Annotated in this window: 56 protein-coding genes (2 of these 56 only partly in view); 34 read left to right on the top strand and 22 right to left on the bottom strand. The window is 73.5% G+C overall.

The window, feature by feature from the left end; translation table 11 throughout:
- On the bottom strand, positions 1-926 hold the start of the coding sequence (locus AC3A5R_RS12960; protein WP_487621165.1) for an HAD-IC family P-type ATPase. The gene continues 1,489 nt to the left of window position 1, outside the view; the window shows 926 of its 2,415 coding nt (coding positions 1-926); it begins with the start codon at positions 924-926; its stop codon lies beyond the left edge, outside the window.
- A 122-nt stretch (positions 927-1,048) separates the two neighbouring features.
- On the opposite strand from AC3A5R_RS12960, the gene AC3A5R_RS12955 reads away from it, so the two are divergent.
- The 4 genes from AC3A5R_RS12955 (at position 1,049) to AC3A5R_RS12940 (ending at position 5,626) form a co-directional block, all read left to right on the top strand.
- Positions 1,049-2,488 (top strand): NAD-dependent malic enzyme, encoded by a 1,440-nt coding sequence (locus AC3A5R_RS12955; RefSeq protein ID WP_487621164.1) that lies wholly within the window; start codon positions 1,049-1,051, stop codon positions 2,486-2,488.
- A 4-nt stretch (positions 2,489-2,492) separates the two neighbouring features.
- Positions 2,493-3,824, top strand: a complete 1,332-nt coding sequence (locus AC3A5R_RS12950) for an MFS transporter (protein WP_487621163.1) — start codon at positions 2,493-2,495, stop codon at positions 3,822-3,824.
- A gap of 49 nt (positions 3,825-3,873) precedes the next feature.
- Complete coding sequence (locus AC3A5R_RS12945) at positions 3,874-4,236, top strand: MmcQ/YjbR family DNA-binding protein (protein WP_487621162.1); 363 nt, start codon at positions 3,874-3,876, stop codon at positions 4,234-4,236.
- A 94-nt stretch (positions 4,237-4,330) separates the two neighbouring features.
- Positions 4,331-5,626, top strand: a complete 1,296-nt coding sequence (locus tag AC3A5R_RS12940) for an MFS transporter (RefSeq protein ID WP_487621161.1) — start codon at positions 4,331-4,333, stop codon at positions 5,624-5,626.
- 61 nt (positions 5,627-5,687) lie between these two features.
- Here AC3A5R_RS12940 and AC3A5R_RS12935 read toward each other — a convergent pair whose 3' ends face one another.
- From AC3A5R_RS12935 to AC3A5R_RS12915, 5 genes are all read right to left on the bottom strand, one after another.
- Positions 5,688-6,170, bottom strand: coding sequence for a hypothetical protein (locus AC3A5R_RS12935; RefSeq protein WP_487621160.1), 483 nt, complete (start codon positions 6,168-6,170; stop codon positions 5,688-5,690).
- Between the two features lie 222 nt (positions 6,171-6,392).
- Positions 6,393-7,619 (bottom strand): MFS transporter, encoded by a 1,227-nt coding sequence (locus AC3A5R_RS12930; protein WP_487621159.1) that lies wholly within the window; start codon positions 7,617-7,619, stop codon positions 6,393-6,395.
- Positions 7,616-8,077: a MarR family winged helix-turn-helix transcriptional regulator gene (locus AC3A5R_RS12925; protein WP_487621158.1), complete on the bottom strand. Its 462-nt coding sequence runs from the start codon at positions 8,075-8,077 to the stop codon at positions 7,616-7,618. Before AC3A5R_RS12925 ends, AC3A5R_RS12930 begins: the two co-directional genes overlap by 4 nt.
- Positions 8,078-8,261: 184 nt before the next feature.
- Positions 8,262-9,197: an LLM class F420-dependent oxidoreductase gene (locus AC3A5R_RS12920; RefSeq protein WP_487621157.1), complete on the bottom strand. Its 936-nt coding sequence runs from the start codon at positions 9,195-9,197 to the stop codon at positions 8,262-8,264.
- Positions 9,198-9,252: 55 nt separating this feature from the next.
- Complete coding sequence (locus tag AC3A5R_RS12915; protein WP_487621156.1) at positions 9,253-9,801, bottom strand: TetR/AcrR family transcriptional regulator; 549 nt, start codon at positions 9,799-9,801, stop codon at positions 9,253-9,255.
- Positions 9,802-10,031: 230 nt separating this feature from the next.
- On the opposite strand from AC3A5R_RS12915, the gene AC3A5R_RS12910 reads away from it, so the two are divergent.
- On the top strand, positions 10,032-10,277 hold the full coding sequence (locus AC3A5R_RS12910) for a hypothetical protein (RefSeq protein ID WP_487621155.1): 246 nt from the start codon (positions 10,032-10,034) through the stop codon (positions 10,275-10,277).
- Between the two features lie 7 nt (positions 10,278-10,284).
- Positions 10,285-11,805 carry an MFS transporter gene (locus AC3A5R_RS12905; RefSeq protein ID WP_487621154.1) on the top strand — a complete coding sequence of 507 codons (1,521 nt, stop codon included), beginning with the start codon at positions 10,285-10,287 and terminating at the stop codon, positions 11,803-11,805.
- Positions 11,806-12,036: 231 nt separating this feature from the next.
- Here the strand turns inward: AC3A5R_RS12905 and AC3A5R_RS12900 are convergent, their stop codons facing one another.
- On the bottom strand, positions 12,037-12,732 hold the full coding sequence (locus tag AC3A5R_RS12900) for a LysE family translocator (protein WP_487621153.1): 696 nt from the start codon (positions 12,730-12,732) through the stop codon (positions 12,037-12,039).
- 71 nt (positions 12,733-12,803) lie between these two features.
- On the opposite strand from AC3A5R_RS12900, the gene AC3A5R_RS12895 reads away from it, so the two are divergent.
- Positions 12,804-13,763, top strand: coding sequence for a LysR family transcriptional regulator (locus AC3A5R_RS12895; RefSeq protein ID WP_487621152.1), 960 nt, complete (start codon positions 12,804-12,806; stop codon positions 13,761-13,763).
- Between the two features lie 19 nt (positions 13,764-13,782).
- Here AC3A5R_RS12895 and AC3A5R_RS12890 read toward each other — a convergent pair whose 3' ends face one another.
- Positions 13,783-14,598: a hypothetical protein gene (locus AC3A5R_RS12890; RefSeq protein ID WP_487621151.1), complete on the bottom strand. Its 816-nt coding sequence runs from the start codon at positions 14,596-14,598 to the stop codon at positions 13,783-13,785.
- Positions 14,599-14,697: 99 nt separating this feature from the next.
- A complete protein-coding gene (locus tag AC3A5R_RS12885) occupies positions 14,698-15,276 on the bottom strand; it encodes an RNA polymerase sigma factor (RefSeq protein ID WP_487621150.1) in 579 nt (192 codons plus the stop codon).
- 88 nt (positions 15,277-15,364) lie between these two features.
- On the opposite strand from AC3A5R_RS12885, the gene AC3A5R_RS12880 reads away from it, so the two are divergent.
- On the top strand, positions 15,365-16,312 hold the full coding sequence (locus AC3A5R_RS12880; RefSeq protein ID WP_487621149.1) for a serine/threonine-protein kinase: 948 nt from the start codon (positions 15,365-15,367) through the stop codon (positions 16,310-16,312).
- Between the two features lie 130 nt (positions 16,313-16,442).
- On the opposite strand, the gene AC3A5R_RS12875 is transcribed toward AC3A5R_RS12880, so the two are convergent.
- On the bottom strand, positions 16,443-16,961 hold the full coding sequence (locus AC3A5R_RS12875; protein WP_487621148.1) for an inorganic diphosphatase: 519 nt from the start codon (positions 16,959-16,961) through the stop codon (positions 16,443-16,445).
- 173 nt (positions 16,962-17,134) lie between these two features.
- Here AC3A5R_RS12875 and AC3A5R_RS12870 point away from each other — a divergent pair, with 173 nt between their 5' ends.
- From AC3A5R_RS12870 to AC3A5R_RS12850, 5 genes are all read left to right on the top strand, one after another.
- Entirely contained in the window at positions 17,135-18,679 is a 1,545-nt protein-coding gene (locus AC3A5R_RS12870) for a D-alanyl-D-alanine carboxypeptidase/D-alanyl-D-alanine-endopeptidase (protein WP_487621147.1), read from the top strand.
- A 124-nt stretch (positions 18,680-18,803) separates the two neighbouring features.
- Entirely contained in the window at positions 18,804-19,961 is a 1,158-nt protein-coding gene (locus AC3A5R_RS12865) for a zinc-dependent metalloprotease (RefSeq protein ID WP_487621146.1), read from the top strand.
- Positions 19,962-19,982: 21 nt separating this feature from the next.
- A complete protein-coding gene (gene tilS, locus AC3A5R_RS12860; protein ID WP_487621199.1) occupies positions 19,983-20,972 on the top strand; it encodes a tRNA lysidine(34) synthetase TilS in 990 nt (329 codons plus the stop codon).
- Between the two features lie 140 nt (positions 20,973-21,112).
- Positions 21,113-21,664 carry a hypoxanthine phosphoribosyltransferase gene (gene hpt, locus AC3A5R_RS12855; RefSeq protein WP_487621145.1) on the top strand — a complete coding sequence of 184 codons (552 nt, stop codon included), beginning with the start codon at positions 21,113-21,115 and terminating at the stop codon, positions 21,662-21,664.
- 73 nt (positions 21,665-21,737) lie between these two features.
- Positions 21,738-22,577, top strand: a complete 840-nt coding sequence (locus AC3A5R_RS12850) for a DUF1028 domain-containing protein (RefSeq protein WP_487621144.1) — start codon at positions 21,738-21,740, stop codon at positions 22,575-22,577.
- 19 nt (positions 22,578-22,596) lie between these two features.
- On the opposite strand, the gene AC3A5R_RS12845 is transcribed toward AC3A5R_RS12850, so the two are convergent.
- On the bottom strand, positions 22,597-24,696 hold the full coding sequence (locus AC3A5R_RS12845) for a GTP-binding protein (protein ID WP_487621143.1): 2,100 nt from the start codon (positions 24,694-24,696) through the stop codon (positions 22,597-22,599).
- A gap of 389 nt (positions 24,697-25,085) precedes the next feature.
- Between AC3A5R_RS12845 and ftsH the strand changes: the two genes are divergently transcribed.
- The 6 genes from ftsH (at position 25,086) to AC3A5R_RS12815 (ending at position 31,159) form a co-directional block, all read left to right on the top strand.
- A complete protein-coding gene (ftsH, locus tag AC3A5R_RS12840) occupies positions 25,086-27,191 on the top strand; it encodes an ATP-dependent zinc metalloprotease FtsH (protein ID WP_487621142.1) in 2,106 nt (701 codons plus the stop codon).
- 3 nt (positions 27,192-27,194) lie between these two features.
- Positions 27,195-27,767: a GTP cyclohydrolase I FolE gene (folE, locus tag AC3A5R_RS12835; RefSeq protein WP_487621141.1), complete on the top strand. Its 573-nt coding sequence runs from the start codon at positions 27,195-27,197 to the stop codon at positions 27,765-27,767.
- A complete protein-coding gene (gene folP / locus AC3A5R_RS12830) occupies positions 27,764-28,675 on the top strand; it encodes a dihydropteroate synthase (protein ID WP_487621140.1) in 912 nt (303 codons plus the stop codon). The genes folE and folP overlap by 4 nt, the downstream gene beginning before the upstream one ends.
- Positions 28,675-29,562 (top strand): 2-amino-4-hydroxy-6-hydroxymethyldihydropteridine diphosphokinase, encoded by an 888-nt coding sequence (folK, locus tag AC3A5R_RS12825; RefSeq protein ID WP_487621139.1) that lies wholly within the window; start codon positions 28,675-28,677, stop codon positions 29,560-29,562. The genes folP and folK overlap by 1 nt, the downstream gene beginning before the upstream one ends.
- On the top strand, positions 29,559-30,050 hold the full coding sequence (locus tag AC3A5R_RS12820; RefSeq protein ID WP_487621138.1) for a DUF3180 domain-containing protein: 492 nt from the start codon (positions 29,559-29,561) through the stop codon (positions 30,048-30,050). The genes folK and AC3A5R_RS12820 overlap by 4 nt, the downstream gene beginning before the upstream one ends.
- A 161-nt stretch (positions 30,051-30,211) precedes the next feature.
- Complete coding sequence (locus AC3A5R_RS12815) at positions 30,212-31,159, top strand: hypothetical protein (protein ID WP_487621137.1); 948 nt, start codon at positions 30,212-30,214, stop codon at positions 31,157-31,159.
- 10 nt (positions 31,160-31,169) lie between these two features.
- Here AC3A5R_RS12815 and AC3A5R_RS12810 read toward each other — a convergent pair whose 3' ends face one another.
- Together AC3A5R_RS12810 and AC3A5R_RS12805 are read right to left on the bottom strand one after the other, a co-directional pair.
- Positions 31,170-31,439 carry a hypothetical protein gene (locus tag AC3A5R_RS12810; protein WP_487621136.1) on the bottom strand — a complete coding sequence of 90 codons (270 nt, stop codon included), beginning with the start codon at positions 31,437-31,439 and terminating at the stop codon, positions 31,170-31,172.
- Positions 31,440-31,447: 8 nt separating this feature from the next.
- Entirely contained in the window at positions 31,448-32,650 is a 1,203-nt protein-coding gene (locus AC3A5R_RS12805) for an NADH-quinone oxidoreductase subunit D (RefSeq protein WP_487621135.1), read from the bottom strand.
- 105 nt (positions 32,651-32,755) lie between these two features.
- Here AC3A5R_RS12805 and AC3A5R_RS12800 point away from each other — a divergent pair, with 105 nt between their 5' ends.
- Entirely contained in the window at positions 32,756-34,021 is a 1,266-nt protein-coding gene (locus tag AC3A5R_RS12800) for a cytochrome P450 (protein WP_487621134.1), read from the top strand.
- Positions 34,022-34,170: 149 nt separating this feature from the next.
- A complete protein-coding gene (locus tag AC3A5R_RS12795) occupies positions 34,171-34,557 on the top strand; it encodes a VOC family protein (protein WP_487621133.1) in 387 nt (128 codons plus the stop codon).
- 7 nt (positions 34,558-34,564) lie between these two features.
- Here the strand turns inward: AC3A5R_RS12795 and AC3A5R_RS12790 are convergent, their stop codons facing one another.
- Together AC3A5R_RS12790 and AC3A5R_RS12785 are read right to left on the bottom strand one after the other, a co-directional pair.
- Positions 34,565-35,131, bottom strand: a complete 567-nt coding sequence (locus tag AC3A5R_RS12790) for a copper resistance CopC family protein (RefSeq protein WP_487621132.1) — start codon at positions 35,129-35,131, stop codon at positions 34,565-34,567.
- A gap of 5 nt (positions 35,132-35,136) precedes the next feature.
- Positions 35,137-36,132 (bottom strand): SAM-dependent methyltransferase, encoded by a 996-nt coding sequence (locus tag AC3A5R_RS12785; protein WP_487621131.1) that lies wholly within the window; start codon positions 36,130-36,132, stop codon positions 35,137-35,139.
- 31 nt (positions 36,133-36,163) lie between these two features.
- Between AC3A5R_RS12785 and AC3A5R_RS12780 the strand changes: the two genes are divergently transcribed.
- From AC3A5R_RS12780 to nadC, 5 genes are all read left to right on the top strand, one after another.
- Positions 36,164-37,075 carry a Rossmann-like and DUF2520 domain-containing protein gene (locus AC3A5R_RS12780; RefSeq protein WP_487621130.1) on the top strand — a complete coding sequence of 304 codons (912 nt, stop codon included), beginning with the start codon at positions 36,164-36,166 and terminating at the stop codon, positions 37,073-37,075.
- Complete coding sequence (gene panC, locus AC3A5R_RS12775) at positions 37,072-37,959, top strand: pantoate--beta-alanine ligase (RefSeq protein WP_487621129.1); 888 nt, start codon at positions 37,072-37,074, stop codon at positions 37,957-37,959. The genes AC3A5R_RS12780 and panC overlap by 4 nt, the downstream gene beginning before the upstream one ends.
- A 70-nt stretch (positions 37,960-38,029) precedes the next feature.
- A complete protein-coding gene (gene panD, locus AC3A5R_RS12770; protein WP_487621128.1) occupies positions 38,030-38,464 on the top strand; it encodes an aspartate 1-decarboxylase in 435 nt (144 codons plus the stop codon).
- A gap of 72 nt (positions 38,465-38,536) precedes the next feature.
- The gene (locus AC3A5R_RS12765) at positions 38,537-40,327 is read left to right on the top strand and encodes an L-aspartate oxidase (protein ID WP_487621127.1); all 1,791 of its coding nucleotides are present in this window, start codon (positions 38,537-38,539) and stop codon (positions 40,325-40,327) included.
- Positions 40,324-41,232, top strand: coding sequence for a carboxylating nicotinate-nucleotide diphosphorylase (gene nadC / locus AC3A5R_RS12760; protein ID WP_487621126.1), 909 nt, complete (start codon positions 40,324-40,326; stop codon positions 41,230-41,232). Before AC3A5R_RS12765 ends, nadC begins: the two co-directional genes overlap by 4 nt.
- A gap of 87 nt (positions 41,233-41,319) precedes the next feature.
- On the opposite strand, the gene AC3A5R_RS12755 is transcribed toward nadC, so the two are convergent.
- The gene (locus AC3A5R_RS12755) at positions 41,320-41,994 is read right to left on the bottom strand and encodes a response regulator (RefSeq protein WP_487621125.1); all 675 of its coding nucleotides are present in this window, start codon (positions 41,992-41,994) and stop codon (positions 41,320-41,322) included.
- Positions 41,985-43,193 carry a sensor histidine kinase gene (locus AC3A5R_RS12750; RefSeq protein ID WP_487621124.1) on the bottom strand — a complete coding sequence of 403 codons (1,209 nt, stop codon included), beginning with the start codon at positions 43,191-43,193 and terminating at the stop codon, positions 41,985-41,987. The genes AC3A5R_RS12755 and AC3A5R_RS12750 overlap by 10 nt, the downstream gene beginning before the upstream one ends.
- A 284-nt stretch (positions 43,194-43,477) precedes the next feature.
- Between AC3A5R_RS12750 and AC3A5R_RS12745 the strand changes: the two genes are divergently transcribed.
- Positions 43,478-44,092 carry a hypothetical protein gene (locus AC3A5R_RS12745; protein WP_487621123.1) on the top strand — a complete coding sequence of 205 codons (615 nt, stop codon included), beginning with the start codon at positions 43,478-43,480 and terminating at the stop codon, positions 44,090-44,092.
- A 110-nt stretch (positions 44,093-44,202) separates the two neighbouring features.
- Entirely contained in the window at positions 44,203-45,870 is a 1,668-nt protein-coding gene (locus AC3A5R_RS12740; RefSeq protein WP_487621122.1) for a helix-turn-helix transcriptional regulator, read from the top strand.
- Here AC3A5R_RS12740 and AC3A5R_RS12735 read toward each other — a convergent pair.
- From AC3A5R_RS12735 to AC3A5R_RS12725, 3 genes are all read right to left on the bottom strand, one after another.
- Entirely contained in the window at positions 45,835-47,010 is a 1,176-nt protein-coding gene (locus AC3A5R_RS12735; protein WP_487621121.1) for a flavin-containing monooxygenase, read from the bottom strand. The genes AC3A5R_RS12740 and AC3A5R_RS12735 overlap by 36 nt on opposite strands.
- A 154-nt stretch (positions 47,011-47,164) precedes the next feature.
- The gene (locus AC3A5R_RS12730) at positions 47,165-47,854 is read right to left on the bottom strand and encodes a class I SAM-dependent methyltransferase (protein WP_487621120.1); all 690 of its coding nucleotides are present in this window, start codon (positions 47,852-47,854) and stop codon (positions 47,165-47,167) included.
- Entirely contained in the window at positions 47,851-48,699 is an 849-nt protein-coding gene (locus AC3A5R_RS12725) for a DUF3109 family protein (RefSeq protein ID WP_487621119.1), read from the bottom strand. Before AC3A5R_RS12725 ends, AC3A5R_RS12730 begins: the two co-directional genes overlap by 4 nt.
- A gap of 176 nt (positions 48,700-48,875) precedes the next feature.
- Between AC3A5R_RS12725 and AC3A5R_RS12720 the strand changes: the two genes are divergently transcribed.
- The 6 genes from AC3A5R_RS12720 (at position 48,876) to AC3A5R_RS12695 (ending at position 54,194) form a co-directional block, all read left to right on the top strand.
- Complete coding sequence (locus AC3A5R_RS12720) at positions 48,876-50,102, top strand: ankyrin repeat domain-containing protein (RefSeq protein WP_487621118.1); 1,227 nt, start codon at positions 48,876-48,878, stop codon at positions 50,100-50,102.
- A gap of 9 nt (positions 50,103-50,111) precedes the next feature.
- A complete protein-coding gene (locus AC3A5R_RS12715) occupies positions 50,112-50,783 on the top strand; it encodes a TetR/AcrR family transcriptional regulator (RefSeq protein ID WP_487621117.1) in 672 nt (223 codons plus the stop codon).
- Between the two features lie 10 nt (positions 50,784-50,793).
- On the top strand, positions 50,794-51,552 hold the full coding sequence (locus AC3A5R_RS12710) for an ABC transporter ATP-binding protein (protein ID WP_487621116.1): 759 nt from the start codon (positions 50,794-50,796) through the stop codon (positions 51,550-51,552).
- The gene (locus AC3A5R_RS12705; protein WP_487621115.1) at positions 51,549-52,283 is read left to right on the top strand and encodes an ABC transporter permease; all 735 of its coding nucleotides are present in this window, start codon (positions 51,549-51,551) and stop codon (positions 52,281-52,283) included. Before AC3A5R_RS12710 ends, AC3A5R_RS12705 begins: the two co-directional genes overlap by 4 nt.
- Before the next feature lie 167 nt (positions 52,284-52,450).
- Positions 52,451-53,380, top strand: a complete 930-nt coding sequence (locus tag AC3A5R_RS12700) for a Ppx/GppA phosphatase family protein (protein ID WP_487621114.1) — start codon at positions 52,451-52,453, stop codon at positions 53,378-53,380.
- Between the two features lie 16 nt (positions 53,381-53,396).
- Positions 53,397-54,194 carry a sugar phosphate isomerase/epimerase family protein gene (locus AC3A5R_RS12695; RefSeq protein WP_487621113.1) on the top strand — a complete coding sequence of 266 codons (798 nt, stop codon included), beginning with the start codon at positions 53,397-53,399 and terminating at the stop codon, positions 54,192-54,194.
- A 65-nt stretch (positions 54,195-54,259) separates the two neighbouring features.
- Here AC3A5R_RS12695 and AC3A5R_RS12690 read toward each other — a convergent pair whose 3' ends face one another.
- Positions 54,260-54,991, bottom strand: coding sequence for an SDR family oxidoreductase (locus AC3A5R_RS12690; protein WP_487621112.1), 732 nt, complete (start codon positions 54,989-54,991; stop codon positions 54,260-54,262).
- A gap of 36 nt (positions 54,992-55,027) precedes the next feature.
- Positions 55,028-55,402, bottom strand: partial view of an acetyl-CoA hydrolase/transferase family protein gene (locus tag AC3A5R_RS12685; protein WP_487621111.1) — the end only. 852 nt of this gene lie beyond the right edge of the window; 375 of the gene's 1,227 nt are visible here — the last part of the coding sequence; its start codon lies beyond the right edge, outside the window; it ends in the stop codon at positions 55,028-55,030.

Genomic DNA, 55,402 nt, shown 5'->3' with positions numbered 1-55,402 from the left:
GTCAGCGTGCCCGTCTTGTCGAGGCACACGACGTCGACGCGGGCCAGGCCCTCGACGGCCGGGAGCTGCTGCACGAGGACGTTGCGCCGGGTCAGCTGCACGGCCGAGAGCAGGAACGCCACCGACGTCAGGAGCACGAGGCCTTCCGGGACGAGCCCGACGACCCCGGCGGCCGAGCGGATGACGACCTCGCGCCAGCCCTGGTCGCCGACGGCTCGCCACTGCGACCAGATGGTGACCGGTAGGGCGACGGCGATGACCCACGTGATGTAGCGCAGCAGCGTGTCGATCGACGCCTGGATCTCCGAGTGGGTCCGGGTGAAGCGCCGCGCGTCGGCCGCGATCCGGTTGACGTAGGCGTCCGCACCGACGGCCTGCGCGACGTAGCGCCCCGACCCGGCCACGACGCTCGTGCCCGACCGGATCGCCTCACCGGCGTCGTGGGCCACGGGGTCGGACTCGCCGGTGAGGTTGGCCTCGTTGAGCTCGAGCCCGGCACTGCTCGTCAGGACGCCGTCGGCGGGCACCTCGTCGCCGGTCCGCAGCTCGATGAGGTCGTCGCGCACGACGTCGGCGGTGGGCACGACGACCACGGCGCCGTCGCGCACGACCCGCGTCGTCGGGGCGTTGAGCAGCGCCAGCCGGTCGAGCTTCCGCTTGGCCAGGTACTCCTGGACGATGCCGATGGCCGAGTTGACGACGAGCACGACCCCGAAGAGGGCGTCGGCGAAGGAGCCCGTGACGAGGACGAGGACGAAGAGGGCGCCGAGGATCGCGTTGAACCGCGTCAGCACGTTGGCCCGGACGATCTCACCGACGGAGCGCGACGTGCGCTCGGCGAGCCGGTTCACCTCGCCCCGCGCGACGCGCTCGGCGACCTCGGCGCTCGTCAGGCCGCGCGCGGCGTCGGTCGTCAGCTCGGTCACCCGCCCATTGTCGCGTCCTGGCCCGCGCCCGCCCTCCTGTACGCGCCACGCGTCCGCGTGGGTTACTGGCCGGTCCGCGGACGCGTTCGGGGTGGTTTCTCGGATCGTGGGACGATTGGTCCGTGACTGAGTCGATCCAACGTGCCCGCGCCACCACCGCCTCCTACTCGATCACGATGCGAATCCACACCGGCACCGACCCGGCCGTCATCGGGACGCTGGCGGTCAAGGTGGCCGAGAGCGGTGGCATCACCACGGCGCTCGACATCGTCGACTCCCACCCTGACCGGCTCGTCATCGACCTCACCTGCTCGGCGAGCAACGCCGAGCACTCGACCGAGATCGTCGCGGCCGTCGAGACCCTCGAGGGCGTCCGCGTCCACAAGGTCAGCGACCGCGTCTTCCTCCTGCACCTCGGCGGCAAGATCAGCGTCCAGAGCAAGGTCAACCTGCGCAACCGCCAGGACCTCGCGATGGCCTACACGCCCGGCGTCGGCCGCGTCAGCCAGGCCCTGGCCGACCACCCGGAGGACGTCCCGAAGCTGACGATCAAGGGCAACTCGGTCGCCGTCGTCACCGACGGCTCGGCGGTCCTCGGCCTCGGCAACATCGGTCCCGAGGCGGCGCTGCCGGTCATGGAGGGCAAGGCCGCCCTCTTCAAGCGGTTCGCCGACATCGACGCGTGGCCGATCTGCGTCGACACCACCGACGTCGACGAGATCGTGCGCACCGTCGAGCTCATCGCCCCCGGCTTCGGCGGCATCAACCTCGAGGACATCGCCGCGCCGCGATGCTTCGAGATCGAGGCCAAGCTGCGCGAGCGCCTCTCGATCCCGGTATTCCACGACGACCAGCACGGCACGGCCATCGTCGTGCTCGCCGCGCTGAAGAACGCCCTGCGCATCATCGACAAGAAGCTGCCCGACGCGCGGATCGTCGTGTCCGGCGGCGGCGCCGCCGGCTCGGCCATCGTCCAGCTGCTCCTCGCGGCGGGCGCCACCGACGTCACGGTGAGCGACCGGCCGGGCCTGCTCAACAAGGCCGACGAGTCCCTGACGCCCGCCTGGCGCAGCCTCGCCGAGAAGACCAACCCCCGGGGCCTCACCGGCACCCTGCGCGACGGCCTCCAGGGCGCCGACGTCTTCATCGGCGTCAGCGCCCCGCGGATCCTCGACCCCGAGTGGATCGACGAGATGGCCGACCAGCGCATCGTCTTCGCGCTGGCCAACCCCGACCCCGAGGTCGACATCCACGAGGCGACCCAGCGCGCCACCGTCGTCGCGTCCGGCCGCAGCGACTACCCGAACCAGATCAACAACGTGCTCGCGTTCCCGGGCGTCTTCCGTGGCCTGCTCGACGCCCGCGCCACCGACGTCACCACCGAGATGCTCATCAAGGCCGCCGACGCCATCGCCTCGGTCGTCACCGACGAGCAGCTCAACCCGAACTACATCATCCCGAGCGTCTTCCAGCCGGACATGAGCAAGACCGTCGCCAAGGCGATCGTCGACTGCGTGCCCAAGGCGCGCGTGGCGTCGATCCCCATGACGGGAGCCAACTGAGGGCATGACGAGCACGACCCCACCCGCCCTCCGGTACCCGCTCGACGGGCGTCGCGCCTGGGCGGTGTGGGCGGCCGCCATCGCGGTCTACGTCCTCGCCGTCTTCCACCGCACGTCCCTCGGCGTCGCCGGCCTGCAGGCCGCCGAGCGGTTCGGCATCAGCAGCGCGCAGCTGTCGACCTTCACGATCCTGCAGCTGCTCGTCTACGCGGCGATGCAGCTGCCCGTCGGGGCGCTGCTCGACCGGTTCGGCTCCAAGCGCCTGCTCGGCATCGGGCTGACCCTGCTCACCGCCGCCCAGCTCGGCTTCGCCTTCGTCCACTCCTACCCGGCGGCGCTCGCGTGCCGGGTGCTGCTCGGGATGGGCGATGCCATGGTGTTCATCTCGGTGCTGCGCCTCGTCGCCGTGTGGTTCTCGCCGCGGCGCACGCCGATGGTCACCCAGGTCACCGGCGTCCTCGGCCAGATCGGGGCGCTCGCCGCCGCCGGCCCGCTCGCGGCGGCGCTCGCGCACTTCGGGTGGACGCCGTCGTACACCGTCGCCGCGTCGGTCGGCGTGCTCACCGGTGTCGGGCTCGTCCTGCTCGTGCGTGACACCCCCTACGCCGACCACCACCGCGAGGAGCTGCGGATGCGGGCCCTCGCTCGTGCCCTGCGTGACGCGTGGCTCGTGCCCGGCACGCGGCTCGGGCTCTGGTCGCACTTCACGTCGCAGTTCGCCGCCAACATGTTCACGATGCTGTGGGGCTTCCCGTTCCTCGTCGCCGGGCAGGGCCTGTCGTCCTCGACGGCGAGCGCGCTGCTCATGGTGATGGTCGTCACGACGGTCATCACGAGCCCCCTCATCGGCACGCTGACGATGCGGTTCCCGTTCTCGCGCAGCACCCTCGTGCTGTGGATCGTCGCCGGAGCGGTGGCCGCGTGGACCGTCGTGCTGCTCTGGCCCGGGCGCGCGCCGCTGTGGCTGCTCGTGCTGCTCGTCGTGCTCATCGCCATCGGTGGGCCCGGCTCGATGATCGGCTTCGACCTCGCCCGCACCTTCAACCCGCCGACGCGCATCGGCAGCGCGTCGGGAATCGTCAACACCGGCGGTTTCGTCGCGACGCTGACGGCGGTGGCCCTCGTCGGCGTCGTCCTCGACCACGTGGCGCCGGCCGGGCCCTCGACATGGAACGTCGACGCCTTCCGGGCGGCGATGACGGTCCAGTACCCGGTGTGGGCGCTCGGCATCGTGCAGATCCTGCGCTACCGGCGGCGGGCGCGTCGGGCCGCGCTCGAGTCCGACCCGGAGGCCTACGCCGCGATGCGGGCCGGCGAGTCGGTCACCTTCCACTAGGCCGCTTCGTCCTGGTCACTTCCACCAAGCCGTCGGGTACGTTCCGGGCATGGCGACGTGGGCCGACGTGGACGCGCTGTGCGGCCGGCTGCCCGGCGCCGAGCGGGGCGAGGCGCACGAGGGCTCGCCGGCCTGGTTCGCCGGCCGGCACTCGTTCGCGCGGCTGCGGTGGGACGACGCGGGCCGCGTGCTCGTGCAGGTCTGGACCGGCGAGATGGACACCGGGCCGGCGCTCGCCGACCGGCGCGACACGTTCGTGCGCATCGACACCTTCCGGTACCGGGTCACGATGTGGGCCCGCCTCGACCGGCTCGACCGCCGCGAGCTGGCCGAGCTGCTCCTCGAGTCCTACGACGTGCGCGGCGGCCCGCGCCGCCGCGGCGACACCGGCCTGGCCGTCCTGCTCGGCTGACGCGTCATTTCCCAGCATTTTCCCAGCAAGGAGGTATCTGGTCGAGAGCGGGCACGCCGGACATTCCGACGGCCCATGACGACAGGGAGGTCGCATGGCGGCGTCGACAGCAGCCCGCACGAAACTGACCGCAGACCAGCGCAACTCGTTCGCCGCCGCCTACCTCGGCTGGGCCATGGACGCCTTCGACTACTTCCTCGTCGTGCTCATCTACGCCGACATCGCCAAGGACTTCGGCAAGTCGCTGCCGGAGATGGCGTTCATCACCACGATGACGCTCGTCATGCGTCCTGTCGGCGCGTTCATCTTCGGCCTCTGGGCGGACCGACGCGGCCGCCGCATCCCGCTCATGACGTGCGTCGCCTTCTACAGCGTCGTCGGGTTCCTCTGCGCGTTCGCCCCGAACTTCGGCGTGCTCATGGTGCTGCGGATGCTCTACGGCATCGGCATGGGCGGCGAGTGGGGCCTCGGGGCGGCGCTCGCGATGGAGAAGCTGCCGACCGAGCGACGCGGGTTCTTCTCCGGCATCCTGCAGGGCGGCTACTCGATGGGCTACCTGCTCGCCTCGCTCGCCTTCCTCGTCGTCAGCTCGTGGCTCGGGCTGTCGTGGCGCTGGATGTTCGCGCTGTCGATCATCCCGGCCGCCATCACCTTCATCATCCGCTCGCGCGTCGTCGAGTCGGAGGTCTGGGAGAACGCCAGCCAGCGGGTCCGCCAGACGAGCACGTCGGTGCGCCAGCTGCTCGCCAACCCGGCCATCTGGCGCCGGTTCGTCTTCCTCGTGCTGCTCATGACCGCCTTCAACTGGATGAGCCACGGCACGCAGGACGTCTACCCGACCTTCCTCAAGGCGGCCGACGAGGGTGGGGCCGGGCTGGCCAAGAGCACCGCCACGTGGATCGCCGTCATCTACAACATCGGCGCCATCACCGGCGGCGCCGTCGCCGGGGCGCTCTCGGAGCGGTACGGGCGCAAGGTCGTCATCATCACCTGCGCCGTGCTGGCCCTGCCGATCGTGCCGCTGTTCGCGTTCTCGCAGACCGCCGGCATGCTCGCGCTCGGCTCGTTCCTCATGCAGGTCATGGTCCAGGGCGCGTGGGGCGTCATCCCGGCCCACCTGACCGAGCTGTCGCCCGACGAGATCCGTGGGTTCTACCCCGGCGTCACCTACCAGCTCGGCAACTGCCTCGCCGCCTTCAACCTGCCGATCCAGGAGGCGCTCGCGACCTCGCACGGGTACCCGTTCGCCCTCACCGTGACGATCGTGCCGGTGTTCGTGGCCGTCATCGTGCTCACCGCGTTCGGCAAGGAACGACGCGGCATCCGGTTCGGCACCGCGGAGGCGAGCCTCATCGAGAGCGGCACCGGCAGCCTCGCCCCGACGCGCTAGCAGCGGTCGACGTCTGGCCCGGTCGCGGAGGCGGCCGGGCCAGACGGCCGCCGCGTCGGTGTCAGCTCGGCGGCAGCGGCGTCGGGAGGTTCGCGGGGTCGAGGCCGAGGTCGGCGAAGAGCTCGTCGTTGCCCTCGAGGGCGACGTCGACGAGGTCGGGCGGGAACATCCGCCGGACCGACTGGGCGGCGTCCCCGTCGTCGGGGTAGCTCACCCGGTCATCGTCGACGCGGAACGGCACGGAGTACTGGGCCGGCGAGGTGTCGCTGACGCACACGGTCCAGCCCCACGACGTCGGCGGCTCGGAGCGCAACAGCCGCACCCGGCAGTCGATGCCGGCGCCCATCGCGGTGAACAGCGGCGTGCCCTCGACGAGAGCCTCGAGGTGGCGCTCCTCGGCGAGCACAGCCGGGTCGGATCGGTCGGGGAGGTCGGTCGGCGAGAGCCACCGGAACACCCCGACGAACATCGGCAGCACCAGCGCGGCGACAAGCAGCCCGACCACGACGAGCGCGACGCGTCGGCGGCCGAGGGCGAGGGTCATGCGCCGAGTATGCCCGCCCGTGCTTCCCGGCACCGGCGGCGCGGTCCGGACACGCGGCGGGCTCGGGCGGGGCGCTCGGGCTGCAGCGCCGGAACGACCGGACGCCGCGCCCCCGAGCAGGGCGCGGCGTCCGGTCGGAGGGGCTTTGCCCCGACCACCTCGTCGAGTGAGCACTCCGTCACTCCAGCCCCAAGCGTCGGTGCGCGTCGGGGGACGCGTCGGTCAGGCGTCGCCGACGGTGAGCGCCTCGGCCTCGGTGCGGGAGCTGACCTCCTCGGCGCCGTGGCCGGGGGCCTCGTCGAGGGCGCCGATGATGCGTCGGGCCGTCGACAGCACGAGGACGGCGAGCACGACGGCGACCGAGCCGACCCAGAACGGCAGGTGGATGGACTTCTCGCCGAGGTTGCCGGCCAGCCACGGGGCGATGGCGCCGCCGCTGAAGCGCACGAAGCTGTAGGCCGCGGAGGCGACCCCCCGCTCGACCGGCGCGACCTTCATGACGGTCTCGGTGATGAGCGTGTTGTTCACGCCGAGGAACGCTCCGGCGAGGATGACGCCGACGACGAGGACGGTCTTGTTCTCGGTCCAGATCGCCATGGCGGCGAGGATGACGGCGAACCCGAGCAGGGCCCCGACGATGCCGGCCATGGTGCCGAACCGCCGCTGGATCATCGGTGCGACGAAGACCGACGTGATCGCGAGGAGCAGGCCCCACCCGAAGAAGATGAAACCGATCTCGTGCGCACCCATGGCCAGCGGGAAGGGCGTGAAGGCGAGCAGCGTGAAGAAGCCGAAGTTGTAGAGCAGCGCCGTGATGCCGACGGTGAGCAGGCCGCGGTGACCCAGGGCCTTGAGCGGCGCGGTGAGCGAGGTGGGGCGCGCGGCCGGAGGCGTGGCCGGCAGGGTCGTCACGGTCGCGATGAAGGCGACGGCCATGAGGATGGCGACGCCGTAGAAGGGCCAGCGCCACGAGATGCCCCCGAGCCAGCCGCCGAGCAGCGGGCCGGTCGCGATGCCGACGCCGAGCGCGGCCTCGTAGAGGATGATCGCCTGCTTCACGGAGCCGGACGCGGCATTGACGATCGTCGCGAGGGCGGTGGCGATGAAGAGCGCGTTGCCGAGGCCCCACAGGGCGCGGAAGGCGACGATGCCGCCGACGGTGTCCTGGCTCCCGGCGAGGGCGGAGCCGACGATGATGAGCGCGAGGCCGAGCAGCAGCGTCCGCTTGGCGCCGACGCGGCTGCTGACCCAGCCGGTGCCGAGCATCGCGACGCCCATGACGGCGAGGTAGCTCGTGAAGAGCAGGGACACCTGCGACGGGCCGGCGCCGAGCTCGTCGGCGATCGGCTTGAGGATGGGGTCGACGAGGCCGATGCCCATGAAGGAGATCACGCAGGCGAAGGCGATCGACCAGACGGTCTTGGGTTGACGCCACATGGGGGTGGTCATCCGTCCTTTCGGGTGTGGTGCGGGGTGGTGATGTCCGCCGCGGCGGCCAGCAGCTCGTTCATGACGTCGACGGCGACCTGGACGCGCGCGATCGCCGGGTCGTCGAGCTGGTCGAGGACGGGGGACAGGACGGCCAGTCGGGCCCGGCGCACGCTCTCGAGCGCGGCGTGGCCCTCGTCGCTGAGGGAGACCACCGTGGCGCGCGCGTCGTCGGGGTCGGACGCGCGGTGCACCCAGCCGGACGCCTCGAGGCGCTGCAGCTGGGTGGTGATCGTCGGCTGGCTGCTGTGATCGGCGGCCGCGAGGGCGCTGACGCGGGAGGGGCCGAGCTCGTCGAGGAGGGCGAGCAGGCGGGCCTGCGCGAAGGGCACGTCGAACGAGGCGTGTCGGCTGGCCCAGCGCGAGAGGCGCGCGGCCGAGCGGAGCAGGTCGTTGCCCAGGGTGGTCGGAACGGTCACCCGCCCAAGTTACATAGATAACCTATGCATATCAAGTCGAACCCGTGACGGAGCGCTCTCTCGATCGGGAATCACCGCGGCGTGGGCGGGAGCGCCGTGACGGAGTGCTCTCTCGATCGGAATCGAGAGAGCACTCCGTCACGCGTCGGCGATCGAGAGAGCAGTCCGTCACGGCGTCGCGGGGTCAGGCGAGTTGGGGGAGGACCTTCGCGGCGACGTCGGACAGGTGGTCGAGGTCTGCGAGGTCGAGCACCTGGAGGTAGACGCGCTCGGTGCCGGCCTCGGCGAAGGTGCCCAGCCTGTCGACGACCTCTGCGGCCGAGCCGGCCAGGCCGTTCTCGCGCAGCTCGGCGACGTCGCGGCCGATGGCGTCCGCCCGACGCCGCAGGGTCGCGTCGTCGTCGCCGAGGCACAGCACCTGGGCGGCGGAGTAGGTCAGCGACTCCGGGTTGCGGCCGATGTCGGCGCACGCCGCGCGGACACCGTCGAAGAGGCGCTTCGAGTCGGGCGCCGACACGAAGGCGGCGTTGAACTCCGACGCGTACCGCGCGGCGAGGGCCGGCGTGCGGCGCTTGCCTCCGCCGCCGACGATGATCGGCACGCCGCCCTCCTGAACCGGCTTGGCCAGGGCGGGGGAGCCGGCGACGGGGTAGTGCGTGCCCGCGTGCGTGTACGTCGCCCCGACCGGCGTCGACCAGAGTCCGGTGACGACCTCGAGCTGCTCCTCCAGGCGGTCGAAGCGCTCGCCGAGGGGTGGGAACGGGATGCCGTAGGCGGTGTGCTCCTCCTCGAACCAGCCGGCGCCCAGGCCCAGCTCGACGCGGCCGCCGCTCATCTGGTCGACGCCGGCGACCTGGACCGACAGCGGCCCGGGCAGGCGGAAGGTGGCCGAGGTGACCAGGGTGCCGAGGCGGATCGTGCTCGTGTCGCGGGCGAGGCCGGCGAGGGTCGTCCACGCGTCGGTGGGGCCGGGCCCGCCGTCGCCGCCCATGGCCAGGTAGTGGTCGGAGCGGAAGAAGCCGGAGAAGCCGAGCTCCTCGGCCGCTCGGGCGACCGCGAGGAGGTCGTCGTACGTCGCGCCCTGCTGGGGCTCGGTGAAGATGCGCAGGTCAACGGTCATGCCCGTGCAACCGCAGGTCGGTCGCGAACAATCCCGTCAGGCGGGGACGATCCCGTCAGTCGCGGACGATCCCGTCGACGATGACCTCGAGCATCGGGCGGACGTCGAGGTCGGCGTGGCTCGTGTCGGCGACGCTCGCGACACCGCTGACGAGGCGCATGACGTTGGCGGCGTCGACGCCGGGGCGCAGCTCGCCGCGGCCGTCGAGGTGGGACACGACGCGTCCGTTGGCCTCGCCCATCACGCGGCACTTGCGGTACATCGGCGACGCGGGGTCGTCCATCGCGGCGCAGATCTTCGTGGCGGCGCCGCGGTGCAGCGTGATGTGGTCGATGAAGTTCTCGAACCAGCCCATGAGCATCTCGCGGGCCGGCGCGCCGGTGGCGATCGCGGTGTCGGCGTCGGACGCCACGCGGTCGGTCCAGTCCTGCATCAGGGCGTCGACGAGTGCCTCACGGTTGGGAAAGTGCCGGTAGAGGGTGCCGGGGCCGACCTCGGCCCGCTTGGCGATCTCGTCGAGGGAGCAGTCGGTGCCGCGCTCGGTGAAGACGATCCGGGCCGTCGCGAGGATCTTGTCGTAGTTGCGACGGGCGTCGGCACGCATCGGACGCGTCGGCTTCTCACGACTTTCGGATGGGGTTGCGGTGGCCGAATCGTGCTGGGCCGCAACAGAACCCGGCGACGAAGCGAGCGTCGCCTTGCCGGTGCCGGCAGGCGTCACGGGAAAACCCCCTTGCGAAAACGGAGAGTGTCTCCGTATTGTTGGTCGAGCAGAACCGGAGTGGTTCTCCGCTAATAGTAGCGCCGACTGTCGTTCCAGAGGAGTCCGGCCGCATGACGACCACGATCCGTCCCACCCGCCAGGCCCAGCGCCTGCACCAGTCCCACCTCGCGACGACGCACCGAGCCCCGCTCGTGAAGCGCGGCGAGGTCACAGCCGCCCATGATGCCCGCGACGGCGTCGTCCACACCCGCACCCGCGCCACGGCGTTCACGCCGCTCCGTCGCGACCCGCTCAGCGTCGAGCGCCACCTGACCTTCCAGCCGTCGATCCGGCGTGACCAGCCCGATGAAGCCTGAGGCCCTGATGTCGACCACCACCACATCACCCAGCACCCCGTCCGCCACACCCACCGCGGCCACCTCACCCACCGCGCCCACACTCACCGCGCCGACGCGTGACCGTGCAGCCCGCCGGGCCTCCATCGGCATCGGCATCGTGCTCGTCGCACAGCTGATGCTCGTGCTCGACGCCACGGTCGTGAACGTCGCCCTGCCCCACATCGCGACCGACCTCGGCTTCACGCCGGCCGGTCTGTCGTGGGTGCTCAACGCCTACACGCTGGCCTTCGGCGGCCTGCTCCTGCTCGGTGGGCGCCTCGGCGACGTCCTCGGTCGTCTGCGCACCTTCGAGATCGGCCTCGCGGTCTTCACCGTGGCCAGCCTGCTCGGCGGCCTCGCGACGACGCCCGGCCAGCTCATCGCCGCCCGGACCCTCCAGGGCGTCGGTGCCGCCTTCGCCGCCCCCGGCGTGCTCGCCCTCGTCACGACGAGCGCCCCCGACGAGGCTGCGCGCAACCGCGGCCTGGCCCTGTTCACGGCCGTGTCCTCGGCCGGCGCCTCGATCGGCCTGCTCCTCGGCGGGATCCTCACCGACTTCGTCAGCTGGCACTGGACGCTCTTCGTCAACGTGCCGATCGGCGCCGTCGTGCTCGTCCTCGCCCGCAGGTTCGTCACCGAGACCCCCCGCGTGCGTGGCCGCTTCGACGTCGTCGGCGCGATCACCGCGACGCTCGGCTCGGTGGCCGTCGTCAACGGGTTCATCTCCGCGCCCGACCACGGCTGGACCTCGCCGCTGACGCTCGGCTCGTTCGCCGTCGGCTTCGCCTTGCTGGCCCTGTTCGTGCGCACCGAAGGTCGCGTCGCCAACCCGCTGCTGCCGCTCGGGCTCGTCCGGGCCCGGTCACGGGCCGGGGCGCTGGTGCTCATGGCGCTCGTCGTCGGGGCCCAGTTCTCGACGTTCTTCCTCGTGACGCAGTACCTCCAGCTCGTCCTCGGGTTCAGCCCCGTGGCCACGGGTGCCGCGTTCCTGCCCCTCAGCCTTGCGATCTTCGCGACGTCGCGGGTCAGCGCCCGGCTCGTGGCCAAGGTCGGGCCGCGTCCGCTGATGCTCGTCGGCACGATCGGCCTCACGGCCAGCTTCCTCTGGCTGAGCGGCATCTCGGAGTCGAGCACCTACGCCGCGCACCTGCTCGGGGCGCTCGTGCTCAACGGCGTCTCCGCGGCCCTGGTGTTCATGCCGGTGACGGTCGTCGTCCTCGGCGGCGTCGACCGTGCCCAGGCCGGCACCGTCTCGGGCCTGCTCCAGACGGCGCAGCAGCTCGGTGGCGCCGTCGGCCTCGCGGCCATCGTCAGCGTCTACGCCTCGCAGGCGGTGCCCGGACGGTTCGTGCCCGGTGTCGAGCCGGCGTTCCTCACCTCGGCGACCTTCACCCTCGTGGCACTCCTCGTGGCCGCGGTCGTGCTGCGGCCGCGCCGGGGACGCGAGCCGGAGCCGTCGCGCGAGACGGCCGCCGTCGGGGCGGCCGACGGGGCCGAGGCCGCCTGACCGACGCCCTTCAACCGCCTTCAACCGCCTGCCCCCGCCCTTCAACCGCCTGCCCCCGCCCTTCAACCGTCGAGAGGCCACGAAGGGCTGGGTTCCGGGAGTCGAGAGGCCACTCCGCGCCAGCGGACGTGGCCTCTCGACCGTTCCGGCACCGCCGAACGTGGCCTCTCGACCGTTCCGGCACCGCCGAACGTGGCCTCTCGACGGTTGGGGGCCGGCGCGTCGGTGGTGTCACGCGTGGACGGCGGCCGCCACGGACACCCCGACCGCGACGAGGGACGCGGCGCTGACCCCGTCGACGACGCGTCGGGCGGCGGGCCGGGTCAGGAGGCCGCGACTCCGGTGGGCCAGGGCGATGCCGACGACGTTCCACGCGCCGGCGAGCGTCGTCCAGAGCATCCCCAGTGCCAGCACCGTCACGGTCGCCGCGGAGCCGGGCGCGACGAACTGCGGCAGGATCGACACTGCCGTGACGGGGCAGCGCGGGTTCGCCAGCGACGTCACCGCCGCGGTGCGGAAGCTCGTGGCGGTCGCGCGCTCGTCCCGGGCCACGACGTTCGTCGGGGCGTCGGGGCCCACCCCGGTCTGCCCCTCCGGCGAGGGCGAACCATCAACAGCGACAGTGGGATCCGGGCTCCGACGCAGGCGCAGCAGGCCACGCAGGCCGCCGACCACGAGCAGTGCGGCCCCGCCGACCTGGAGCCCGGCGAACGCCGTCGGGTAACCCGCGGCCAGCGCTCCGAGCCCTACCGCGACGGCCGCCGACCACGCCAGGATGCCGACGCTCGTGCCGGCCACGGCCGCCAAGCCGCCGGCGACGCCCCGCGCGACGGTCTCTCGCAGCACGACGAGGTTGTTGACGCCGGGCACGAGGACGAGTGTCACGGCGACGGGGAAGAAGGCGGCAAGGGCAGCGGTCGTGGTCACGCCCTCGAGTCTTCGCTTCATCGCATGTTCAGTGAAGTCACATGGGTGACGGCCAGCATTAAGATCAGTTGATGCGGATCGACCCCGAGCAGCTGCGGATGTTCGCCCTCATCGACGCCCACGGGTCGCTCGCCGGCGCTGCCGCCGAGCTCGGCGTCACACCGGCAGCCGTCACCGGCCGCGTCGCCCGGGCCGAGCGGCACTGGGGCGTGCCGCTCGTGCTCCGCGACTCCCGCGGCGCCCGGCTCACCGAGGCCGGCCACCAGCTCGCCGTGCACGGTCGGGAGGTCGACGCCGTGTGCGAGCTCGCCGAGTCGGCGATGTCCGGCGCGCTGACGCTCGTCTCGCGTCGGCTCCGCGTCGGCACCTTCATGTCCGCCGCCCTCGGCGTGCTGCCCGACGCCGTCACCGCCCTGCGCCACCGCTTCCCCGACAGCGACCTGTCGATCGTCGAGGGCACGAGCCCGACGCTGCGCGAGCAGGTGGCGGCCGGCGGGGTCGACGTCGCCGTCGTGGGCACCTACGGCGAGGAGCCGCCGCTGCCGGGCTGGCTCGTCGCGACACCGCTCTTGCGCGACCCGCTCGTGCTCTGCCTGCCGAGCGACCACCGCCTGGCCGCCACGCCCCCGACCCGACGCATCCGCCTGGCCCAGCTGCGGGACGAGCGGTGGATCGCGATCCTCGCGGGCGAGGCGGCCCGCGCCCAGTTCGACGCCGCGGCGGCCGGTGCCGGGATCGAGCCGCGCATCTCCTTCGAGACCGAGAGCTATGACGTCGCGCAGGCCCTCGTCGCCACCGGGCTCGGGGTGGCCGTCATCTCGCAGATGGCCGCGCGCCTCGTGCCGGGCGTCACGCACCGCGAGCTCGAGCGCCCGCGCCTGCACCGCGAGCTGTGGGCCGTGCACGCCCGCGACACCCGGCTGACGCCCCTCGCCCCGGAGTTCGTGACCCTCGTGCGACGGGTCTGCGACGACCTGACCGACCGATGGGCGGGCACCCCGCTGCCCGAGGTCGTGCGCGCCCAGTCCTGAGCCGCGACCCTTGCGGTGGTCAGCCGAGGCGGGCGGCGGCGCGGGCGGCGAGCGTGGTCGCGTCCACGCCCCGGACGAGCGCGGGCGGGGCCGACACGACCGTGACGGCCACACGCGTGCCGTTGCGGACGACCTCGACGAGCTGGCGCAGGGTGTGGTTGTCCTGCTCGAAGTCCATGGTCCAGCGCTGCCCCTCCGAGCCGTCGGGCAGCTTCAGCTGGGTGGGCTCGCTCGCGTGGAAGGCGGTGCCCTTCATCGCCTCGTTCGAGGGGTCGGTGCACCCGCTGGGCCAGAGTCCGACGTCCTGCGCCATCTGCTGGGCGTCTGCGCGCTCGCGGAACTCGAGCACCCACTGGTCGGCGTAGAGCTCGCCGCCCTCGACGGCGGCGGAGTACATCCGGGTCAGGCCGTACTGCGACTCGGGGTTCTCGCGCTGGCACGCGGACACGGCGGCCTGGCCGGCGCCCTTGCCGCTGCGGATCGAGACGGTCTTCCAGCCGGCTGCGGTGTAGTCGTTGGCCTGCATGAGGTTGTCCTCCGACAGCGGCGCGCGCGCCGACGGCCGGGTGGACGACGTCGCGGAGGAGGTCGCGGAGGAGGTCGCGGACGACGTCGGGGGCCGGGTCGCGGGCGTCGACGCCCGACGCGTGCCGGTCGAGGCCGGCGGTGTCGTGGCGTCGCCGACCGGGGTGCCGGACGCGTCGGGCGTGCCGGTGTTCGACGACGCAGCGGACGCGGGTCGGTCGACGGTGCGGTGCAGGACGATGCCGCCCCCGACGCCGGCGACGGCGGCCGAGGCGAGGACGGCGGCGACGGTGGTGCGCGTGATGGTCATGCTGTCTCCTGGGGCTCTGGCGCCGCTGCCCGGTGGCGTGGGCGGTCACCGGGGGAGATGCGCACCGGAGCGCAGAAGTTGTGGGGAGGACTCCCCATGTCAGCCGAGGCGTTCGACGAGCCGCTCGCGCAGGAACACCCGGGCGTCGTGGATCCGCGCCTTGGCGGTGCCGAGCGGCACGCCGGTCTGTTGGGCCACCTCGTCGTAGGGCAGGCCGCCGAGGTCGCGCAGGACGAACGCGTCGACGAGGTGCGGCTTGGCCGCCTCGAGGGCCTCGAGCGCCTCGAGCAGGTCGACGCGCGAGCCGGCGATGACGCTCGTCGTGCGCGGGTCGCCGCGCTCGGGGAGGACCTCGACCGGGTGCTCGGTGGCCCGACGCTTGAGCGAGCGGTACGTCGTGCGTGCGCTGTTCGAGGCGACGACGGTCACCCAGCCGAGGAACGAGCCCGAGCCGGCGAACGTGTGCAGCTTGCCCGCGACCGAGACCAGGGCGTCCTGGCAGGCCTCCTCCGCGTCGGCGCGGTGCGGCAGGAAGCGGGCGCAGCGGCGCATGACGATCGGTTCGAGAAGGCGCAGGAGGTCCTCCATCGCGCGGGTGTCGCCCCCGGTCGCGGCCAGGCGCAGCCGATCCAGCTCGTCGGGAGCGAGCTCCCCGGTCATCGACGCGTCGAGCGACATGCTCGTCCTCCCCCTGCGCGGCCCGTGGACGGACCCCTGACAGCCCTTGAGCGGCCCCGGTGCGGGGCATGGCCCATGATGGACCGCGATGGAGGCTATCGGGCGGTACCAGCTGCGTCATCGGCTGGGATCAGGGGCGTTCGCGACGGTGTGGCTCGCGCACGACCCCGACCTGTCCGTCCCCGTCGCGATCAAGGTGCTCGCCGACAACTGGACCACCGACCTCGACATCCACCGCCGCTTCCTCGCCGAGGCCCGGCTGCTCCGGCGAATCGGCGACGACCGCGTCGTGCGCGTCCACGACATCGGTGAGCTGCCCGACGGCCGCCCCTTCTTCGTCATGGACCTCGTCGACGGCGGCACCGTCGCCGACGTCGTCCGCGCCGGCTGTGCGCCCGAGACGGCGCTGCGCCTCGCCGCCGAGGCGGCTCGCGGCCTGCAGGTGCTGCACGACCACGGCGTCGTGCACCGCGACGTCAAGCCCGGCAACCTCCTGCTCGACGAGCGCACCGGCGAGCCGCACGTCGTCATCGCCGACCTCGGCATGGCCAAGGCGCTCGCCGAGTCCTCCGGGCTCACGGTCACGGCGGGGACCCCCGCGTACATGGCTCCCGAGCAGGCCCACGGCACCAGCGGGTTCGACCAGCGTGCCGATGTCTACGCCGTGGGCGCCGTGGCCTACGCCCTGCTCGTGCAGCGGCCACCGTTCGACGTCGAGACGGGCCTGGCCGGCATCGCCGGGCGCGACCCGAGGCTGGCCCCCGCGCCCGTCGCCGCGGACGTCGGCGCCCCTGCCGACCTCGACGTCCTCCTGCGCTCGGCTCTCGCCCACGACCCGGCCCGCCGCCCGTCGTCGGCCACCGAGCTCGCCGACCGGCTCGACGCCCTGCGCGAGCGCATCGAGGCGGGGGAGCCGGCGGCGCGGCCGACGCGTCCGGGCCGCGACTGGGCGACCGGCTCGGTGGCGGCGCTCGCGACGGCGGCCTTCGGCGTCTTCACGCTCGCGACATGGCTGACCCTCCGCCTCCTCGGGTGAGGTGACGGAGGGTCAGAAGCAGCCGAACGTGGCCTCTCGACGGTTGGGAGGCAGCCGAACGTGGCCTCTCGACGGTTGGGAGGCAGCCGAACGTGGCCTCTCGACGGTTGGGGGAGGAGAGCCGGGTGGGTCAGTGGCCCTGCGGCATGGCCCAGCGGGCCGTCGAGACGCCCTGCTCCTTGGCGCGCTCGAGGGCCTCGCCGATGATCTTCTCGGCCGCCTCGCGGTTGCCCCAGTCGGAGGCCTCGACGTGCTTGCCGGGCTCGAGGTCCTTGTAGCGCTCGAAGAAGTGCTGGATCTCCTTGAGCGTGAACTCGTTGATGTCGGAGATGTCCTGGATGTGGGCGTTGCGCGGGTCGACCGGCACGCAGAGCACCTTGTCGTCGCCGCCGGCCTCGTCGGTCATGTGGAAGACGCCGATGGGGCGCGACTCGACGACGACGCCCGGGAAGAGCGGCTCGGGCAGCAGCACGAGCGCGTCGAGCGGGTCGCCGTCCTCGCCGAGGGAGTCCTCGATGTAGCCGTAGTCGGCCGGGTAGGCCATGGGCGTGAAGAGGTACCGGTCGAGGCGGATCCGGCCCGTCTCGTGGTCGATCTCGTACTTGTTGCGCTGTCCGCGCGGGATCTCGATGGTGACGTCGAACTCCACGTCTTCCCCTTCACACGGTGGTGGGCGACCGGGCCCGCGCCGGTGACGCGGTGGGCCGCGATGCCGGCGCATCGGCCGGCGGCTGACAGAATCTTCCGCGACAGTCTGGCAGCAACGACCACCGTTGCGCGAAACCGGTCGCGCACGAGGCGGCCGTGAGAAGGGGTGAGCCCGTGATCCGCGGGATGACGTACACGATGGCCGCGATCTGCTCGGCCGTCGTCGTCCTGCTCGGGTACGCGGTGCTCGACGTCGCCGGGGCCGCACCCGGCGTGCTCACCACGGCACCCCTGCCGCCGCCCCCGCCGACCGAGACGCTGGGCACCCGGACCCTGCCTCTCGTGGCGCAGCCGACGCCGTCGACCTCGGTGCCGCCGGCGCTGCCCGCGCTCGCCGGCGAGACCGCCGCGCCGTCGGCGTCCGGCGTCGAGGCCGCGCTCGCCGACGTGCGCGGCCTCGCGGCCCTGCGCGACTCGGCGCTCGTCGTGCGTGACGGCCAGAGCGGCCAGGTGCTCCTCGACCAGGACGGCGCCGACCTGCGCATCCCGGCCTCGACGACCAAGCTGCTGTCCGCGGCCGCCATCGGGCAGGTCTTCCACGCCGACGAGACCCTCTCGACCGTCGTGCGCGCCGGCGCCGCGGCCGACGAGATCGTCCTTGTCGCCGGCGGTGACTCGCTCATCAACCCCGGCAAGGGCGACCCTGACGCCGTCGCCGGGCGCGCCGGCCTGCGCGACCTCGCGGACGAGGTGGCCCGGGCGCTCAAGGCCCGCGGCCGCACCACGGTGCGCCTGTCCGTCGACGAGTCGTACGCCGACGGGCCGCTGCTCGCGACGACGTGGGGCGCCGACTACCGCCGCCTCGCCATCACCGGACCGGTGTCGATGCTCGGACTCAGCACCCAGCGGGCCACGTCGGGCCACCCGGCGCTGAGCGACCCCGTCGCGTCGGTGCGTGACCGGCTGGCCGAGCTGCTCGACGGCCGCGGCATCGAGGTCACGGTCGAGGCGCGTCCGGGGTCGCTGGCCCGTCGGGCCACCACCGACAACACCGCGATCGTCCCCGCCCCGACGCCGTCGCCGTCCCTCGACGCCGCAGCCGCGACCGGCACCCCGTCGCCGTCGGGAACCGGCGTGCAGGGCGGCTACGCGCCCGGCACCGTCCTCGGCAGCGTCGAGTCCGCCCCCGTGCGCGACCAGCTGGCGCTCGCCCTCACCGACAGCGACAACGCGCTGACCGAGATCCTCGCCCGCCAGGCCGCCTTCCGGGCCGGCGCCGGCACGTCGTTCCCCGAGGTGGGGGCGTGGGTCGTGCAGCAGGTCGGGGCGCTCGGGCTCGACACGACGGGCGTCACGCTCTCCGACGCGTCGGGCCTCTCCCGGGAGAACCGGGTGCGGGCCGACCTCCTCGCCGACGTGCTCGTCCTCGGCTACGACGGCCACCACCCGGTGCTGCGGCGCGCCCTCGACGGGATGCCGATCAGCGGGCTCACCGGGACGCTCGAGGGGCGGTTCACCGGCGCGAACCACGACGCGGCCGGCCGCGCCCGCGCCAAGACGGGCACGCTGACCGGTGCGAACGCGCTCGCCGGATCGGTCGTCGACGACGACGGCCGCCTGCTCGTCTTCGTCGGTATGGTCGCCGGTGCGGGAACCAACGACGCCCGGGCCGCGTTGGACCGTTTCGTAGCGACCGTCGCCGCGTGCGGCTGTCGCTGACGGGCCGGTGGGCCGCCCGGGACAGGTAATCGACTGCGTCGAGCACCGACGACCGCACCCGCGCGGCCCGACTGGGCCGGTGACCGAGACGTCACGAGAGCCGTCACGAACCGGAAGGGCCGCGATGACCGACACGACCGTCAACAGCGCCACGGGCGGAGCGACGAACGGGGGTCCCGGCGCCACCGGCACGGCCGGTGGCGGGCCCGGCGGCGCCGACAGCCCCGGCGGTGGCACCGACGCGTCCGCCACCCAGTACGTCGACTACGAGTTCGCCAAGCGCACCGGTCGCGCCGTCGTCGCCGCGGGCCCGCAGGTGACCCCCGCCGAGGCAGCCAGCATCGTCGCCGACCTGCGAGCGGCCGCCGCGTCGGCCGTGGAGCCCGTCGCCTCGACGAGCGGCCTGGTGGCGCCCGACGACGCGCCCCCACCCCTCGTCGTCGACCGCATCGGTTGGATCAGCGCCAACGTCGACTCGTTCCGGGCCATGCTCGAGCCGGTCGTCGACAAGCTCGTGGCGAAGAAGAAGATGCCCGCTGCGACAGCAGCGATCGGCGGCAAGGTCACCGGCGCCGAGATGGGCGGCCTCCTCGCCTTCCTCGCCACCAAGGTGCTCGGCCAGTACGACCTCGCCCCCGGCGGCACGCCGCGGCTGCTCCTCGTCGCCCCGAACATCGTCGCCACGGAGCGACGCCTGGGCGTCGACCCCACCGACTTCCGCCGCTGGGTCGCCATGCACGAGGAGACCCACCGCGTGCAGTTCACCGCGGTCCCGTGGCTGCGCGAGCACCTCGTGCGCGAGTCGCAGGGCCTCGCCGTCGACCTCGCCCCGACGCCGGAGGACCTCAGCCGCCGCCTCGAGGCGCTGACGAAGAACCTGCCCGACGTGTTCAGCTCGGGGGAGGGCATCGCCCAGATCCTCGCCACTCCCGAGCAGCGCGCCCGGATCGCGGAGCTGACCGCCGTCATGTCGCTGCTCGAGGGCCACGCCGACGTCGTCATGGACGACGTGGGACCGAAGATCATCCCCAGCGTCGGCGACATCCGCCGCAAGTTCGACGAGCGCCGACAGGGGTCGGTCGGCATCGACCGCATCCTGCGCCGCCTGCTCGGCCTCGAGGCGAAGATGCGCCAGTACCGCGACGGCGCCGTGTTCGTCCGGGCCGTCACCGACCAGGTTGGCCGCGACGGCTTCAACGCCGTGTGGTCCTCGCCCGACGCGCTGCCCCGTGCGGCCGAGATCGTCGAGCCGGCCGCCTGGGTGCGGCGGGTCCACGGCTGAGGCATGGGAGCCGCTACCGACATGCCCGGTCCCGACCCCGCCGTCGCCGCCACCCGCCTCGCCGTGCGCGAGCACCTGCTCGACCTCCCGCCCGGCGCCCTCGTGCTCGTGGCCTGCTCGGGCGGTCCCGACTCCGTCGCGCTCGCCGGCGCCCTCGCCTTCGAGGCACCCCGCGCCGGGATGCGGGCCGGTGCCGTCATCGTCGACCACGGCCTGCAGGACGGCTCCGACGGCGTCGCCGACGGGGCCGCCGAGCTGTGCCTCGGCATGGGACTCGACCCGGTGGAGGTCGTGCGCGTCGACGTGCGCACCTCCGGGTCGGGCCTCGAGGCCGACGCCCGCACCGCGCGCTACGCCGCCTTCGAGCAGGTCGCCGGGCGCGTCGGCGCCGACGTCGTGCTCATCGGCCACACCCGCGACGACCAGGCCGAGCAGGTCCTCCTGGGCCTGTCCCGCGGGTCGGGCGCGCGCTCGCTCAGCGGCATGCCGTCCCGCCGCGGACGTTTCGTGCGCCCGCTGCTGTCGCTGCCGCGGGCCACGACGCTCGCCGCGTGCGCCGCGTACGGCATCGAGCCGTGGAACGACCCCCAGAACGCCGACGACACCTTCCGACGCGTCCGCGCCCGGCGGCTGCTCGCCACCCTCGAGGCCGAGCTCGGGCCCGGCTTCGGTGCGGCCCTGGCCCGCAGCGCCGACCTGCTGCGCGAGGACGCCGACTACCTCGAGACCCTGGCGCGCCAGGCGCGGGCGGGTCTGCCCGAGGCGCCGGGGGGAGGCGTCGACCTCGAGGCGCTCTCGGCCCTGCCGCGGGCCCTGCGCACCCGCGTCTGGCGGCTGCTCGCCGCCGAGGCCGGTGCCCCGCTCGCCGACGTCAGCGCCGCCCACGTCGAGTCCCTCGACGCGCTGCTCACCTCCTGGCACGGCCAGGGCCCGCTCCATGTACCCGGCGGCATCGCCGTGGCGCGCGAGCGCGGCGCCATCCGCTTCACCGTCCTCGACGCCGCCGGCTGAACCCGCCCTGCGGGCTGGGAGGTCGGGCCGGCTGGGCAGGCCGGGCCCGCGTCGGGGTGGGGGCGACGCATCGGCCACGCTGCTGTTGAATGGGTCCGCACGTCCGTGCGCCCACCGCACCACCCCGCGAAGGAGCCCCCGTGGACCACGAGCACATGGGCGACGACCTGGCCAAGGTCCTCTACACCGAGGAGCAGATCCAGGCCCGTCTCGCCGAGCTCGCAGAGGAGATCTGGAAGGACTACGAGGGCAGGGAGTTCCTGCTCGTCGGCGTCCTCAAGGGGGCGGTCGTCGTCATGGCCGACCTCATGCGCGCCCTGCCCGGCACCGCACCGATGGACTGGATGGCCGTGTCGTCGTACGGCTCGGGCACGAAGTCCTCGGGAGTCGTACGGATCCTCAAGGACCTCGACACTGACATCACCGGCCGGCACGTGCTCATCGTCGAGGACATCATCGACTCGGGCCTGACGCTGTCGTGGATCAAGTCGAACCTCGAGTCGCGCAACCCGGCCTCGGTGGAGATCTGCACGCTGCTGCGCAAGCCCGACGTCGTCAAGGTCGACATCCCGGTCAAGTACGTCGGCTTCGACATCCCGAACGAGTTCGTCGTCGGCTACGGCCTCGACTACGCCGAGAAGTACCGCAACCTGCGCTGCGTCGGCACCCTGGCCCCGCACGTCTACGCCTGAGCCTGCCTGAAGCCCGCCCGGGCCTGCGTGAAGCCCGCCCGAGACCGTCCGAGACCTGCGGAGGCCCGACGCCATGACCTTCTCGATCGTCGCCCGGCAGGGTGAGGCCTACGGCGTCGCCGTCGCGAGCAAGTTCCTCGCGGTCGGCGCCGTCGTCCCGGGTGCGCGCCTCGGTACCGGGGCCGTCGCCACGCAGTCCTACGCCCGGGTCGCCTACCTCGGCGAGCTGCTCGCACGCCTCGGTGCCGGCGAGGACGCCGCGTCGGCGCTCGACGAGGCCACCGCGCTCGACGCGGGCCGCGAGACGCGTCAGGTCGGGGTCGTCGGGGCCGCGAGCGCCGCGACGTTCACCGGCCGGGAGTGCAACCCGTGGGCCGGCGGCGTGGCGCGCGACGACGGCGACACCGCGTACGCGATCCAGGGCAACATCCTCACCGGGCCGGAGGTCGTCGCCGCGATGGAGCAGGCGTGGCACGACTCGGCGGGGCAAGGACTGGGGCGGCGCCTCCTCGCGGCGCTCGTCGCCGGCGACGCGGCGGGCGGCGACTCCCGCGGCCGGCAGAGCGCCGCGGTGTACGCCGTCGAGCCCGGCGCGGGCTACGACGCGTCGGGCGTTCTCGCCGACCTGCGCGTCGACGACCACACCGACCCCGTCACCGAGCTCGGCCGGCTCCTCGACGAGTGGGAGATGTACTTCGGCCGGCCCGAGGACGTCCAGGCGCTCACCGGGCCCCTGGCCGACGAGGTCGCCGACCGGCTCGCCCAGGCCGGGCACCCCGTCGGCGACGGCGGCGCGCCCGACCTGCCCACGGCCCTCGCCGACTGGGCCGGCAACGCCAACTACGAGGCTCGGCTCAGCCCCGACGGCATCGACCGCCGGGTCCTCGAGGCCCTCCGCGCCGCCACCGCCTGACCTGCTCGCGGCGGCGCGCTCACAGCGTGCCGGCCACGCGGAGCAGGTACTCGCGCCGGTGCAGCGGGTCGTGGTCGGTGCGCGAGCGCCCTGGCGGCGCGCCCGTCACCGGGCGGTAGCCGTCGAAGGCCGTCGCGAGGTCGCCGAGCCCGCTCGTGAGGCCCGGCACCCGCTGCTGCAGCTCGTGCAGTCGCTCGGCAGGCACCTCGCCCCGCAGCCGGGTCACGGGCCCGAGCACCGTCGTCTCGTCCGGCGTCGCCCGCACGTGCGCGAGCATCGTCAGAGTCGCACCGAGCACGACGCTCGGCACCTCGAGATCGAAGCGGTGGAACGGCTCCTCGACGGTCGTGCCCGCCTGGCGCAACGCGTCCATGAGCACGAGCGGGGTGAGGGTGCGGAAGTCGCCGGCCGTGCTGCTCATCGACTTGTCGAACTTCTGGTGCATGTGGCTCTGCCGCGGCCAGTAGCCGGAGTGCGTCATCGTCACGACGCAGTCGGTGACCGGCCAGCCGCGCAGGCCCTGGCCGAGCGTCGCGTGCACCGTCTCCTCGACCGCGGTGAAGAACGCGGGCGGCATCGACCCGAGCTCGACCTCGAGGGAGAACCGGACGCCGGTGCCGGCCGGGGCCGCGTCGACGCGCAGGCCGATCGTGGCGAGGAACGGGTTCGGAGCGACACCGATGAGCTCGTGCGCCGCACCCGACCCGACGACGCGCTCACGGCAGATGACGCTCGTCGTGCTGAACGTCGCCGCGACGCCGTGCTCGGCCTCGAGGGTGGCCCCGATGACCTCCTTCTGCACCTCCCCGTAGAGCGAGACGTGGGTCTCGCCGCGCAGCTGGTCGTGGCGCAGGTCGATGAGCGGGTCCTGCTCGGCCAGCCGCGTCAGCGCGGTGTGCAGTGCCGCGCGAGCGCCGGGGTCCGACGCGTCGGCCGGTTCGACGACCGTCTCGAGCGTCGGCGGCGAGAACTCGTGCACCAGCGGGCGGGCGATCCGGGCGTCGCCCACGAGGTCGCCGATGCGGGCCCGGTCCAGGCCGGCGACCCGGGCGATGCGGCCCGCCGGCACCCGTCCGGTGCGACGGACGCCGCCCGAGGCGTGCACCTCGAGACCGGTGACCCGCTCCTCCCGCGGCCCGACGCCCCGGCCGGCCTCGAGCGCCCGCCCGTCGTGGACGAGGACGCGGTCACGGACGGAGAGCGCGCCCGACGTCACGTCGACGAGTGCGACCTTCTCCCCGGCCGGGCCGCGCTGGACGGCGAACACGGTGCCGGCCAGGACGGCCTCGGGGTCCGGCGTGCTCGCGGGCAGCAGCCGTGGCAGGGCCGCCGCGAGGTCCTCGACGCCGGCGCCGGTGATCGCCGACCCGACGAGCACCGGGCACGCCCGTCCCCGGGCGGTCTGCGCGTCGAGGGCTTCGCGGAGCCGGGCCGCGTCGACCGCGCCCGGGTGGTCGAGCCACTCGACGACGAGGGCGTCGTCGACGTCGGAGAGATGCTCGACGAGCCGCTCGGTGACGCTGCGGTCGCTCGGGGCGCCCGAGCCGTCGTGGCGGGCGAGGCCGAGGGTCGACAGGCCGTCCGGCACGACCGACAGGGCCCGCGTGCCCTCGTCGACGGCCCGCGACAGCAGCACGGGCATCACGCCGAGCCGGTCGGTCACCTGGCGCAGCACGGCGTCGGTGCACGCCCCCGCGCGGTCGAGCTTGTTGACGAACAGGACCGTGGGGATGCGCAGGCGCCGCAGCGCCCGCCAGAGGACGCGCGTCTGGGCCTGCACGCCCTCGACGGCCGACACGACGAGGACCGCGCCGTCGAGGACCGCGAGCGAGCGCTCGACCTCGGCGATGAAGTCCGAGTGGCCGGGGGTGTCGACGAGGTTGACCGTCAGGGTCTCGCCCGGTGCGAGCGGGTCGGGCAGCTCGAAGGAGACGACCGCGGCCTTGATGGTGATGCCGCGGGCGCGCTCGAGCGCGAGGGAGTCGGTGCGGGTGCTGCCGGCGTCGACGCTGCCGAGCTCGGCGATGACGCCGGCGTGCAGCAGGAGGCGCTCGGTCAGGCTCGTCTTGCCCGCGTCAACGTGGGCGAGGATCCCGAGGTTGGTGGTGCGCGTGCGCACCGATGAGGTGGGTGGGGTGTCCAAGGTGCTCCATGTCCAGTGCGTAGGTGTGGGTGACCTGCTCGGGTGACATGAAGCAGCGGCGCATCCCGCTCTCCTCCCTGCTCGTGGTGCCTGGTGTGGTGCCTGCTCGTGGTGCCTGGTGTGGTGCCTGGTGGGGTGCCTGGTGTGGTGCGTGCCCTGGTGCCCGCCCGGCCGGGCGGCCCCACCAGTGCAGCAAGCCGCGGACGTGGCCGGCAACCGGTTTTGCCCGTGCGGCGCGAACGGGTAGGGGCTGGTTGGTCAGGCACCGGCCGGATGCGGAACACTGGTAGTTCGCCGGACGTTGTGCCGGAGGACGAACTCACCGGACGAGCAGGAGGACCGGGGCTGACCAGCCCCGCACGTACATGGACGCTAAGCGGATTCTGCGCACACCACTGTTGTGGATCTTGGTCCTCGTCAGCGCGCTCGTCTTCGGCATGATGTTCTCGCAGTCCGGCCCGCCGCGGATCGACACCTCCGAGGCGATGAAGCAGATCACGAGTGGCAACGTCACGTCGGCCAAGCTCATCAACAACGAGCGGATGGAGCTGACGCTCGCCAAGCCGTACACGTCGCCCGACGGGTCGGTGAAGGACGCCACGTCGGTCTACGCCTACTACGTCGACGCCCGCGCGACCGACGTCGTCAAGGCGCTCGACGCCAAGGCCCCGCCCCAGGGCACCGACGACTACATCGAGCAGCAGAGCTGGTTCGGCTCACTGCTGTTCTCGATCCTGCCGATCATCGTGATCCTCGCCATCTTCTGGTTCCTCATGGGGCAGATGCAGGGCGGCGGCAACCGCGTCATGCAGTTCGGCAAGTCGCGGGCCAAGCTCGCCACGAAGGACACCCCGAAGGTCACCTTCGCCGACGTCGCCGGCTGCGACGAGGCCATCGAGGAGCTCCAGGAGATCAAGGAGTTCCTCCAGGAGCCGGCCAAGTTCCTCGCGGTCGGCGCAAAGATCCCGAAGGGCGTCCTGCTCTACGGCCAGCCGGGAACCGGCAAGACGCTCCTCGCGCGCGCCGTCGCCGGCGAGGCCGGGGTGCCGTTCTACTCGATCTCCGGGTCGGACTTCGTCGAGATGTTCGTCGGCGTCGGTGCGAGTCGCGTCCGTGACCTCTTCGAGCAGGCCAAGGCCAACGCCCCGGCCATCGTCTTCGTCGACGAGATCGACGCCGTCGGCCGCCACCGCGGAGCCGGCCTGGGCGGCGGTCACGACGAGCGCGAGCAGACCCTCAACCAGCTGCTCGTCGAGATGGACGGCTTCGACGTCAAGACCAACGTCATCCTCATCGCGGCGACCAACCGCCCCGACATCCTCGACCCTGCCCTGCTGCGTCCCGGCCGCTTCGACCGCCAGATCGCCGTCGACTCACCCGACATGATCGGACGCCACCGCATCCTCGAGGTGCACGGCCAGGGCAAGCCCATGGCCGCCGACGTCGACCTGCTCGCCGTCGCGCGTCGCACGCCCGGCTTCACCGGCGCCGACCTCGCCAACGTGCTCAACGAGGCCGCGCTGCTCACCGCGCGCAGCGACAAGAAGGTCATCGACAACGTGTCCCTCGACGAGGCCATCGACCGCGTCATCGCCGGCCCGCAGAAGCGCACCCGCATCATGTCGGCCAAGGAGCGCAAGATCACCGCCTACCACGAGGGTGGCCACGCCCTCGTCGCCGCGGCGCTCAACCACACCGACCCGGTGACGAAGGTGACGATCCTGCCGCGCGGCCGGGCCCTCGGCTACACGATGGTCATGCCCGTCGACGACAAGTACTCGACGACCCGCAACGAGATCCTCGACCAGCTCTCGTACGCCCTCGGCGGACGCGTCGCCGAGGAGATCGTCTTCCACGAGCCGACCACCGGTGCGAGCAACGACATCGAGAAGGCCACCGGCATGGCCCGCAAGATGATCACCGAGTTCGGCATGAGCGAGCGCATCGGCGCCATCAAGCTCGGCCAGTCCAACGGCGAGGTCTTCCTCGGCCGCGACATGGGCCACGAGCGCGACTACTCCGAGCGCGTGGCCAGCGTCGTCGACGAGGAGGTGCGCAAGCTCATCGAGGCGGCCCACGACGAGGCGTACGAGGCGATCAACCAGAACCGCGACGTCCTCGACCACCTCGTCCTCGAGCTGCTCGAGAAGGAGACGCTCAACCAGGCCGAGCTCGCCGAGATGTTCAAGGCCGTCGTGCGAGTGCCGGAGCGTCCGACGTGGCTGTCCTCGCAGACGCGTGTGCCGGGCGACCGCCCGCCGGTCCTCACGCCCGCCGAGATCGCCGCGTCGCAGAACGGCTCGGGCCAGAACGGCCACCTCCCGCCGCCGGTCGCCCCCGACCGCGCGCTCGAGGAGAAGATCGACGAGGCCGCATCCGTCGGTGCGCACCCGCTCGCCGAGGAGCACCCGGCCGAGGAGGTCATCGAGGTGCCGGACGACCGTCCGGTCAACCCCCACGAGAAGGGCTGACGGGTGGCGGTCGACCACGAGCGCGCCGAGGCGGCGGTTCGCGAGCTGCTCATCGCCGTCGGTGAGGATCCCGAGCGGGAGGGCCTGCGCGACACGCCGGGCCGCGTCGCCCGGGCCTACGCCGAGATCTTCGCCGGCCTCGACCAGACGGCCGAGGGGGTGCTCAGCACGACCTTCTCCATCGACCACCAAGAGCTGGTCATCGTCCGCGACATCGAGCTCTACAGCACGTGCGAGCACCACCTCGTGCCCTTCCACGGCGTCGCGCACATCGGGTACATCCCGGACAAGCACGGCCGGGTGACCGGTCTGTCGAAGCTGGCCCGGCTCGTGGAGGTGTTCGCCCGGCGCCCGCAGGTGCAGGAGCGGCTCACCTCCCAGATCGCCGACTCGCTCGTCCAGCACCTCGACGTGCAGGGCGTCATCGTCGTCATCCAGGCCGAGCACCTCTGCATGTCGATGCGGGGCATCCGCAAGCCCGGCGCCTCCACCCTCACCTCGGCCGTCCGCGGCCAGCTGCGCGACCCGGCCACTCGAGCAGAGGCCATGGCGCTCATGCTCGAGGGCAACAAGTGAGCGGCGCGGGCCGTCCCGCCGGGGCCGCCGCCGCGGTCGAGGAGCTGCTCGCCGTCACCGAGCGCACCCTCGTCATGGGGGTCGTCAACGTCACGCCCGACTCCTTCTCCGACGGGGGCGAGTGGTTCGAGCCCGACGCGGCGATCGCCCACGGGCTCGAGGTGCTCGCTGCCGGGGCCGACGTCGTCGACGTCGGGGGCGAGTCGACGCGTCCGGGCGCCGAGCGACCGTCGGTGGCCGAGGAGCTGCGACGCGTGGTGCCCGTCATCGAGGCGCTGCGCGGGCACGGTGCCGTCGTGTCCGTCGACACGATGCGCGCCGAGGTGGCTGCCGCGGCCGTCGAGGCCGGGGCCACGATCGTCAACGACGTCTCCGGCGGCCTCGCCGACCCCGACATGGTGCCGTTCGTGGCAGCGGCCGGCCGGCCGTTCGTCGCGATGCACTGGCGCGGCCACAGCACGCAGATGCAGTCGCGGGCCGTGTACGGCAACGTCGTCGGTGAGGTGCTCGACGAGCTCTCCGTGCGCCGCGACGAGCTGCTCGAGGCCGGCATCGCGCCGGACCGGCTCGTGCTCGACCCGGGTCTCGGGTTCGCCAAGACCGCCGAGCACAACTGGGCCCTCATGGCGGCGCTGCCGGTGCTGCACGGCCTGGGCCACCCGGTGCTGCTCGGCGCCTCGCGCAAGACGTTCCTCGGCCGGCTCGGGCGCGGCGCCGGCGAGGCCCCGCGACCGGCGGCGGAGCGCGACGTCGAGACCACCGCCACCTCGGTCATGGCCGCCATGGCCGGGCTCTGGTGCGTGCGCGTGCACGACGTCGCCTCGACGGTGCGTGCGCTGGCCGTCGTCCAGGCGGCGCTCGACCACGCGCCCGACGACACCGACCACCCCACGGAGGACCTCGACTGATGCCTGACCGCATCGTGCTGCAGGGCGTCTCGGCCCGCGGCCACCACGGAGTGCTCGATAGCGAGAAGCGTGACGGCCAGACCTTCATCGTCGACGTCACGATGTCGCTCGACCTCGAGCCGGCGGGCCGCACCGACGCGCTCGAGGCCACGGTCAACTACGCGGAGGTGGCCGGTGACGTCGTCGCCCGCATCACCGGGCCGTCGTTCGACCTCATCGAGCGCCTCGCCGAGGTCGTCGCCGACGACGTGCTGCGGCATGACCTCGTCCACACCGTCGAGGTCGTCGTGCACAAGCCCGAGGCGCCGGTCGGCCACCCGTTCACCGACGTGCAGGTCAAGGTGACCCGTACCAACGCCGCCCACGTCGTCATCGCGCTGGGCACCAACCTCGGCGACCGCGCCCACACCCTGGCCGACGCCGTCGCTGCCCTCACCGCGTTGCCCGGCCTCACCGTCACCGGCCTGTCCGACATCGTGGCCACCGAGCCGGTGGGCGGGCCCGACCAGCCGGAGTACCTCAACGCGGTTGTCGTCGGCCGCTCGCTGCTGCACTCGACCGACCTGCTCGCCGAGCTGCACCGCATCGAGGCCGACCACGGCCGGACCCGCGACGTGCGGTGGGGGGCACGGACGCTCGATCTCGACCTCATCCAGTACGGGCGCCCCGGTGGCCACCGCGAGGTCGTCCGCGACGACGCCCGGCTCACGCTGCCGCATCCCCGCGCGCACGAGCGGGCCTTCGTCCTCGTGCCGTGGCTCGGGGTCGACCCTGACGCGAGGCTGCGGGTCGGGGAGGGCGCGACGGGCATCCGCCGCGTCGACGAGCTGCTCGAGGGCCTCGACCGGTCCGGCGTGCGACCCGGGCCCGGATGGGAGCACCTGTGAGACCTCACTCCGGCATCCGCCCCACGGCCCTGGTGCTGACCGGGCTCGTCGTCACGGTCCTGGCCTGGCTCGGGCTTCGATCGGTGGCCGGTGGAGGTCACGGCCTGCCGGACCCCGGGTGGTTGGGGCTCGCCGCGATGCTCTTCCTCTCGGGCGGTCTGGTCGTGGCCGGCTGGCAGGTGCGCAAGGTCCGCGACGGCCTCGCCCAGCCGCACGTGACGCCGCTGCGCGCGGCCCGCACCCTCGTGCTCGGGCAGGCGGGCGCGCTCACCGGGGCCGCCCTCGTCGGCTGGTACGTGGCCAACGTGCTCGTGCTGCTGCCGGACGCCGACGTCCAGTCCCAGCGCGACCGCATCTGGCCTTTCGTCGCCCACGTCGTCGTCGCCCTGCTCCTGTGCGCCGCCGGCATGCTCGTGCAGCGCTGGTGCCGCCTGCGCCCGGGTGACGAGGACGACGAGCCCCGCAACGGTCGCGACCCCTCCGCCTGACCCACTCGGCCACGCAACCTGCGTCACTGCTGCGCCCTGTGCAGCACTGACGCAGCAGTGACACAGATCTGGCGGTGGCCAGGGCGACGCGGTCCGTGCACCAGGCAGGGGTCAGGCGCGTTGGCGTGCAACGATGCCGGCTTCTGTGGTGTCCTTCGGTCATGGGAGCACCCCGGACCGTGTGCGGTGCCGTCGCCGTCGTGACTGCGCTGGTCCTCGCCGCGTGCGGTTCGCCGACGGTCTCGGGCATCGGCGACGGCGCAACCGACCTTCCGGTGGACGGACCCACGACCCTGTCGGTGGCCCCGGCGCCGGAGCGGTTCAGGGAGCGCGCGGACGACGTCGCCGCGGCCGTCCGACGGGCCGGGCTGCCCTCGAGGCCGACGGGGCTGCTCCTCGTGTCGCCGTGGGACGCGGAGGCGGCCTTCGACACCGCGGACCAGAAGGAGGCCTGGGGAGCAGGGCGCGTCGAGGTGGCCGACTCGGTGGCGCCGGACCGCGAGTCGGCCGCGAGGATGACGCTGCCCGGAGGTGGGACCCGGCGAGTCGGAACCATCGGCGTCCGTGCCGCCCTGGAGCGGGCGTTCTCGGGTGCCAGTGGCACGTGCGGAGACTCGGTGCCCGCCGACCGCTGCCGGCTCGAGGTGACCGCCGCGCGCCTGTCGCAGGTGCAGGTCACCACCGACGGCGGCGCCGCGACGGTCCCCGCCTGGGAGCTGACGGTGCGCGGACTGGCGCGGCACCCGCTCGTCGTGGCGACGGCGCCGGACGTCCTCGCTCCTGCGCCACGGCCGTCTGCTCCTCCCGGCCTCGGTGACCCGCCGGGAGGGCTGATGCGCGTCGGTCTCCTCAGGGCGGTCGACGGGGCGACCCTCGAGGTGACGATCTTCCACGGGGAGTGCGAGGTCGACCCGCGCGTCAACGTGGTCGAGGCGCACGACCTCGTGGTCGTCGGCGGCTCCTACGACGAGCCGCCGGCGGGCAGCGTCTGCACCGGGGTCGGCCTGATGACACCCGCGACGGTCCGGCTGTCGAGCCCGCTCGGGGACCGACCGGTCATCGACGCCGTGACGGGGACACCCCGGTACGTCGGGGTCCCGGCGTACTGACGCCGCCGCGTCAGCGGGCCGTCGACAGGACGGGCGGCCGCGTCGTCGTGGGGGAGACGGGCGTGATCGTCGAGGTCTTCGTCGTCGTCGCGCTCGTGCGCGGGGGCCCGGGCGGCCCGTCGGGCGTCGTCGTGCGCGCCGGCCACGGCGGCGGGATGGTGTCGACGGTGTCCTCGTCGGAGCACGCGGCCGCGAGCGTCACCGACGCCGTGATGACGGCGACAGCGGCCGCACGCAGCCACGTGTCGCGCCCGATGCGTCGACCCGTCCTGCCGCCCACGCGTCCCCTCACTTGTCCACGTCGCCGACGACGAAGAACATCGAGCCGAGGATGGCGACCATGTCGGCGATGAGCTGACCCGGGAGCATCTCGGCCAGCACCGAGACGTTGTTGAAGGAGGCCGAGCGGAGCTTGAGCCGCCACGGGGTCTTCTCGCCGCGGGACACGAGGTAGTAGCCGTTGAACCCGAGCGGGTTCTCGGTGGCGCAGTAGACCTGCCCCTCCGGCACCTTGAGCACCTTGGGCAGCTTGACGTTGATCGGACCCTGCGGCAGCGCGACGAGCCGGTCGAGGCAGGCCTCGGCGAGGTCGAGCGACACGTGCGCCTGCTCGAGGAGCACCTCGAGGCGCGACAGACAGTCGCCCGCCGTGCGGGTCACGACGCGGCCGGGACCGCCATCACCGAACAGCTCGCCGTAGGCGAGGTAGGGGGTGTCGCGGCGCAGGTCGACGTCGACGCCGCTCGCGCGGGCGATCGGCCCGGAGACCCCGTACGCGAGGGCCATCTCCCGCGGCAGCACTCCGACACCGCGGGTGCGGCCCTCGAGGATCTCGTTGCCGACGACGAGGCGTTCGAGGGCGGGCAGGCGCCGCCGGACGCTGTCGACGGCGTGACCCGCGCGGCCGAGCCAGCCGGCCGGGAGGTCCTCCTTGAGGCCGCCGACGCGGTTGAACATGAAGTGCATCCGCCCGCCCGACACCTCCTCCATGACGGCCTGGAGCTCCTCGCGCTCGCGGAACGCGTGGAAGACCGGCGTGATGGCGCCGAGCTCGAGGGGGTATGAGCCGAGGAACATCAGGTGGTTGAGCACCCGGTTGAGCTCGGCGAGGAGGGTGCGGGCCCAGACAGCGCGCTCGGGCACCTCCATGCCGAGCATGTGCTCGACGCCGAGCACGACGCCGAGCTCGTTGGAGAACGCCGAGAGCCAGTCGTGGCGGTTGGCCAGCACGATGATCTGGCGGTAGTCGCGCACCTCGAAGAGCTTCTCGGCGCCGCGGTGCATGTAGCCGATGATCGGTTCGGCCGTGACGATCCGCTCGCCGTCGACGACGATGCGCAGCCGCAGGACGCCGTGCGTCGCGGGGTGCTGCGGGCCGATGTTGAGGACCATGTCGGCGGTGGCGAGGCCACCGGCCCCGACGCCGACGGTCAGGGCCTGGCGGCGCGTCGGGGCCGTGGTCGTGCCGGGGGCGTCGGACGCGGGGGCCATGTGCCCGAGTATGCCGTGTCGCGCTGCGGGTCGCCCTCGTGGGCCACCGGGCCACCTGGCGACCCCCGGCTCCCGCCATGCGGCCCGGTGGGGCACAGTGGCCTGGTGAACCAGTCCTTCCCCGAGTCCGCGACGGGACCGGACGGTGTGCCGGGGGCTCCGGCGTCCGTCGACCTGTCCGATCCCGCGTTCGTCGCCGACCCCTACCCGAGGCTCGCGCAGCTGCGGACCGAGGCACCGATCGTCCGGCACGACGGCCTGGGCCTGTGGCTGACGACGACCCACGCCGCCGCCAACGACGTGCTGCGCGACCGGCGCCTCGGGCGCATCTTCCGCGCGCGCGCCGCCGCCGACGACGACCCGTGGACGGTGTTCGACTGGCTGCACGCCGACTCCATCCTCGACTCGGAGCCGCCGAAGCACACCCGGCTGCGGAGACTCGTGGCCGGCGCCTTCAACCGCGGGCACATCGAGCGGCTGCGGCCGCGCGTCGAGCAGATCGCGGGCGAGCTGCTCACCGGGCTGGAGGCACGGCTCGACGCCGACGGCCGGGTCGACGTCATCGAGGGCTACGCCGAGCCGCTGCCCGTCCTCGTCATCTGCGAGCTGCTCGGGGCACCCACGTCCGACTGGAAGCGGCTGCGCGACTGGTCCCAGGCCATCGTACGGATGTACGAGGTGTCGCCGACGCCGCAGGCCCAGGCCGAGGCGCAGCGCGCGTGCGCCGAGTTCGCCGCGTACGTCGAGGTGCTCGCCGCCGAGCGCGCCGAGAACCCGGGCGACGACCTGCTCACGGCGCTCGTCGAGGAGCGCGACGGCGGCGACCGCCTGTCGCGCCGCGAGCTCGTCGCCACGGTCGTGCTGCTGCTCAACGCCGGCCACGAGGCGAGCGTCAACGGCTTCGGCAACGGTCTGGCGTCTGTGCTGGCGGACCCGGAGCAGCTGGCGGCCGTCATCGACTCGCTCGACGACGACGCGTCGGTCGCCCGGCTCGTCGAGGAGATGCTGCGCCACGACTCGCCGCTGCACCTGTTCGAGCGCACCGCCACCGCCGACGTCGAGCTGCACGGCGTGACGATCCGCGAGGGGCAGAAGGTCGCGGCGCTGCTCGGCGCCGCGAACCGCGACCCGGCCGTCTTCGCCGACCCCGACCTGTTCGACGCCTCGCGCGACCCCAACCCGCACCTGGCCTTCGGCGCCGGCATCCACTTCTGCCTCGGCGCCCCGCTGGCCCGGATGGAGCTGCAGATCTCGGTGCGTGCCCTGCTGCGTCGCCTCGGCCCGATCCGCGTCGTCGAGGAGCACCGGCGTCCGACGTTCGTCCTGCGCGGCTACGAGCGGCTCGTCGTCGAACGCGTCGACCAGGGCTGATCGACGTTCGTCCTGCGCGGCTACGAGCGGCTGGTCGTCGAACGCGTCGACCAGGGCTGATCGACGCTCGCCGGCGATCGGTCGGACCCTCGGCCCCCGATCGCGGCGTCCGCGTGGTCGACTGGTGGGACCGACCGAGGAGGAGCCCCGTGAGCGAGCTGACCCCGTACATCTGCGTCGAGGACTCCCGCGCGGCGATCGAGTGGTACGGGCGCGTGATGGGGGCCCGCGTCAGCGTCGACCCGATCGTCATGGACGACGGTCACGTCGGACACTGCGAGCTCGAGGTCGACGGAGCGCGCTGGATGATGTCCGACGCCTTCGAGTCTGCGGGCGTCGCGCCCCCGGACCGGGCACGGGGCAACGCGGTGTCCCTGCACCTGACCGTCGCCGACTGCGACGCGGTCGCTGCGTCGGCCCGCGACGCCGGGGCGACGATCGACCGGGGGCCCGAGGACAACCCGGGTCTCGGTCGCGTCGCCGTCTTCCACGACCCGTTCGGGCACCGGTGGTTCGTGCACCAGCCGGAGGCCTGAAGCACTACTACGGCTGGCCGGCGTCCTTCGTCGGTCGGCTGCGCAGCACGAGGAAGCCGCCGACCCCGAGCAGCACGCACGTGCCGACGATGGTGAGCAGCACCGGCACGAACACCGACGACCCAGCATCCTCGGCAGCCGGGTCGGCCTGTCGCACATGCACGCTCGGGCCGGCCGTGGCCGTGGAGCCGTCGAGCCCGACCGTCGCGTGGAAGGAGAAGCTGCCGCTCACCGGGTGCCCGTCGTCGGACGTGACGCGGTAGGTGACGGTGTAGTCGCCGCCGGGCGCGCTCGCGGCGAGCTTCTGGCGCACGATCGAGCCCTGGATCGTCGGGCTGCCCTCGGAGACAGGGCCCGAGGGACCGGTGACGACGACCTGCGTGCCGACGGCGAGCGGCGCCTCGGCGAAGGTCAGCTCGACGGTGTCCGGAAGGGTGTTGACGACGGCCCCGTCGGAGGGGTTGCTGCGCTCGAGCACGTCGTGGGCCGAGGCGAGGGTCGGCGTGCCGACGACGCCGAGGACGACCCCGGCGGCGACGCCGAGGGCGAGCAGGAAGGAGGGCACGCGACGCATGGCGTTCAGCGTACGTCGCGGGCGTGGACCCGTTTCACCGCCCACCGGAACCCACCGAAACCGGCCGGGTCGACGAGTCGGGCCTCGGCGCTCGTGCGCTCGAGCGCCGCGAGGTAGCCGAGCGGGTCCTGGGTCGCGAGCGCGTGGGGCGGCACCGTCGCCGTGACGCCGAGCCGGCGCAGGGCCTCGCGCTGGGTGGGCGTCTCGTCGGCGTCGAGGGTGTCGACGGCGACGTGCGCCGTGATGTCGCACGACCCGTCGGGCACCGGCGTCGTCAGGTGGCCCGACGCGTACCCGACGAGGGTCCCGTGAGCCGGGCGGGCGTCGCGGGTGTGGGCGTAGTCGACGGCGACGAGCGTGCCGGACCGGACCCGCCGGACCAGGTCCGCCCAGGCGCGGTCGCGGTCGAGACCCACCTCGACCCGGTCGCCGGTCGTCGATGCCGGCCAGTGCTCGCGGGCCCAGTCGAGGTCGGGGCCGCCGAGCCGGTCGCCGAGGCGCTCCTGCCCGGTCGCCGGGTCGACGAGGACGACGCGCAGCACGCCCGACGCGTCGACCTGCGCCACCGTGCAGGGCACGACGTCGAGCCACTCGTGCGCGACGACGAGGCAGTCCTCGAGGCGGTCGAGGCCGCCGAGGTCGTCGAGGTCAGGGGGCAGCGCCGCGCCGCCGGGGGAGCGGAGCCACTCGATGCGCGCGTCGAGGGCCTCGGGTCGCTCGACGACGTCGACGGCGACGACGCGGACCGACGGCCCGGTGGGCGTGTCGTCGAGGGCGGCGCGCAGGTGTGCAGCGAGCTCGCCGCGCCCGGCACCGACGTCGACGACGACCCGCACCCGGTGCTGGGGCAGGGCGAGCAGGGCCCGTGCGAGCGCGGCCCCCGGCGGTCCGTGCGTCGCGGTCGTGAAGTGCTCGGCGGGGCCGCCGCCGGTCACGTAGAACCCGCGTCCGGGCGCGTAGAGCGCCGCGTGCCACGCCTCGCGCCAGGGAAGGGCATCCACGGCGCCCGACTGTAGGCGATAGCGTGCGCGGGTGAGCAGCCCCACCGGCGACCCCCACGAGCGCCCCGCCCGCTTCGACGTCGGCATCGTCGGGGCCGGGCGCGTCGGCGCCGTGCTCGGCGCGGCCCTCGTGCGGGCCGGCCACCACGTCACCGGCGTCTCGGCCGTCAGCGAGGCGAGCCTCGAGCGCGCCGAGCGGATGCTGCCGGGGGTCCCGGTCAAGCCGATCCCCGACGTCGTCGCCGGCGCGCACCTCGTCGTGCTCGCCGTGCCCGACGACGCACTGGCAGACCTCGTCGCCGGCCTCAGCGCCACGGGCACCTTCACACCGGGGCAGCTCGTCGTGCACACCTCGGGCGCACACGGCATCGGCGTCTTCGAGGCCGCCCTCGACAGCGAGATCGTGCCGCTTGCGCTGCACCCGGCCATGACGTTCACGGGCACCCCGGTCGACCTCGAGCGGCTCCACGACTGCTGCTTCGGCGTCACGACCGTCGACGTCGCGCGTCCGGTCGGCGAGGCGCTCGTCATCGAGATGGGCGGCGACCCGGTCTGGGTGCCCGAGCACGAGCGCGTCACCTACCACGCGGCCCTCGCCCACGGGGCCAACCACCTCGTCACCCTCGTCGCGCAGTCGATGCAGCTGCTCGCGGAGGCCGGCATCGAGGACCCTGCCCGCGTGCTCGAGCCGCTCCTGTCGGCGGCGCTCGGCAACACCCTCCAGCTGGGTGACGCTGCCCTCACCGGCCCGGTGGCGCGCGGCGATGCCGGTACCGTGGCCGGGCACGTCGCGATGCTGCGCACGGTGGCCCCGGACATCAGGCCGACCTACCTGGCGCTGGCGCGCGCGACGGCGCAGCGGGCCCTGCTCAGCGGCCGCCTCCGGGCGGACGTGGCCGACCCGCTGCTCCAGCTGCTGGCCCGCGAGGAGGACCGACCGTGACCCAGACCCCCGTCGTCGCGCGCACGCGTGACGAGCTGCGCGATGCCCGGGCCTGTCTCGACGACGGCGACGTCGCCGTCGTCATGACGATGGGCGCGCTCCACGACGGCCACGCGACGCTGATCCGGCGGGCCCGCGAGACGCACGCGCACGTCGTCGTCACGATCTTCCTCAACCCGCTGCAGTTCGGGCCGAAGGAGGACCTCTCGCGCTACCCGCGCACGTTCGACGCCGACCTGCAGATCTGCACCGACGCCGGCGTCGACCTCGTCTTCGCCCCGACGCCCGACGTCATCTACCCCGACGGCGACCCGGGCGTACGGATGTCGGCGGGGCCGCTCGGCGACGTCCTCGAGGGACAGGCCCGACCCGGCCACTTCGACGGCATGCTGACCGTCGTCGCCAAGCTCATGCACCTGACGCGCTGCACGTCGGCGTACTTCGGGCAGAAGGACGCCCAGCAGCTGCTGCTGATCCGCCGGATGGTCCGCGACCTCGACTTCCCGGTCAACGTCGTGTCGGTGCCCACGGTGCGCGAGGCCGACGGCCTGGCGATGTCGAGCCGCAACACCTACCTGACCCCGTCCGACCGCGAGACCGCGCTGTGCCTCTCGGCCGCGCTGCGGGCCGGCGCCGACGCCGCCACGGAGGGTCCCTCGGCCGTCCGGCGCGCCGCCCGTGCGGTGCTGGTGCGCGAGCCGCTCGCCCTCGTCGACTACCTCGTGCTCGTCCACCCGGACACGCTCGAGGACGTGCCCGAGTGGTACCGCGGCGAGGCCCTGCTCGCGGTCGCCGGCCGCGTCGGCACGACGCGCCTCATCGACAACCTGCCCGTGCTCGTCGGCCCCGGCGGCGGTGCGCTCGAGGTGTTCTCCCAGCCCTGAAGCGTCGGCCTCCCGCGAGGCGGCGCCGATGCGTTCGACCGAATCCCCTTCTCCCAAGGATAGATCCATCGTGCAGCGCTTCATGCTCCACTCGAAGATCCACCGCGCCACCGTGACCCAGGCCGACCTGCACTACGTCGGCTCGCTCACCATCGACCGCGACCTCCTGGACGCCGCCGACCTGTGGCCCGGCCAGCAGGTCGACGTCGTCGACGTCGACAACGGCAACCGCCTCACGACGTACGCCATCGAGGGCGAGCGCGGCAGCGGCATCGTCTGCATCAACGGCGCTGCGGCGCGGCTCATCTCGCCCGGCGACACCGTCATCATCATCGCCTACGCGGCCATGGACGACGCCGAGGCGCGGACGTTCGAACCGAATGTCGTCTTCGTCGACCGCGACAACCGCATCGTCGAGACCGGTCACGACGCCGGCGACGTCCCCGACGGGTTCGGCCTGATGACCTCCGCCGTCACGGAACGGAACCACGCCCACCGGGGCTGAGCCGGCGGCATACGGTATGGGGCACGACCCCACGACCGGCGACCCCGGCAGCGTCCCACCGAGAAGGTGCTCATGAACGACAGCGGCATCACGATCCCGCGACGGCTGCGCGCGCCCGAGCCGGGCTGGACGGCCACGGCCGACGTCATCGTCGTCGGTAGCGGCATCGCCGGCCTGACCACGGCGCTGCGGCTGCGGCGTCGCGTCGACCGCGTCCTGCTCGTGACGAAGACCGTCCTCGACGAGGGGTCGACGGCGTGGGCCCAGGGCGGCATCGCCGCGGTCATGTCGCCCGAGGACAGCCCGGCCGAGCACATCCACGACACCCTCGTGGCCGGCGTCGGCCTGTGCGACGTCGACGCCGTGCGCACCCTCGTCACCGAGGGCACCGACGCCGTCTGGGACCTCATCGCCCTCGGCGCCGACTTCGACCGCGGCGACGCCGGCGACCTCAGCCTGACCCGCGAGGGCGGCCACCACCGCGACCGCATCCTGCACGCCGGCGGCGACGCGACCGGCCGCGAGATCAGCCGCGCCCTCATCGCCGCCCTCGACCGGGTCCGTGACGATCCCGGCATCGAGGTGATCGAGCACGCCCTCGTCGTCGACCTGCTCACCGACGCCGACCGACGCGTGTGCGGCGTGACGCTCCACGTCATCGGCGCGGGCCAGGTCGACGGTGTCGGAGCGGCCCACGCGCGAGCCGTCGTGCTCGCGACGGGCGGCCTCGGCCAGATCTACTCCTCGACGACGAACCCGTCCGTCGCGACCGGCGACGGCATGGCGGCCGCCCTGCGCGCGGGCGCCGTGCTCGCCGACCTCGAGTTCGTCCAGTTCCACCCGACCGTGCTGTGGCTCGGCGAGGGCTCGCGCGGCCAGCAGCCGCTCATCTCCGAGGCGGTCCGGGGGGAGGGGGCCTTCCTCGTCGACGAGGCGGGGGAACGGGTCATGCAGGGCCAGCACCCGCTCGCCGACCTCGCGCCGCGCGACGTCGTGGCCCGGGCCATCATCCGGCGGATGCGCGAGACCGGCACCGACCACGTGTACCTCGACTGCCGCCACCTCGGCGCGGACTTCCTCGAGCAGCGATTCCCCTCGATCGTCGCCCGCTGCCGCGAGCTCGGCTTCGACCCGGCCACGCAGCTGCTGCCGGTCGCGCCGGCCCAGCACTACGCGTCCGGCGGCGTGCGCACCGACCTGCGCGGGCGCACCTCGCTCGAGGGGCTGTACGCCTGCGGCGAGACCTCGTGCACCGGCGTCCACGGGGCCAACCGCCTCGCGTCCAACTCGCTGCTCGAGGGCCTCGTCTTCGCGCGCCGGATCGCCGACGACCTCACCGCGCGCCTCGGCGCGGGCGAGCTGCCGGCGACGTCGCCGCTGCAGGGCGAGGACAGCGAGGACGCCGTGCCGCCCGAGCTCGTCCGCGGCAAGCGCCGCCTCGACGTGCAGCGGGCCATGACGGCCGGCGCGGGCACGGTGCGGTCGGCGGCGTCGCTCGCGGCCACCGAGGAGGCGCTCGCCGCCGTGTCGGCCAAGGCGGCCACCGACACCGACCGGCAGGGCGGCCCCAAGAGCTGGGAGACGACCAACCTCGTGCACCTCGGCCGGGCCCTGACGCACGCTGCCGCACTGCGCCAGGAGACCCGCGGTGGCCATGTTCGGGAGGACTTCCCCATGCGTGACGACGAGCGGTTCCTGCACCACGTGCACCTGAGCCGGGAGGCGTCGGGTCGGCTCGGGGCGACCGTCGTTCCGGTGCCTCGCGCCAACCTCGACGGGCTCGACCTCGACGCTGGCGTAGCCGAACGCGCCACCGAAGAGCTTGTGGCACAGACCGATCCACGACCCGAGGAGACCCGGTGACCCACCAGCCCGCCGCAGCAACGGCATCCGACGGCCTGAGTGGCTTCCCCGAGGAGTGGGCCCGCCGCGTCGTCGCGGTCGCCCTCGAGGAGGACCTCGGCCCGCGGGGACTCGACGTCACGACGCTGGCGACGATCCCGGCCGAGCAGGAGCGGGTCGCCGAGGTCGTGGCCCGTGCACCCGGCGTCGTGGCCGGCGTCCCCGTCGTCGGCCTCGTGCTGGCTGCTGTGGCCGAGCGGCTGGGCCTGCCGACGCCGACGGTCGAGGTGCTCGCCGACGACGGCGCGCGGGTCGTGCGCGGCGACGTCATCGCCCGCGTCTCCGGCCGCACCCAGGTGGTCCTCGTGGCCGAGCGAACCATGCTCAACATCCTCAGCAGGCTCTCCGGCGTCGCGACCCATACGCGTCTCTGGGCCGACGCCCTCGAGGGCACGACGACGATGGTCCTCGACACCCGCAAGACGACGCCGGGGCTGCGCTGGCTCGAGAAGTACGCGGTGCGGTGCGGCGGCGGCACGAACAAGCGCATGGGCCTCTACGACGTCGCGATGATCAAGGACAACCACAAGCTCGCGGCGGGCTCGGTGGCCGCGGCCTACGCCCTCGTGCGCGAGCGGTTCCCCGAGGTCGACGTGCAGGTGGAGGTGACGACGCCTGCCGAGGCGCAGGAGGCCTACGACGCCGGCGCGCGGTTCGTGATGTGCGACAACATGACCGTGCCGGTGCTCGCCGAGACGGTGGCCCTGCTCCGGGCGGCGGGCGAGCCGGTCGAGATCGAGGCAACGGGCGGGATGACCCTCGAGGTGGCCCGAGACTACGCCGAGACCGGCGTCGACTTCATCTCCGTCGGCGGCTTGACCCACTCCTCGCCGATCGTCGACATCGCCCTCGACCTCGTCGACTGACCGAACGTCCGCTGTGTGCACGAGGTGGGGCCTGGACCCCAGCGCCTGCACACGGGGACGGCGCTTGGCATCGGAACCGGCGCGTCGTCAGGGAGCGTGGTCGCCGGGGCGGACGAGGCCGGTCTCGTAGGCGGCCACGACGGCCTGCACCCGGTCGCGCAGGCCGAGCTTGGCCAGCAGGCTCGACACGTGCGTCTTCACCGTGGCCTCGCCGAGGTAGAGCTCGGCGGCGACCTCGGCGTTCGACAGGCCGCGGGCGAGCAGGCCGAGCACGTCGCGCTCGCGCTGGGTCAGCAGCTCGAGATCGCGCGACCGGGCCGTGCGCGGGGTCGGCGCCGCGGCGAACGACTCGATGACCCGCAGCGTCACCGCCGGGTCGAGCAGGCCGCCACCGGCGGCGACGGTGCGCACCGCGGCCACGAGCTGCTCCGGAGGCGAGACCTTGAGCAGGAACCCGCTGACCCCCACCCTGAGCGCGCCCTCGACGTACTCGTCCTCCCCGAAGGTCGTCAGCACGACGACCCGCGACTCGGGACTGGCCTCGAGCACGCGGCGGGCGCCCTCGATCCCGTCGACGTGCGGCATCCGGACGTCCATCAGCACCACGTCCGGCCGCAGCCGGCCGGCCATGGTCCCGGCCGTCGCGCCGTCGGACGCCTCGCCGACGACCTCGAGGTCGGGCTCGGCGGTCAGGACCATCCGCAGCCCGACGCGCACCATGGCCTCGTCGTCGACGAGGAGCACCCTGATCGTCACTGCCATCCCCTCCCGATCGGGAACCGGGCCCGCACCTCGAACCCGCCTCCGGCCACCGGTCCGGCCGCCAGCGTGCCACCGAACATGCCTGCGCGCTCGCGCATCCCGACGAGGCCCTGTCCGCCGGTGGCTCGCGTCACGCGCGTGTCGTCGTCCGCCCCGATGCCGGGCGACGCCGCACCGTCCGCGCGTCGGGGCCCGTCGTCACGCACGGCCACCTCGACGGCGTCGGTGTCGTGGCGCAGCCGCAGAACGGTCCGCGCCCCGGGGGCGTGCCGAAGGACGTTGCTCAACGCCTCCTGCGCGACGCGGTAGGCGGCGACGTCGACCGCACGCGGCACGGTCGTCAGGTCGCCGTGGGTCTCGAGGGCGACGTCGAGGCCGGCCGCCCGCACGTCGGCCACGAGGTCGCCGGCGCGGGACAGCGAGACGGGGGTCGAGAGGTCGGCGTCGCCGTCGCGCGGGGTGCGGAGGATGCCGACGGTGGCCCGCAGCTCCTCGACCGACTGCCGGCCGAGCCGCTCCAGCCCCAGCATGATGTCGCGCTCGGCCGGGCGGTCGTCGAGCAGCGGTCCGAGCTGGCGTCGCAGGCCTCCGAGCTGGAGTGTCATGACGCTGAGCGAGTGGGCGACCGAGTCGTGCACCTCACGCGCGATCCGGGCCCGCTCCTCGACCACGGCGGCATGCGCAGCGACCTCTCGCTGGGCATCCAGCTGCGCTGCGAGAGAGGCGATCTCGCGCGAGCGTGTCTGTTCGCGGCGAACAAGGGTACCGGTCCACCACGCAGGCACGAAGATCGCCGGGAAGAAGATCGAGTCCCAGCTGATCCCCGCCCGGACCACGTCGGTGACGACGAACGTCAGGATGCACGCGGCCACGGCGAGCCTGGAGCGTCTTGGCGTCGCCGCGTAGCCCGCCCAGGCGACCGCCACGAGCAGGGCGATCAGGCCGGCGCCGCCGGGGCCCGGCGCTCCGAGCGCCTCGCCGAGCGGGAACGACGCGGCAACTGCGACCGCACCCGCCGCGGGCCAGCGCGTCTGGCTCGCAAGGCTGCCCGCGATCCACACCGCGACCCAGGCGAGCGCCGTGAAGGAGGGCCGGAAGGTCGGGTCCGTCCACGCCTCGACCAGTGCCAGCGCGCCCAGCAGGACGGCGGCGCCGACGGGCACCAGGCCCGGCCGTGGCACGAGGCGAAGGGGCGACATGGCGGCAAGGGTAGGGCTCGGCAGCGGGCCGCGTATCCGTCTTGCGGGGGACCCGGGGAGGCCGTCGTTCCGCACCACGGCGGAGGGCGGGTCAGTGCCTCTCGGCCGAGGCCCGACGAGCCGGCGGGGAGACACCGTTGGTCCGTCGCCGACACCGGCGGCACCGGACCCTCCGGACCAGCCCGAAAGGAAACCCATGTCCCACGTCTCGCCCCACGCGTCCGTCGAGCCGGCACCCCCCGTCATGGAGCGCCCTGCCCCCCCTCGCCCACCCCATGCGGGTCGTGGCGGGTGCCGCGCTCGTCGCCGGCCCCGTCCTGTGGGCGCTCGGCATGGTGACGTCGCCGGAGCAGGCCTCGATGGCCGATGCCGACTACATCTCGTCCCTGACCCGCGACACGACGATGACCCAGGTGTCGGCCCTGCTGCTGCACTACGGCAACCTCGCCATCGGCCTCGGCATCCTCGCGGCACCCTCGCTCGTGCGAGGACGTCGCGGCCGCATCGCGACGGTCGTCGGGGCCCTGCTCGCGGCCATCGGCTTCGTCAACGTGTCCGGCATGGTGCTCTCGGACTGGTGGAACGCCTCCGCGGGGACGGTGCTCACCTCCGACCAGGCGGTTGCCGTGTTCCGTGGCTTCAAGGAGGGCTCGCTCCTGCCGTTCTGGGACGGCACCGAGCCGTTCAGCCTGCTCGGGCCGGTGCTCGTGCTCGTCGGACTGGCCCGGGCCGGCGTGCTCGCCTGGTGGTCGATCCTGCTGCTCGTCGGTGGCGTGGCCGGCCTCATGGTGTTCGGTGCCACGACGCCCCTCGTCGCAGCCGCGACCGTCCTCGTCGGGTTCGCGCCCTTCGCCCTCATCGGGCGGCGGCTGCTCCAGCGCCGCAACCTCGACGCCTGAGACCCCTCCGTCGCAAGCAGGTGGGCCCCGTCGCCGCACCCGTATGGTGCGGCGACGGGGGCCTGCGGCGTGCAGCGCCGGCGTACCCTTCGAGGCAGGAGGGTGGGCCCATGGGCGTCGTCGACGAGCTGCTCCGCGCCAGAGCGGAGTTCGAGCGCGGCGAGTGGCGGGCGGCCTACGACGCGTGGGCCGCGTTCGACCTCGCCGGGCTGTCGGCGCCGGACCTCGAACGCTCTGCCGCCGCAGCCCACCTCCTCGGGCGCGTCGACGACGCCGTCGAGCGGTACACGGCCGCCTACGAGGCCCGCGTGGCGGCAGGCGAGCACTCCGAGGCCGCGGTGTGCGCCTTCCACGTGACGATGGCCCTGCGCACCACCGGGGGTCGCTCGGCCGTGTCCGCGTGGCTGGCCCGCGGCGAGCGACACGTCGCCGATCTCCAGGCCGAGGCCCCGGCCAGGGGATGGATCGCCTTCTCCCGCATGTTCACCCACCTCGGTGCCGGCCGCATCGAGGACGCCCTCGCCTGCGCGCGTACCGCCACCGACGTCGGCCGCCGCAGCGGTGACGGCGACCTGCTCGCGACGGGGCTGTGCGCCGAGGGTCGGATGTCGATCTACGGCGGGCGGGTGTCCGACGGCGTCGGTCTCCTCGACGAGTCGATGCTGGAGGCCGAGCGCGGCGCCCGCGAGCCGATCACCGTCGGCCACGTCTACTGCACGGCGATCGAGGGCTGTCAGGAGGTCTCGGACCTCGTCCGGGTGGCGGAGTGGACCGCCCGCCTCACCACGTGGTGCGCGGCCCAGCCCGGACTCGTCCTGTTCACCGGGCAGAGCGCGTTGCACCGGGCCCAGGTGATGCGGGCCCGCGGGGCCTGGGAGGAGGCGCTCGACGAGCTCGACCTGGCGGTCACCCGCTACTCCGAGGCGGGTGCCGTCGACGCGGTGGGCCAGGCGTCGTGCGAACGCGGAGACCTGCTGCGGCTGCGCGGCGACCTCGCCGGCGCCGAGGCGGCCTACGCCCGCAGTGGCGAGCACGGGTACGAGCCGCAGCCGGGCCTGGCGCTGCTCGCCGCCGCCCGTGGGCAGCGTGCGGCGGCCGCCGCGTCGGCCCGGCGGCTCCTCGCCGAGCCGGGACCCTCGGTGACCCGCAGCCGGCTGCTGCCCGGTGTCGTCGAGGTGCTCGTGGGGGTCGGCGACGTGGAGGCGGCGCAGGCGGCGGCGGTCGAGCTCGAGCAGGTCGCGGAGGCGTTCGGGTCCGAGGCGCTGATGGCCGGCTCGGCCCTGGCCTGGGGTCGGGTGCAGCTCGCGCGTGAGGACGCCGCCGGGGCGCTGCCCTACCTGCGTCGCGCTCGCCAGACTGCTGCGTCGCTCGACCTGCCGTTCGAGACCGCGCTGGCCGACATCGGGACCGGCCGCGCCCTGCTCGCCCTCGGCGACGGCGACGCGGCCCACCGTGCCCTGGGCGCCGCACGCCTCGTGCTCGACCGGCTCGGCGCGCGTCCGGCCGTCGAGGAGGTCGACGCGCTGACCGGGCGCCGGTCCCTGCCGGCGGGCCTCAGCGCCCGGGAGGTGCAGGTGCTGCGGCTCGTGGCGGCCGGTCGCAGCAACGCCGACATCGCCGCAGAGCTGGTGCTCAGTGAGCGCACTGTCGCACGCCACCTGTCGAACATCTTCGGCAAGCTCGGCGTCGTCAGTCGCACCGCCGCCGCGGCCTTCGCCTTCGAGCGTGGGCTGGCAGGCGGCTCAGGCGACGTGCTGGGTCAGCGGCCTGGCCGGTGACTCGTCGGACCTCTTTGCCGCAGAACGGTGCCGGTCGATGTGTGCCGCCACGAAGGCGGCGTCGCGCCCGACGCCGGGCAGCACCATCGAGCTGAACGAGTACTGGAACGACAGGCCGCAGAAGTACAGGCCGGGCACGTCCAGCGCGACGCCGCGGTACTCGCGCGGCCAGCCGTCGTCACCGACGACGGGCAGCTCGAGCCAGTCGAAGCGCTGCTCGAACCCGGTGGCCCACACGACGTTGCGTACGTCGATGACGGTGCCGTCGGCCAGAGTGGGGCGGCCCTCGGAGACGCCGGTGACCCGCTCGGTCCGTCGCTCGACGCCGGCGGCTGCGAGGTCCTCGCGCTTGACCCGCAGCATCGGGCCTCCGTGGTGGCGCAGGCTCGCCATGGCTCGCCGACCCATCGGCGTGCGGCGGGTCAGCACGTGCCGCCACGCGAAGAGCAGGACGGGGAAGAGCAGGTGCACGGCGGGCGAGTCCCACCGGACCCCGAGCTGCCCGCAGTCGCGCCCGGCGAGGGTCGTCGGTCGGTGCGGGGCCAGCTCGTGGGCGATGTCGCAGCCCGAGTGCGAGGCGCCGACGACGAGGACCGGGCCGTCCTGCAGCTGCGTCGGGCGTCGGTACTGGCTCGAGTGCAGCTGGAGGATGCCAGGGTCGAGGTCGGCGGCGAACGCCGGCACCCGCGGGGCGCGCCCGAACGTCCCGGTGGCCACGACGACGTTGCGACACTCGATGACCCCGCGGTCGGTCGAGACGACGAACCCGTCGGAGCCGACTGCGGCAGCGACCTTCTCGACGCTGACGCCGAGCCTGACCGGCAGGTCGAAGTGCTCGGCGTACTCCGCGAGGTACTCCGCGACGTCGTCCTTGCCCGGAAAGGCACGGCGGTCGCCGGGGAAGCGGAGCCCGGGTAGCGCGTCGTGGCCGGCGGGCGTGTAGAGCCGCAGCGAGTCGTACTGCTGGCGCCAGCCGTCGCCGACGGCGCTGTTGCGCTCGAGCACGAGGCAGTCACGCCCGCGGGCGATGAGCTCGCGTGCCGTGGCGAGCCCGGCCTGGCCGGCGCCGACGACGACGGTGTCGACGGTCTCGGTGGCAGGTGCGGGTTCGGCGCTCGTGGTGGTCCGGATGGCGTCCATGGTGTTCCTCCTGTGCTCCGTGCTGCCTCGGTAGGAACGACGGTAGGAACGTGGGAGGGGGCGCCGCGTCGGCCGTGCTGCCCATCCGTGCCGGCACGGCGATGGGCAGGAATGACCACGACCGCGAGATGCCGCGGGGCCGGCGCGGGCCGAGTCAGTAGCGGCGGAACCAGAGGTTGACGGCGTAGTCGACGCCTGTCGCGTCGGGGTGCTCGGCCAGGATCAGGTCGGCGTGCTCGGGCGCGAACTCGATCCCGACGACCGCCTCGAAGTCCTCGCGCGAGTCGAAGTCCCACCGGATGTCGAGGCGCTCGCGCGACCAGCCCTGGCGCTCCCAGAACCGCTCGACGGCACGGGGGTCGTAGCTCGGCAGGGCACGCCGGAACCACGTGCCGAACGTCGAGCGGGTCGCGTCGTTGTCGATGACGAACGCCGCGCCACCCGGCCGCATGATCCGGTCGAGCTCGGCGAGGCCGGGCTCTGACCCCGGCCCGAAGAAGTAGGACCACCGCGCGTGCGCGACGTCGAACGAGGAGTCCGGCACACCGACCGCCGCCGCACCCTCCTCCCGGACCGACGCGTTCGGCAGGTCCGAGACCCGCTGCGCCGCAAGGTCGGCCAGCGGAGGGTGCGGTTCGACCCCGACGACGGAGCGCGCCGTGGCGGCGAACATCGGCAGGTGGAAGCCCGTGCCGCAGCCGATGTCGACGACGTCGCGGTCGGACCACTCGAGGACCGAGCGCATCGCGGCCTCGATGACGTGGTTGCGGTCGACGCCTTGGTTCTCGACCTCGTAGACGTCGGGGCTCTCCCAGATGTTGGGGGAGGGGATGACCTCGCTCACCGGGAGCCCTCGGTCCCGGTCGCGGGCGGCCGCGGGGCCGGGCGCAGCCGCCCGCCCTGGGCGTCGAGCGTCGCGGGGTGGACGAGCAGGGGGAGCAGCTTGCGGACGCCGCGGGCGCGGACGGCCTTGACCTGGGCGAGGTGTGCCTCGGCCCGGATGACGAGCTCGGCGTAGGCCTCCGGGCCCATGAGCTCGACGAGCTCGGCCTCGTTGGAGCGGTAGACCGGCTCGCGGCCGACGTGCGCCTCGGGGTTGCCCGAGCAGTACCAGTCGAGGTCGTGGCCGCCCGGGCCCCAGCCGCGCCGGTCGTACTCGGTGATCGTCACCTCGAGGTAGCTGCTGTCGTCGGGCAGCTCGACGGTGCGGAAGGTGCGGCGGATCGGCAGCTGCCAGCACACGTCGGGCTTGAGGGTGTGTGGCTGGACGCCGGTGAGGACCGCGTGCTGGTGCAGCGCGCAGCCGGCGCCCGCGGGGAAGCCCGGGCGGTTGAGGAAGATGCAGGCACCGTCGACGACCTTGGTCTTGCGCGCGCCGTCCTCCTTCTCGGTCCAGTCGTCCTTGCTGCCGCCGGCGGTGCCGACCGAGTGGTACTGCCACTCGTCCTCGCCGAGCTCCTCGACGGCGCGCTCGACGCGCTTCCAGTCGTCCTTCTCGGTGAAGTGGGCTCCGAGCGTGCAGCAGCCGTCGTCGGGCCGGTCGGCGTAGATGCCGTGGCAGCCGGAGCCGAAGATGCACGTCCAGCTGCTGGTGAGCCACGTGAGGTCCATGCGGAAGCGCTGGTTGGCGTCCGCCGGATCGGTGAACTCCACCCAGACGCGAGGCAGGTCAAGGGGTGCTTCGGCCACCGGCACACCTTATGCCGCCCACCCGAGGATGCCCACGGCTAGTCTGGCCAGTGGGCGTCCAGGTCGCCTCCGGTGCGCGGGAAGGGGCTCAGCCTCCCTGGTGGTGGCACCTGCTCCGCACCGCCGACCTCCTTTCGGCCCCGACGCGCACCCCGGGCACACGAGAGGAGGCCGTCATGGCCCTGTCCCTGCCCGCCAACCCCGACCTCGAACGTCTCCGTCGCGACGCGCGGCGCCTGCAGCAGGCCGTCCGGTCCGCCCGGCCCGACGCGCTCGAGCACGTCGCGCGGCACCATCCAGCGGGAGCCCCGGACGACCCGGGGGTGTTCGCCCTCGCCGACGCCCAGCGGGTGCTGGCCCGCACGTACGGGTTCGCGAGCTGGCCCCGGCTGCGTGCCTACCTCCGCGCGGCCGCGCCCCTGAGCCGCGACCCGGGGGCGCTCGACCCGACCGCGGCCGATGTGGCGGCCTCCCAGGACGGATCCCCCTCTGCCGTGGCCGCGCTCGCGTGCCTGACCTACACCGAGCGCGACGAGCCCGAGCGGTGGGCCTCGGCGGCGCGCCTGCTCGACGCCGACCCGACGCTGGTGGCTCGGGACGTCGTCGTGGCGGCCGTCGCCGGTGATCCGGACGCGCTGCGCACCCACCTGGCGGCGGACCCCGCGGTGGCCACCCGCGAAGGCGGTCCTTTCCGCTGGCCGCCGCTGCTCTACCTCGTGTACTCCCGTGTGCCGCAACACGATCCGGTCGCAGCTGCACGGCTGCTGCTCGACGCCGGGGCCGACCCCGACAGCGGCTACCTGTGGCAGGGGCTGCCGACGGCTTTCACCGCCCTCACGGGCATCTTCGGCGAGGGCGAGTCGGGCCCGGCGCGCCAGCCGCGTCACCCGCAGTGGCGCGCACTCGCCGAGCTGCTGCTCGAGCGCGGCGCCGACCCGAACGACCGCCAGGCCCTCTACAACCGGATGTTCAACCGCGACGACTCCCACCTCGAGATCCTCCTGCGGCACGGACTCGGCCACCCCGCCGCGGAGGTCTGGGCGCGCCGCACCGGCGAACCGGCTGAGACGATCGAGGAGATGCTCGCCCGACAGGTCGACTGGGCCCGCGGCCACGGCTTCGAGGGCCGGCTCGGCCTCCTCGTCGCGCACGGGCTCGCCGACCCCTCGGTGACGGCGAACCTGCCGCCGGCGCAGGTGCCGGGCGGGCGCACCGCGCTGCACGACGCCGCGTTCATGAACGACGTCGAGCAGGTGCGCGTGCTCCTCGACGCCGGCGCCGATCCGGAGGCGCGCGACGCCGTGCACGGCACGCGTCCGTTCGAGTGGGCGGTGTGGGCCCGCGCCGAGGACGCGGCGGCGGTGCTGCGCGAGGTCACGACCGACGTCGCGGACGCGGGCTAGCGTGGACGCATGACACCGAGGGCCGAGGACGCGGCGCCCGCGCGTGGCCGTGGGCGGCGTCCGGGCGGCGTCGACACGCGCGCCGCCATCGTCGACGCGGCTCGTCGGTCGTTCGCCGCCCATGGTTACGACAAGGCGAGCCTGCGCGGGATCGCCCGGCAGGCCGGCGTCGACCCGGCTCTCGTGCACCACTACTTCGACGGCAAGGCGGCGCTCTTCGCCGAGACGCTGTCGATGCCGGTCGACCCCGCCCGGCTCGTCGAGCGCATCGTCGCCGGGGGTCCCGAGGGCGTCGGGCGCCGCGTCATCGAGACGTTCCTGTCGGTGTGGGAGCCGGGGGACCGGCGCGACGCCCTCGTGGCCCTGGTGCGCTCGGCCATGACGAGCGAGGACGCGGCCCGGGTGCTGCGCGAGTTCCTCGGCCGGGAGGTCTTCGGCCGGGTCGCCGGGGCGTTCGGCTCGCCCGACGTCCAGCTGCGGGGTGGGCTGGTGGCCTCGCAGATCGTCGGACTCGTCGTCATGCGCTACGTGCTGCGGATGCCCGGGATCGCCGAGGCGAGTCCCGAGGAGCTCGTCGAGCGGCTCGCCCCGGTCATCGAGCACCACCTGCTCGCTCCCGCACCGGCGGTCGAAGTGGTCGAGGTGGCCGAGGTCGTTTACACGCCGGGGCCCGCGGAGTAGATTTCATCACATGGTGAATATCTCGACGGGTCCCGCGGTCGTCGTCCACGGCCTGCGGGTCGTGCGCGGCAAGCGTCTCGTGATCCCCGACCTCGAGCTCGAGGTCCCGGCCGGCGAGGTCGTCGGCCTGCTCGGCCCGTCGGGGTCGGGCAAGTCCACGCTCATCCGGTGCATCGTCGGCGTCCAGATCATCGAGTCGGGCACCGTCACCGTCCTCGGCCACCCGGCCGGCTCCGCGCCGCTGCGCGACGACGTCGGCTACGTCACCCAGGACCCCAGCGTCTACTCCGACCTCACGGTGCGCGAGAACGTCGCCTACTTCGGCCGGGCGGTGGGCCTGCGCGGCACCGAGCTGCGCGACGCCGTCGACCGCACCCTCGTCGAGGTCGACCTCACCTCGTACGCCGGCCAGCTCGTCCGCGACCTCTCGGGCGGCCAGGAGTCGCGCGTGTCCCTCGCGGCCGCGCTCGTCGGACGCCCGACGCTCCTCGTCCTCGACGAGCCCACCGTGGGGCTCGACCCCGTGCTGCGCCGCGACCTCTGGAACCTCTTCCGCCACCTGGCCGAGGCCGGGCACTCGCTCATCGTCTCGAGCCACGTCATGGACGAGGCGACCCGCTGCGACCGCCTCGTCCTGCTCCGCGAGGGCCGCGTGCTCGCCGACGTCACGCCCGACGAGCTGCTCACCCGCACCGGAGCCCCCGACGCCGACGCCGCCTTCCTCGCGCTCATCGACGCCGAGGCCGCGCGGGAGAGGAGCGCATCGTGAACCCCGCACTGTCCCTCGTCACGGCGGGCCGGGTGCTGCGCCAGGTGCGCACCGACCACCGCACCGTCGCGATGATCCTCGTCGTGCCGTGCGTCCTGCTCGGCCTGCTCGCCTGGATCTACAACGGCACCCCGGTCTTCGACAACATCGGGCCGGCTCTGCTCGGCATCTTCCCGATGATCGTCATGTTCATCGTCACCTCGATCGCGACCCTGCGCGAGCGGCAGTCGGGCACGCTCGAGCGGCTGCTCACGACGCCGCTCGGCAAGGGCGACTTCATGCTCGGCTACGGTCTCGCGTTCGGTGCCCTCGCCGTGGTGCAGGGCGTCGTCGCGACGGCGTTCGCCGTGTGGGTCTGCGGCCTGAGCGTCGCCGGGTCGGTGGGGCTGCTGCTCGTCGTGGCTCTCGCCGACGCCGTGCTCGGCACCGCGCTCGGGCTGCTCGCGAGCGGGTTCGCCCGCACCGAGTTCCAGGCGGTCCAGTTCATGCCGGCCTTCGTGCTGCCGCAGATCCTGCTCTGCGGGCTCCTCGTGCCGCGCGACGAGCTGCCGACGGTGCTGTCGTGGCTGTCCGACCTGCTGCCGCTGTCGTACGCCGTCGACGCGATGAACGCCATCACCTCCAGCGCCGACGGCACGGCCGACGCGGTCCGGGCCCTCGGCGTCGTCGTCGCCTTCATCGTCGGCGCCCTCGCGCTCGGCTCGCTCACCCTGAGCCGCCGCACCGCCTGACCTGCGCACTCCTGACCCGCCGCACCACCCGTTGGGTCGAGTGGCCGGATCGAACCCCGAAAACCGTCTCCACAGGCCGTTTCCCGGGTTGGGTCCGGCCGCTCGGCCCGTCGACCGGTGGGTGGGCGCCCCCGGGAGGGGAGCCCCGGCGCCGTTAGGGTGAGGTCATGCGTCTGGGCGTCGTCGACATCGGGTCGAACACGGTCCACCTCCTCGTGGTCGACGCGCACCCCGGCGCCCACCCGCTGCCGGCCTTCTCGCACAAGACCGAGCTGCGCCTGTCCGAGAGCCTCGATCCCGAGGGCACAGTCGACGACGCCGTGGCCGACCGGCTCGTCGCGTTCATCACCGAGTGCCTGGAGGTGGCCGAGGACCAGGGCGTCACCGACCTGTTCGCCTTCGCGACCTCCGCGCTGCGCGAGGCGCCGAACGGCGAGGCCGTCCTCGAGCGGGTCCGCGCCGAGACCGGCGTCGACCTCGATGCCCTCAGCGGCGTCGACGAGGCCCGCATGACCTTCCTCGCCGTGCGTCGGTGGTTCGGGTGGTCCAGCGGCCGCGTGCTGCTCGTCGACATCGGCGGCGGTTCGCTCGAGCTCGCCGTCGGGCTCGACGAGGAGCCCGACGTCGCGCTCAGCCTGCCGCTGGGCGCCGGACGCCTCACGCGCGAGCAGCTGCCGGGTGACCCTCCTGACCCCGACCTCGTCCGACGCGTCCGTTCGGGCATCCGCGCGACGCTCGGCGAGCACGTACGCCCGCTGCTGACCGGTGGGGTCCCCGACCGGGTCGTCGGCACGTCGAAGACGATGCGCTCGCTGGCCAGGATCGCCGGTGCGGCTCCCCGTGCCGACGGCCAGTTCGTGCCCCGCGAGCTGACGCGTGACGACCTGCGCGGCATCGTCGAGCAGCTCACCGGTCTGCCGGCCGCGGCTCGCGCCGAGCTGCCCGGAGTGTCGGAGGGCCGGGCCCGCCAGCTGCTGGCCGGCGCGCTCGTCGCCGAGGCCGCCCTCGACCTGCTGCAGGTCGAGCGGGTCGACATCTGCCCGTGGGCGCTGCGCGAGGGCCTCATCCTGCGCCGGCTCGACCACCTCGGTGGATGACGTCGGGCATGGCCGCATGAGCATCCGCATCGGGCTGTCGACGTCGTCGGTGTACCCCGGCAACGCCGCCACCGCGTTCGCCACGGCCGACCGGCTCGGTTACGACTCGGTCGAGGTCATGGTGTGGACCGACCCGGTGACCCGCGAGCCCGGCGCGCTGCGGGCCCTCTCGGAGCTGCACGGGCTGCCGATCGCCTCGGTGCACGCGCCGACGCTCCTTCTGACACAGCGGGTCTGGGGCCCTGACCCCTGGACGAAGATCGACCGCTCCATCGACCTCGCGCTCGAGGTCGGTGCGCCGGTCGTCGTGCTGCACCCGCCGTTCCGGTGGCAGAGGGACTACGCCGAGCAGTTCGTCGACGGCATCGCCGAACGCGAGACCGCGAGCGGCATCCGCCTGGCCGTCGAGAACATGTACCCGTGGCGCACCGCCGGCCGCGAGGTGCTCGCCTACCTGCCGCACTGGGACCCCGTCGAGCAGCCGTACGACAGCGTCACGATCGACCTGTCGCACACGGCCACCGCCGGGTCGGACGCCGTCGCCATGGTGAGCGCGCTCGGCGAGCGGCTCGCGCACCTGCACCTCGCCGACGGCCTCGGCTCGTTCAAGGACGAGCACCTCGTGCCTGGCCGCGGCGGCCAGCCGTGCGTCGAGGTGCTCGAGCTGCTCGCCGACTCCGCCTGGTCCGGCGACGTCGTCGTCGAGGTGTCGACGCGCAAGCTGTCCCAGGACGCACGTGAGGTCGACCTCGCCGAGGCGCTCGCCTTCGCCCGCCTCGCCACCGCGCCGACGCGGGGTGCGAGCCGCATCTGACGCCTGCGCGTCGGGACCCGTTGCGCTGCAACGGAGCCCGGAGCTCGTTGCCCGAGTGGCCCGCGTCAGGAGCCGGTGTACCCGCGCGGTCGCACGCTGATGCTGTCGACGTTGGCCCGCGGACCGGCCTCGAGCGCGAGTCGCACCGCCGCCACGACCGACTCGACGTCGAGGTATCGGTCCGCGTCGTACTGGCCACGCTCGAACGACACGAGCTCGTGCTGCATGTCGGTGTCGACGCGTCCGGGGTGCACCGACGTGACGCGCACGCCCTTGCCGCGCTCCTCCTCACGCAACGCGTCGGTCAGCGCCCGCAGCGCGAACTTCGATGCGGCGTAGGCGCCCCCGCCGGCGTAGCTGGCGAAGCCCGACCCGGAGTTGACGGCCACGACGCGGCCCTGCGCGGCCCGCAGGGCGGGCAGCAACGCCTGCGTGACAGCCGCGACGGCGACGACGTTGACGGTCAGCGACTCCATCCACTCCTCGACCGACGTGTGGGCGACGGTGCCGCTGCGCAGGACGCCGGCCGAGTGCACCAGGACGTCGACGCGTGGGTGGCGTGCCGCGAGGTCGGTCAGGGCTTCGTCGAGCGAGCCGCCGGGCACGCAGTCGGCGAGGTCGGCGACCAGTCCCTCCCCGGAAGGCAGCTCGCGCACCACGCCCGCCACCGACTCGGCGCTACGACCGCCGACGACCACGTGATGCGTCGCCGCGAGGTCTCGGACGACGGCGAGGCCGATGCCTCGGGTGCCACCGGTGACGACGGCGACGGGGCGGGATGCATCGGGCTGGCTCATGCGGCCACCCTAGGCCGACCCCGAGAGGACCGCGGCTCAGGCCAGGCCGAGCGCGTGCGCCTCCTCCCAGAGGTCGTCGCGAACCCGGGGGTGGGCGCAGTTCTCGATGATGTCGTGGCACTGCTCGCGCTCGCTGCGCCCCCAGAGGGACGCGACGCCGTGCTCGGTGACGAAGGCGCTCTGCTGGAAGCTCGTGACCGGCTCGTCGACGAGCGGCACGACGGTCGAGCAGTCGGCCTTGGGGTGCCAGGAGCGCAGCGCGATGAACGACTGGCCGCCGGGGGAGTGCAGCGCCCCGACGATGAAGTCGGTCTGCCCGCCGAACCCGGAGTGGATGCGGGCGTTGATCCGCGAGGCGTTGGCCTGCCCGAAGAGGTCGACCTCGAGCGCCGTGTTGACGGACGTCATCTG

The organism is Intrasporangium sp. Soil_C_50, from assembly GCF_057656595.1.
This window is presented reverse-complemented; position numbering and strand designations above follow the sequence as displayed.

What these genes read in the sequence shown, in the direction of transcription:
- AC3A5R_RS12735 (WP_487621121.1), bottom strand. Translation starts at nt 47,010, where the DNA reads ATGGACGCCATCCGGACCACCACGAGCGCCGAACCCGCACCTGCCACC.
- AC3A5R_RS12890 (WP_487621151.1), bottom strand. Translation starts at nt 14,598, where the DNA reads ATGACCATCACGCGCACCACCGTCGCCGCCGTCCTCGCCTCGGCCGCC.
- ftsH (WP_487621142.1), top strand. Translation starts at nt 25,086, where the DNA reads ATGGACGCTAAGCGGATTCTGCGCACACCACTGTTGTGGATCTTGGTC.
- AC3A5R_RS12755 (WP_487621125.1), bottom strand. Translation starts at nt 41,994, where the DNA reads ATGGCAGTGACGATCAGGGTGCTCCTCGTCGACGACGAGGCCATGGTG.
- AC3A5R_RS12915 (WP_487621156.1), bottom strand. Translation starts at nt 9,801, where the DNA reads ATGCGTGCCGACGCCCGTCGCAACTACGACAAGATCCTCGCGACGGCC.
- AC3A5R_RS12815 (WP_487621137.1), top strand. Translation starts at nt 30,212, where the DNA reads ATGGGAGCACCCCGGACCGTGTGCGGTGCCGTCGCCGTCGTGACTGCG.
- AC3A5R_RS12850 (WP_487621144.1), top strand. Translation starts at nt 21,738, where the DNA reads ATGACCTTCTCGATCGTCGCCCGGCAGGGTGAGGCCTACGGCGTCGCC.
- AC3A5R_RS12740 (WP_487621122.1), top strand. Translation starts at nt 44,203, where the DNA reads ATGGGCGTCGTCGACGAGCTGCTCCGCGCCAGAGCGGAGTTCGAGCGC.
- AC3A5R_RS12945 (WP_487621162.1), top strand. Translation starts at nt 3,874, where the DNA reads ATGGCGACGTGGGCCGACGTGGACGCGCTGTGCGGCCGGCTGCCCGGC.
- AC3A5R_RS12690 (WP_487621112.1), bottom strand. Translation starts at nt 54,991, where the DNA reads ATGAGCCAGCCCGATGCATCCCGCCCCGTCGCCGTCGTCACCGGTGGC.
- AC3A5R_RS12885 (WP_487621150.1), bottom strand. Translation starts at nt 15,276, where the DNA reads ATGTCGCTCGACGCGTCGATGACCGGGGAGCTCGCTCCCGACGAGCTG.
- AC3A5R_RS12700 (WP_487621114.1), top strand. Translation starts at nt 52,451, where the DNA reads ATGCGTCTGGGCGTCGTCGACATCGGGTCGAACACGGTCCACCTCCTC.
- AC3A5R_RS12895 (WP_487621152.1), top strand. Translation starts at nt 12,804, where the DNA reads ATGCGGATCGACCCCGAGCAGCTGCGGATGTTCGCCCTCATCGACGCC.
- AC3A5R_RS12880 (WP_487621149.1), top strand. Translation starts at nt 15,365, where the DNA reads ATGGAGGCTATCGGGCGGTACCAGCTGCGTCATCGGCTGGGATCAGGG.
- AC3A5R_RS12765 (WP_487621127.1), top strand. Translation starts at nt 38,537, where the DNA reads ATGAACGACAGCGGCATCACGATCCCGCGACGGCTGCGCGCGCCCGAG.
- AC3A5R_RS12930 (WP_487621159.1), bottom strand. Translation starts at nt 7,619, where the DNA reads ATGACCACCCCCATGTGGCGTCAACCCAAGACCGTCTGGTCGATCGCC.
- AC3A5R_RS12695 (WP_487621113.1), top strand. Translation starts at nt 53,397, where the DNA reads ATGAGCATCCGCATCGGGCTGTCGACGTCGTCGGTGTACCCCGGCAAC.
- folK (WP_487621139.1), top strand. Translation starts at nt 28,675, where the DNA reads ATGCCTGACCGCATCGTGCTGCAGGGCGTCTCGGCCCGCGGCCACCAC.
- AC3A5R_RS12940 (WP_487621161.1), top strand. Translation starts at nt 4,331, where the DNA reads ATGGCGGCGTCGACAGCAGCCCGCACGAAACTGACCGCAGACCAGCGC.
- AC3A5R_RS12715 (WP_487621117.1), top strand. Translation starts at nt 50,112, where the DNA reads ATGACACCGAGGGCCGAGGACGCGGCGCCCGCGCGTGGCCGTGGGCGG.
- AC3A5R_RS12865 (WP_487621146.1), top strand. Translation starts at nt 18,804, where the DNA reads ATGACCGACACGACCGTCAACAGCGCCACGGGCGGAGCGACGAACGGG.
- AC3A5R_RS12710 (WP_487621116.1), top strand. Translation starts at nt 50,794, where the DNA reads ATGGTGAATATCTCGACGGGTCCCGCGGTCGTCGTCCACGGCCTGCGG.
- tilS (WP_487621199.1), top strand. Translation starts at nt 19,983, where the DNA reads ATGCCCGGTCCCGACCCCGCCGTCGCCGCCACCCGCCTCGCCGTGCGC.
- AC3A5R_RS12920 (WP_487621157.1), bottom strand. Translation starts at nt 9,197, where the DNA reads ATGACCGTTGACCTGCGCATCTTCACCGAGCCCCAGCAGGGCGCGACG.
- AC3A5R_RS12910 (WP_487621155.1), top strand. Translation starts at nt 10,032, where the DNA reads ATGACGACCACGATCCGTCCCACCCGCCAGGCCCAGCGCCTGCACCAG.
- AC3A5R_RS12950 (WP_487621163.1), top strand. Translation starts at nt 2,493, where the DNA reads ATGACGAGCACGACCCCACCCGCCCTCCGGTACCCGCTCGACGGGCGT.
- AC3A5R_RS12805 (WP_487621135.1), bottom strand. Translation starts at nt 32,650, where the DNA reads ATGGCCCCCGCGTCCGACGCCCCCGGCACGACCACGGCCCCGACGCGC.
- AC3A5R_RS12790 (WP_487621132.1), bottom strand. Translation starts at nt 35,131, where the DNA reads ATGCGTCGCGTGCCCTCCTTCCTGCTCGCCCTCGGCGTCGCCGCCGGG.
- AC3A5R_RS12905 (WP_487621154.1), top strand. Translation starts at nt 10,285, where the DNA reads ATGTCGACCACCACCACATCACCCAGCACCCCGTCCGCCACACCCACC.
- AC3A5R_RS12935 (WP_487621160.1), bottom strand. Translation starts at nt 6,170, where the DNA reads ATGACCCTCGCCCTCGGCCGCCGACGCGTCGCGCTCGTCGTGGTCGGG.
- AC3A5R_RS12720 (WP_487621118.1), top strand. Translation starts at nt 48,876, where the DNA reads ATGGCCCTGTCCCTGCCCGCCAACCCCGACCTCGAACGTCTCCGTCGC.
- AC3A5R_RS12750 (WP_487621124.1), bottom strand. Translation starts at nt 43,193, where the DNA reads ATGTCGCCCCTTCGCCTCGTGCCACGGCCGGGCCTGGTGCCCGTCGGC.